Annotated in this window: 56 protein-coding genes and 1 riboswitch (1 of these 57 only partly in view); of the genes, 50 read left to right on the top strand and 6 right to left on the bottom strand. The window is 61.0% G+C overall.

What is annotated here, in order from left to right:
- The first annotated feature begins 141 nt into the window (after positions 1-141).
- Genes infC through rplT form a run of 3 tightly spaced genes read left to right on the top strand, consistent with a single transcriptional unit; the run spans position 142 to position 1,247 of the window.
- Positions 142-636, top strand: coding sequence for a translation initiation factor IF-3 (gene infC, locus PTZ19_RS12310; RefSeq protein WP_276354975.1), 495 nt, complete (start codon positions 142-144; stop codon positions 634-636).
- Between the two features lie 18 nt (positions 637-654).
- Positions 655-855 (top strand): 50S ribosomal protein L35, encoded by a 201-nt coding sequence (gene rpmI / locus PTZ19_RS12305; protein ID WP_276354795.1) that lies wholly within the window; start codon positions 655-657, stop codon positions 853-855.
- Between the two features lie 32 nt (positions 856-887).
- The gene (gene rplT / locus PTZ19_RS12300; RefSeq protein ID WP_276354792.1) at positions 888-1,247 is read left to right on the top strand and encodes a 50S ribosomal protein L20; all 360 of its coding nucleotides are present in this window, start codon (positions 888-890) and stop codon (positions 1,245-1,247) included.
- Between the two features lie 2,002 nt (positions 1,248-3,249).
- Here the strand turns inward: rplT and PTZ19_RS12295 are convergent.
- Together PTZ19_RS12295 and PTZ19_RS12290 are read right to left on the bottom strand one after the other, a co-directional pair.
- Positions 3,250-4,314, bottom strand: a complete 1,065-nt coding sequence (locus PTZ19_RS12295) for a sensor histidine kinase (protein WP_276354790.1) — start codon at positions 4,312-4,314, stop codon at positions 3,250-3,252.
- On the bottom strand, positions 4,311-5,000 hold the full coding sequence (locus PTZ19_RS12290) for a response regulator transcription factor (protein WP_276354789.1): 690 nt from the start codon (positions 4,998-5,000) through the stop codon (positions 4,311-4,313). The genes PTZ19_RS12295 and PTZ19_RS12290 overlap by 4 nt, the downstream gene beginning before the upstream one ends.
- Before the next feature lie 179 nt (positions 5,001-5,179).
- On the opposite strand from PTZ19_RS12290, the gene PTZ19_RS12285 reads away from it, so the two are divergent.
- The 3 genes from PTZ19_RS12285 to PTZ19_RS12275 all read left to right on the top strand — a co-directional run bounded on the left by PTZ19_RS12285 (position 5,180) and on the right by PTZ19_RS12275 (position 6,370).
- Complete coding sequence (locus PTZ19_RS12285; RefSeq protein WP_276354787.1) at positions 5,180-5,341, top strand: hypothetical protein; 162 nt, start codon at positions 5,180-5,182, stop codon at positions 5,339-5,341.
- A gap of 1 nt (position 5,342) precedes the next feature.
- Positions 5,343-5,993, top strand: coding sequence for a DUF2306 domain-containing protein (locus PTZ19_RS12280; protein ID WP_276354785.1), 651 nt, complete (start codon positions 5,343-5,345; stop codon positions 5,991-5,993).
- A gap of 125 nt (positions 5,994-6,118) precedes the next feature.
- Positions 6,119-6,370 carry a hypothetical protein gene (locus PTZ19_RS12275; RefSeq protein WP_276354784.1) on the top strand — a complete coding sequence of 84 codons (252 nt, stop codon included), beginning with the start codon at positions 6,119-6,121 and terminating at the stop codon, positions 6,368-6,370.
- 58 nt (positions 6,371-6,428) lie between these two features.
- Here the strand turns inward: PTZ19_RS12275 and PTZ19_RS12270 are convergent, their stop codons facing one another.
- Positions 6,429-6,905 (bottom strand): GNAT family N-acetyltransferase, encoded by a 477-nt coding sequence (locus PTZ19_RS12270; protein ID WP_276354782.1) that lies wholly within the window; start codon positions 6,903-6,905, stop codon positions 6,429-6,431.
- Positions 6,906-7,195: 290 nt separating this feature from the next.
- On the opposite strand from PTZ19_RS12270, the gene PTZ19_RS12265 reads away from it, so the two are divergent.
- The 26 genes from PTZ19_RS12265 to PTZ19_RS12140 all read left to right on the top strand — a co-directional run bounded on the left by PTZ19_RS12265 (position 7,196) and on the right by PTZ19_RS12140 (position 32,676).
- On the top strand, positions 7,196-7,402 hold the full coding sequence (locus PTZ19_RS12265) for a hypothetical protein (protein ID WP_276354781.1): 207 nt from the start codon (positions 7,196-7,198) through the stop codon (positions 7,400-7,402).
- 3 nt (positions 7,403-7,405) lie between these two features.
- Positions 7,406-9,151 carry a biosynthetic-type acetolactate synthase large subunit gene (ilvB, locus tag PTZ19_RS12260; protein ID WP_276354779.1) on the top strand — a complete coding sequence of 582 codons (1,746 nt, stop codon included), beginning with the start codon at positions 7,406-7,408 and terminating at the stop codon, positions 9,149-9,151.
- The gene (gene ilvN, locus PTZ19_RS12255; RefSeq protein ID WP_276354778.1) at positions 9,148-9,630 is read left to right on the top strand and encodes an acetolactate synthase small subunit; all 483 of its coding nucleotides are present in this window, start codon (positions 9,148-9,150) and stop codon (positions 9,628-9,630) included. The genes ilvB and ilvN overlap by 4 nt, the downstream gene beginning before the upstream one ends.
- Positions 9,631-9,809: 179 nt before the next feature.
- Positions 9,810-10,802, top strand: a complete 993-nt coding sequence (gene ilvC, locus PTZ19_RS12250) for a ketol-acid reductoisomerase (RefSeq protein ID WP_276354777.1) — start codon at positions 9,810-9,812, stop codon at positions 10,800-10,802.
- 138 nt (positions 10,803-10,940) lie between these two features.
- Complete coding sequence (locus tag PTZ19_RS12245; protein ID WP_276354776.1) at positions 10,941-12,137, top strand: aminotransferase-like domain-containing protein; 1,197 nt, start codon at positions 10,941-10,943, stop codon at positions 12,135-12,137.
- A 242-nt stretch (positions 12,138-12,379) separates the two neighbouring features.
- Entirely contained in the window at positions 12,380-12,676 is a 297-nt protein-coding gene (locus PTZ19_RS12240; protein WP_276354775.1) for an MFS transporter, read from the top strand.
- Between the two features lie 74 nt (positions 12,677-12,750).
- Positions 12,751-13,587 (top strand): phosphatidylinositol-specific phospholipase C/glycerophosphodiester phosphodiesterase family protein, encoded by an 837-nt coding sequence (locus PTZ19_RS12235; protein ID WP_276354774.1) that lies wholly within the window; start codon positions 12,751-12,753, stop codon positions 13,585-13,587.
- Positions 13,588-13,735: 148 nt separating this feature from the next.
- Positions 13,736-14,815, top strand: a complete 1,080-nt coding sequence (gene leuB, locus PTZ19_RS12230; protein WP_276354773.1) for a 3-isopropylmalate dehydrogenase — start codon at positions 13,736-13,738, stop codon at positions 14,813-14,815.
- A 143-nt stretch (positions 14,816-14,958) separates the two neighbouring features.
- Complete coding sequence (locus PTZ19_RS12225) at positions 14,959-15,507, top strand: peroxiredoxin (RefSeq protein ID WP_276354772.1); 549 nt, start codon at positions 14,959-14,961, stop codon at positions 15,505-15,507.
- A gap of 206 nt (positions 15,508-15,713) precedes the next feature.
- Positions 15,714-16,139, top strand: a complete 426-nt coding sequence (locus PTZ19_RS12220) for a hypothetical protein (RefSeq protein WP_276354771.1) — start codon at positions 15,714-15,716, stop codon at positions 16,137-16,139.
- A gap of 165 nt (positions 16,140-16,304) precedes the next feature.
- The gene (gene sigI / locus PTZ19_RS12215) at positions 16,305-17,108 is read left to right on the top strand and encodes an RNA polymerase sigma-I factor (protein ID WP_276354770.1); all 804 of its coding nucleotides are present in this window, start codon (positions 16,305-16,307) and stop codon (positions 17,106-17,108) included.
- Complete coding sequence (locus PTZ19_RS12210; protein ID WP_276354769.1) at positions 17,105-18,421, top strand: anti-sigma factor domain-containing protein; 1,317 nt, start codon at positions 17,105-17,107, stop codon at positions 18,419-18,421. The genes sigI and PTZ19_RS12210 overlap by 4 nt, the downstream gene beginning before the upstream one ends.
- 163 nt (positions 18,422-18,584) lie before the next feature.
- Positions 18,585-19,967, top strand: a complete 1,383-nt coding sequence (locus tag PTZ19_RS12205) for a two-component system sensor histidine kinase NtrB (RefSeq protein WP_276354768.1) — start codon at positions 18,585-18,587, stop codon at positions 19,965-19,967.
- 49 nt (positions 19,968-20,016) lie between these two features.
- Positions 20,017-21,561: a leucyl aminopeptidase gene (locus tag PTZ19_RS12200; RefSeq protein ID WP_276354971.1), complete on the top strand. Its 1,545-nt coding sequence runs from the start codon at positions 20,017-20,019 to the stop codon at positions 21,559-21,561.
- A gap of 39 nt (positions 21,562-21,600) precedes the next feature.
- Positions 21,601-22,893, top strand: a complete 1,293-nt coding sequence (locus PTZ19_RS12195) for an MFS transporter (protein ID WP_276354767.1) — start codon at positions 21,601-21,603, stop codon at positions 22,891-22,893.
- A 68-nt stretch (positions 22,894-22,961) separates the two neighbouring features.
- Positions 22,962-23,546, top strand: a complete 585-nt coding sequence (locus PTZ19_RS12190) for a sulfite oxidase-like oxidoreductase (RefSeq protein WP_276354766.1) — start codon at positions 22,962-22,964, stop codon at positions 23,544-23,546.
- 26 nt (positions 23,547-23,572) lie between these two features.
- Positions 23,573-23,917, top strand: coding sequence for a YojF family protein (locus tag PTZ19_RS12185; RefSeq protein ID WP_276354765.1), 345 nt, complete (start codon positions 23,573-23,575; stop codon positions 23,915-23,917).
- A 16-nt stretch (positions 23,918-23,933) separates the two neighbouring features.
- Positions 23,934-24,572 carry a bacillithiol biosynthesis deacetylase BshB2 gene (gene bshB2 / locus PTZ19_RS12180; RefSeq protein ID WP_276354764.1) on the top strand — a complete coding sequence of 213 codons (639 nt, stop codon included), beginning with the start codon at positions 23,934-23,936 and terminating at the stop codon, positions 24,570-24,572.
- Between the two features lie 466 nt (positions 24,573-25,038).
- The gene (locus PTZ19_RS12175) at positions 25,039-26,661 is read left to right on the top strand and encodes a glycoside hydrolase family 9 protein (protein WP_276354762.1); all 1,623 of its coding nucleotides are present in this window, start codon (positions 25,039-25,041) and stop codon (positions 26,659-26,661) included.
- 113 nt (positions 26,662-26,774) lie between these two features.
- Positions 26,775-27,053 (top strand): HesB/YadR/YfhF family protein, encoded by a 279-nt coding sequence (locus PTZ19_RS12170; protein WP_276354761.1) that lies wholly within the window; start codon positions 26,775-26,777, stop codon positions 27,051-27,053.
- A 107-nt stretch (positions 27,054-27,160) separates the two neighbouring features.
- Positions 27,161-28,126, top strand: a complete 966-nt coding sequence (locus tag PTZ19_RS12165; protein ID WP_276354760.1) for an aldolase catalytic domain-containing protein — start codon at positions 27,161-27,163, stop codon at positions 28,124-28,126.
- Positions 28,127-28,557: 431 nt separating this feature from the next.
- Positions 28,558-29,160, top strand: a complete 603-nt coding sequence (locus PTZ19_RS12160) for a hypothetical protein (RefSeq protein WP_276354758.1) — start codon at positions 28,558-28,560, stop codon at positions 29,158-29,160.
- A 43-nt stretch (positions 29,161-29,203) separates the two neighbouring features.
- Positions 29,204-29,884: a response regulator transcription factor gene (locus tag PTZ19_RS12155; protein WP_276354757.1), complete on the top strand. Its 681-nt coding sequence runs from the start codon at positions 29,204-29,206 to the stop codon at positions 29,882-29,884.
- On the top strand, positions 29,881-30,888 hold the full coding sequence (locus PTZ19_RS12150; RefSeq protein WP_276354756.1) for a HAMP domain-containing sensor histidine kinase: 1,008 nt from the start codon (positions 29,881-29,883) through the stop codon (positions 30,886-30,888). Before PTZ19_RS12155 ends, PTZ19_RS12150 begins: the two co-directional genes overlap by 4 nt.
- 86 nt (positions 30,889-30,974) lie before the next feature.
- The gene (locus PTZ19_RS12145) at positions 30,975-31,913 is read left to right on the top strand and encodes an ATP-binding cassette domain-containing protein (RefSeq protein ID WP_276354754.1); all 939 of its coding nucleotides are present in this window, start codon (positions 30,975-30,977) and stop codon (positions 31,911-31,913) included.
- A complete protein-coding gene (locus PTZ19_RS12140) occupies positions 31,891-32,676 on the top strand; it encodes an ABC transporter permease (protein WP_276354752.1) in 786 nt (261 codons plus the stop codon). Before PTZ19_RS12145 ends, PTZ19_RS12140 begins: the two co-directional genes overlap by 23 nt.
- Before the next feature lie 194 nt (positions 32,677-32,870).
- Here PTZ19_RS12140 and PTZ19_RS12135 read toward each other — a convergent pair whose 3' ends face one another.
- On the bottom strand, positions 32,871-35,789 hold the full coding sequence (locus PTZ19_RS12135) for an MMPL family transporter (RefSeq protein ID WP_276354750.1): 2,919 nt from the start codon (positions 35,787-35,789) through the stop codon (positions 32,871-32,873).
- 284 nt (positions 35,790-36,073) lie between these two features.
- On the opposite strand from PTZ19_RS12135, the gene PTZ19_RS12130 reads away from it, so the two are divergent.
- Complete coding sequence (locus PTZ19_RS12130) at positions 36,074-36,652, top strand: TetR/AcrR family transcriptional regulator (protein WP_276354748.1); 579 nt, start codon at positions 36,074-36,076, stop codon at positions 36,650-36,652.
- A gap of 130 nt (positions 36,653-36,782) precedes the next feature.
- Here PTZ19_RS12130 and PTZ19_RS12125 read toward each other — a convergent pair whose 3' ends face one another.
- Complete coding sequence (locus PTZ19_RS12125) at positions 36,783-37,097, bottom strand: hypothetical protein (protein ID WP_276354747.1); 315 nt, start codon at positions 37,095-37,097, stop codon at positions 36,783-36,785.
- A gap of 103 nt (positions 37,098-37,200) precedes the next feature.
- Between PTZ19_RS12125 and pxpB the strand changes: the two genes are divergently transcribed.
- From pxpB to PTZ19_RS12045, 16 genes are all read left to right on the top strand, one after another.
- Complete coding sequence (gene pxpB / locus PTZ19_RS12120) at positions 37,201-39,003, top strand: 5-oxoprolinase subunit PxpB (protein WP_276354746.1); 1,803 nt, start codon at positions 37,201-37,203, stop codon at positions 39,001-39,003.
- On the top strand, positions 39,000-39,779 hold the full coding sequence (locus PTZ19_RS12115) for a LamB/YcsF family protein (protein WP_276354744.1): 780 nt from the start codon (positions 39,000-39,002) through the stop codon (positions 39,777-39,779). The genes pxpB and PTZ19_RS12115 overlap by 4 nt, the downstream gene beginning before the upstream one ends.
- 121 nt (positions 39,780-39,900) lie before the next feature.
- Positions 39,901-41,991, top strand: a complete 2,091-nt coding sequence (locus PTZ19_RS12110) for a putative bifunctional diguanylate cyclase/phosphodiesterase (RefSeq protein ID WP_276354742.1) — start codon at positions 39,901-39,903, stop codon at positions 41,989-41,991.
- Positions 41,992-42,012: 21 nt separating this feature from the next.
- Complete coding sequence (locus tag PTZ19_RS12105; RefSeq protein WP_276354740.1) at positions 42,013-42,384, top strand: gamma-glutamylcyclotransferase family protein; 372 nt, start codon at positions 42,013-42,015, stop codon at positions 42,382-42,384.
- Between the two features lie 737 nt (positions 42,385-43,121).
- Positions 43,122-44,786, top strand: coding sequence for a copper resistance CopC/CopD family protein (locus PTZ19_RS12100; RefSeq protein ID WP_276354738.1), 1,665 nt, complete (start codon positions 43,122-43,124; stop codon positions 44,784-44,786).
- Positions 44,787-44,811: 25 nt separating this feature from the next.
- Positions 44,812-45,669: a sensor histidine kinase gene (locus tag PTZ19_RS12095; protein ID WP_276354737.1), complete on the top strand. Its 858-nt coding sequence runs from the start codon at positions 44,812-44,814 to the stop codon at positions 45,667-45,669.
- The gene (locus PTZ19_RS12090; protein WP_276354736.1) at positions 45,666-46,337 is read left to right on the top strand and encodes a response regulator; all 672 of its coding nucleotides are present in this window, start codon (positions 45,666-45,668) and stop codon (positions 46,335-46,337) included. Before PTZ19_RS12095 ends, PTZ19_RS12090 begins: the two co-directional genes overlap by 4 nt.
- A gap of 95 nt (positions 46,338-46,432) precedes the next feature.
- Entirely contained in the window at positions 46,433-47,062 is a 630-nt protein-coding gene (locus PTZ19_RS12085; RefSeq protein ID WP_276354735.1) for a hypothetical protein, read from the top strand.
- A gap of 179 nt (positions 47,063-47,241) precedes the next feature.
- Positions 47,242-47,847, top strand: a complete 606-nt coding sequence (locus PTZ19_RS12080; protein WP_276354734.1) for a YcnI family copper-binding membrane protein — start codon at positions 47,242-47,244, stop codon at positions 47,845-47,847.
- Positions 47,848-48,205: 358 nt separating this feature from the next.
- Positions 48,206-49,165: an ArsR/SmtB family transcription factor gene (locus PTZ19_RS12075; RefSeq protein WP_276354733.1), complete on the top strand. Its 960-nt coding sequence runs from the start codon at positions 48,206-48,208 to the stop codon at positions 49,163-49,165.
- A gap of 30 nt (positions 49,166-49,195) precedes the next feature.
- Entirely contained in the window at positions 49,196-50,548 is a 1,353-nt protein-coding gene (locus PTZ19_RS12070) for an ABC transporter substrate-binding protein (protein ID WP_276354732.1), read from the top strand.
- A gap of 71 nt (positions 50,549-50,619) precedes the next feature.
- A complete protein-coding gene (locus tag PTZ19_RS12065) occupies positions 50,620-51,519 on the top strand; it encodes a carbohydrate ABC transporter permease (RefSeq protein WP_276354731.1) in 900 nt (299 codons plus the stop codon).
- Entirely contained in the window at positions 51,519-52,355 is an 837-nt protein-coding gene (locus PTZ19_RS12060) for a carbohydrate ABC transporter permease (protein WP_276354728.1), read from the top strand. The genes PTZ19_RS12065 and PTZ19_RS12060 overlap by 1 nt, the downstream gene beginning before the upstream one ends.
- 8 nt (positions 52,356-52,363) lie before the next feature.
- Entirely contained in the window at positions 52,364-53,401 is a 1,038-nt protein-coding gene (locus PTZ19_RS12055) for a family 43 glycosylhydrolase (protein ID WP_276354727.1), read from the top strand.
- 20 nt (positions 53,402-53,421) lie between these two features.
- Entirely contained in the window at positions 53,422-55,221 is a 1,800-nt protein-coding gene (locus PTZ19_RS12050) for a glycoside hydrolase family 2 protein (protein WP_276354726.1), read from the top strand.
- A 23-nt stretch (positions 55,222-55,244) separates the two neighbouring features.
- Positions 55,245-56,192, top strand: a complete 948-nt coding sequence (locus PTZ19_RS12045) for a glycoside hydrolase family 43 protein (RefSeq protein ID WP_276354725.1) — start codon at positions 55,245-55,247, stop codon at positions 56,190-56,192.
- Positions 56,193-56,243: 51 nt separating this feature from the next.
- Positions 56,244-56,348, top strand: a riboswitch (TPP riboswitch).
- On the opposite strand, the gene PTZ19_RS12040 is transcribed toward PTZ19_RS12045, so the two are convergent.
- Complete coding sequence (locus PTZ19_RS12040; RefSeq protein ID WP_276354723.1) at positions 56,348-56,605, bottom strand: hypothetical protein; 258 nt, start codon at positions 56,603-56,605, stop codon at positions 56,348-56,350. Its footprint overlaps the riboswitch before it by 1 nt.
- A 53-nt stretch (positions 56,606-56,658) precedes the next feature.
- Between PTZ19_RS12040 and thiC the strand changes: the two genes are divergently transcribed.
- Positions 56,659-57,326: the start of a phosphomethylpyrimidine synthase ThiC gene (gene thiC / locus PTZ19_RS12035; protein ID WP_276354721.1), read on the top strand. It continues 1,096 nt past the right edge of the window; only the first 668 of its 1,764 coding nucleotides appear in the window; its start codon is at positions 56,659-56,661; its stop codon lies beyond the right edge, outside the window.

The raw sequence follows: 57,326 nt of genomic DNA, 5'->3' as shown, positions 1-57,326 counted from the left end.
TTCCCGGAAGAGCCGGAACATGACGTTTGCGCACGGAGGCGGGTCGATGCGGCCCGTCTTTTTTGTTTGTCCCCGGCGAACGCGGGGGCGAAGATCGACATTTCCATTCGGAGGTGGAACACTATCAGCAAGGATCATCAAATCAATGAGGAAATCCGGGCGAAGGAAGTCAGACTCGTAGGACCCGAAGGAGAGCAGCTGGGAATCAAGCCTTTCCGGGAAGCCATGCAGCTCGCGATCGACGCGAACATGGACCTGGTCAACGTGGCTCCCCAGGCGAAACCGCCGGTGTGCCGGATCATGGACTACGGCAAATTCCGTTACGAGCAGCAGAAGAAAGAGAAGGAAGCCCGGAAGAATCAGAAGATCGTCGACCTGAAGGAAGTCTGGTTCCGTTCGAACATCGAGGAACACGACTACCAGACGAAATTTCGCAACGTGGTGAAGTTTCTGAAGGATGGCGACAAAGTGAAATGCTCCGTGCGGTTCCGCGGTCGTGAAATCGCCCACGCCAACATCGGCCAGAAAATCCTGGAGCGCGTCGCCCAGGAAGTCGCCGATATCAGCGTCATCGAGCGCGTTCCGAAGCTGGAAGGCCGCAGCATGATCATGATTCTGGCTCCGAAGAGCCACTGACAGGAGGAAGCGATTCTCATGCCTAAAATGAAAACCCACAGCAGCTTGAAAGGCCGCTTCAAAATCACCGGAACCGGCAAAGTGAAGCGCCATAAGGCTTACAAGAACCATCTGCTGTCCCACAAATCCGGCCGTCAAAAGCGCGTGCTTTCGAGCCAGCCGCTCATGGCCAAAGGCGACGTACGCCGTCTGCAGCAGCAGCTTGCGAACCTGAAATAAAACTGCGAACATTTTCCGGGAGGTAATGCGTCATGGCAAGAGTCAAAGGCGGATTCGTCACGCGCCGCCGTCGCAATAGAATGTTGAAGCTGGCTAAAGGATACTGGGGTGCGAAGCACCGCCTGTTCAAGAAAGCCAAAGAACAAGTCATGAAATCGCTCTGGTACGCGTACCGCGACCGCCGTCAGACCAAGCGGAACTTCCGCAAGCTCTGGATCGTGCGGATCAACGCGGCCGCCCGCCAGAACGGCCTGACCTACAGCAAAATGATGCACGGCCTCAAACTGGCCGGCATCAACGTGAACCGTAAAATGCTCGCCGACCTGGCCGTGAACGACATTGGCGCGTTCAACACGCTGGCCGGCGCCGCCAAAGAGAAAATCAACGCGTAACGCGTCCAAAGCCCCGGGATCCCGGGGCTTTTTTGAACCTATCAGCATCTATAACTTTTCGGGATGTTGCATCCCTCTTAGAGTGGCCAGACGCCGCCCGCCCCATTCGCGGAGGCGGTAAGGTTAACGGACACAGCAGACGTTATGGGGGGCACTCTTCGGCAAATCGCATTTTAACGGACACAGTTGCGCTTATTGAGCGAAAAGCCCCACGTATAACCGTAACGGGTTACGGATAAGGGCCGTGGTGTCCGTTACGTTTAGAAAATGAGGGGTTTTGATCCAATAACGGCTTCAGTGTCCGTTAGAATCAGAACCCGTGGCGGGGAGGAGGGGCTAAGCTTGCCGCGCAAGCTTAACCCCCGCCAATGCGTGGGGCAACAGCTGGATAAGCCAGCCGCGCAAGCATAACCCCCGCCAACCGCGGGGCTACAGCTGGTTAAGCCCGCCGCGCAAGCTTAACCCCCGCCAATGCGTGGGGCAACAGCTGGATAAGCCAGCCGCGCAAGCATAACCCCCGCCAACCGCGGGGCTACAGCTGGTTAAGCCCGCCGCGCAAGCTTAACCCCCGCCAATGCGTGGGGCAACAGCTGGTTAAGCCAGCCGCGCAAGCTTAACCCCCGCCAACCGCGGGGCTACAGCTGGTTAAGCCAGCCGCGCAAGCTTAACCCCCGCCAATGCGTGGGGCAACAGCTGGTTAAGCCAGCCGCGCAAGCTTAACCCCCGCCACCCGCGGGGCTACAGCTGGTTAAGCCAGCCGCGCAAGCTTAACCCCCGCCACCCGCGGGGCTACAGCTGGTTAAGCCAGCCGCGCAAGCTTAACCCCCGCCACCCGCGGGGCTACAGCTGGTTAAGCCAGCCGCGCAAGCTTAACCCCCGCCACCCGCGGGGCTACAGCTGGTTAAGCCAGCCGCGCAAGCTTAACCCACGCCAACCGCGGGGCCACAGCGGGTTAAGCCAGCCGCGCAAGCTTAAACCCCGCCAACGCGTGGGGCATGAGCTGAATAAGCCTGCGGCGCAAGCATAACCCCCGCTGGCGCGTGGGGCATGAGCTGAATAAGCCAGCCGCGCAAGCTTAATCCTCGCCAACCGCGGGGCCACAGCTGGTTAAGCCAGCCGCGCAAGCTTAACCCCCGCCAAGGCGTGGGGCATGAGATGATTAAGCCTGCGGCGCACGCATAACCCCCGCTGGCGCGTGGGGCAACAGCTGAATAAGCCAGCCGCGCAAGCTTAATCCTCGCCAACCGCGGGGCCACAGCTGGTTAAGCTTGCCGCGCAAGCTTAACCCCGCCAACGTAGGGGGCTACAGCTGGATAAGCCTGCGGCGCTAGCATAACCCCCGCTGGCGCGTGGGGCATGAGCTGAATAAGCCTGCCGCGCAAGCTTAAACCCCGCCAACCGCGGGGCCACAGCTGGTTAAGCCAGCCGCGCAAGCTTAAACCCCGCCAACGCGTGGGGCAACAGCTGATTAAGCCAGCCGCGCAAGCTTAAACCCCGCCCCTCTGGACAAACGGATCTCAATGGTCATGTTCATTTGAGTACAGGATTGAGTGATGTTCGTGGAAAAGTTGCTGAAGAGGGACTTCAGAGGCATGAAACACTAGGACCGTCAGGGACGAATTTCTCCCTGACGGTTTTTCTTAATAGGCATGTACGCTTGCGATCCCAACTGCCGGTTGTCCCATTCATTGATTTCCCTTGGCCATGAGGTGCCAAAGTGCACTTAAGGCGAGCCTATAAATTCAAAAATGACGATCCGGGTGCCAAAATACACTTGATTCATGCGGAAAGCACGCAGGAGCGGGGAAAATCCGCAAATGAAGTGCATTTAGGCACTTGAGACTCGAAAATATCCCGATTTTCCGGACTTTAAGTGTACTTTGGCACTTGATCAAATCATCCTTAGCCTATCGGCAGCGGGACCTGGCGGCAGGCGGCAGCGGGACCTGCCGTCAGGCGGCAGCGGGGCTGTCGGCAGCGGGGGCTGTTGGCAGGCGGCTGCCTATTCCGCGGCGGGAAGCCGCCCCGTCAGCACCGCGCCGCCTTCGGGATCGTTGCCCGCCGTCAGGTCGCCGTCGTGCGCGCGGAAGATGCGGCGGGCGATGGCGAGCCCCAGGCCGGCGCCCCCAGTGGACCGGTTTCGGGACGCCTCCCCGCGGTACAGCGGCTCGAACGCGCGCGGCAGATCCGACGGGGCAAAACCGGCTCCCGTATCCCGGACCGAGACCGTCGTTCCGCCGCGATCCCGTCGGCAGCGCACGTAGATCCGTCCCTGCGCCGGCGTGTGCCGAATCGCGTTATCCAGCAAGTTGTTCATGGCGCGCTCGAGCAGATGGGCGTCGCCTCTGATCCCGTGCGTTTCCCCGCCGTCGTCCAGCAGGATCGCGACGCTTTTCTCATCGGCCTGACGCCGCACGCTCTCGACCGATTGTTGCAGCACCGTTGCGAGATCCAACGGGTCGCGAAGCGGAGCCGCCTCCCAATATTCTGTCCTGGAGAAAGCGAACAGATCCTCCACGAGCCGGTCGATTTGGCCGGCTTTTTCTTTGCATACCGCCGCGTACTTCTTCATTTGCTCCGGGGTGGCGGCGATCCCTTGCTCCAATCCGTCCAAATACCCTTTCAGCGCGAACAACGGCGTCCGCAGATCGTGCGCGATCGCGCCGATGAAAAATTTCCGCTCTTCTTCAAGCTCGGCTTGCCGGGAGAAAGAGCCGCGGAGGCTTTCCACCATCGATTCGAAGCCGTCGCGTACTTGGGCGATTTCGGCGATGCGCGATTCGGGCAGCGTGATGTCCCAATCGCCCTCGGCGATTTGCCGGGACGACCGGCTCAGCGCCTCCAGCGGCTTGACGATCAACCGGCGCAGCCCATACCCGGCCGCGAGCAGCACCAGAAGCAATCCGGCCGGCAGAACGATCCGGAGTCCCGGGTGTCCATCGGACGACGCGACGCTCCATGTCCCTGTCGCCGCGTAATGAACCGCAACGTAAGCCAGCCATAGAACCGTCAGCGTTAGCAGCAGGAAGGCCAACATGAATTTGCGAACGCGAACCGTCTTGTTCATGGCTTGGCCTCGAACCGGTAGCCGACTCCCCATACGTTCGCCAAATACCGCGGGCGCTCGGGGTCGATTTCGATTTTCTCGCGCAGGCGGGCGATATGGACGCGGACCGTATGCTTGTCGCCGACGCCGTCCCAAAACCGGTCCAACAGCTGCTCGTAGGTGAACACCTGGCGGGGATTTTCGCAAAACAGCCGCAGCAGGTCGTACTCCTTAGGCGTCAGCGGCAGTTCCCGTCCGTCGGCATACACCGCGCGGGCGGCGAAGTCCAAGCTCAGCCGCCCGGCTTGGAGCATCGGAGGAACGTGAGGCCGGGAAGGACGGTACCGCCGCAGCACGGCTTTCACGCGGGCTACGACCTCGCCGGGGGATGCCGTCTTGACGATGTAATCGTCCGCGCCGAGCCCCAGCCCCCGGATCTTGTCCACGTCGCCGCCGCGCGCGCTCAGGAACAAGATCGGCACGTCGCTGGTCTCGCGAAGGGTCCGGCAAAGCTCGAAACCGCTCTGCCCGGGCATCATGATGTCCAGCAGCACGCATTGCGGCTCGTCTTGCCGGAACTTCTCGAGCGCTTCCTCCGCGTCGCAGGCCGTCACCGCCAGAAATCCGTCGTTCTCCAGAAAGTCCCTCAACAATTCCACGATGCTCGGGTCGTCGTCGACGACCATCACCGTTTGCCGTTCCGTCACCGTTTTTCCACCGCCTTTGATCTCCTCCCATTCTACCACTTCTTTTCCCGGCGAAAACGCCGTTCACGTTTCTGGGACGGTTCGTTGACCGTTTCGTGACGGTTTGGGCGCGCGTTTCGGTACAATCGGAGGCTACACTGTACCCATCGTTCATTTTGGGAAGAGGAGGAGACGGGGTTATGGGAATCGGATCGATCGCCCTTCTGTACGGGGCGTCACTGTTATGCTTCGCCGCTTTTCGGTTTGCTCGCCTGCGAGGCGGGAAAGGCTTCGGCAGCCGGGCGGACCGCGAGCCGAAGACGCATGTCGGCGAAACCGAATTCGGCGGGAGGGGGCGGTAACTTGAACGGCAAATTGGCGTATCGAATCGTCGTCGCATTGGCGGCGGTCTCCGTATTGTGGGCGTTGCTCGTCCACTGGTTCATTGATCCCGGGGCCGCCGAATTCCTGAGCCATAAGACCGGGCTTCGCCGCGAAATCCGGCTTCCGGTCTGGCTTCGCGTCCTGGATCTTCATGTCGCCGCCGCATGCTTGGCCATCGCGGCCGGGGCCATGAATTTTTCCGGCCGGCTCCGACGGGCGAACCGGAAGCTTCACCGCGCGGCCGGCTATACATATATCTTCTGCGTGCTTGCCGTATGCATCACCTCCGGATATATGGCGCCTTATGCCACGGGCGGTCGAGCCGCCGGCATCGCCTTCAATTTGCTCAACTTGCTGTGGATCGGCATTACGCTGACCGCATTCGCGCATATCCGGAGGCTACAGGTTGACCTTCACCGCAGATGGATGGTCCGCAGTTACGTCTTCTGCTTTACGAACGTGTGTATCCACGCGTTGTCGGCCATGTTCCGAGGCTTATTCGGGCTGAGTTACGGAACCGGCTATGCCTGCGGCGTCATCGGCACGATCGTCGGGCTTATGCTGCTGGCTGAAGCAGTCATCCGTTTGCCGCCTTATCCGCCGAAAGCGAGGGCCGACATCCCGTCGTAACGATACCGCTTAAGTCACGGCGTGATTTTTGTGCCGGAAGGACAGTGGTACAATCAAGCGGCTGCCGATTTCCATAGGATGGAGGACAACGGCCTCCGGGGCCTGGTGGAAAGGAGGTTGCATGTATGTCCTCTGTTTCTCGTTCCCAAGCCGAATCGTTGGTCGGCAAACACATTTACGCCGTGAAACGGGACGGATCCCTCGTGATTGGCCGACTGGTGCGAATCAACGGCAACGACCTGATCGTGGAGCCGCCGGGTGACAAAGCGCAGACGAAAGCGATCCTTCCTTTGGCGTTGTTCGATGTGCTGGCCATCGGAACGGCGCCGTTTGCTTTCGGCGGCTTCGGTTTCGGCTTTCCCGGATTCTGGTGGTAAGCCGTTCCATAGGAAGGCATGATGAAAAGCCGGTCCGCAGGCCGGCTTTTCATCCTGTTCAGAAGGCCCATGTCATGGCCGTCGGCGCCGCGAGCGGCTTTGCCAACTCGTAGCATTTGGCGCTGGGAATATGCCGGACGCCCGCATAACCCAACTTCGTGTAGAAGCGAAGGCCGCGTACGTTCGTGTCGTCCACGAACAGCCGGGCTTCGCGGCAGCCGCGGGAGAGGCCGAACCTCTCGGCCTCGGCCATCAGCCGGGTACCCCACCGGTGATTCTGTTCGGCGGAATCGACGGCCAGCAAATCGATGAACAGAATGTTTCGATGGAGCTCCATGTGCACGAAGGCGAAGGGTTCGCTTCCTGCGCTCCTGGACGCCACGAACGTCATTCCGCGTCGCAGGCGCTCGGCGATTTCGCGGCGCAGCCGGCCGTCCCGCATGCCTGGGCGCGATGAGAGCGGCACGAGCTCGGTTTTGACCAACCGGAAGATGGCCTCTTCGTCCCCCCGCTGCCTCCAACGGATCAAAGGCACCGCTGCCCAACCTCCTCCATGGACGTGTTTCGATATCGTATGAGGCAACGTCCGGGTCCGGTCCCCCAATTTTTCATCACGCCCGCATATTGACGGATGACCTGGCGAAGCATATAATGAAACCTAGTCATCGAACAAGTTGAACAGCCATGATGAGGATAAAGCGTGAGGGCTCTTTTGCTCAGAGAGCGTCGGGATTGCTGCGACCGATGCCAAAATCCCTGTACCGCGAAGTCTCCTCGGAGCTGTTTCCCTGAAACCGCCGATCGGCGCCAGTAGGGGAAATCGGAGTGGCGCTCGTTATCCGCGCCGAAGGTGCGAAGTGGCCGGCCAATGCCGTCACCGTTCCTTCTGAGGCCGCCATCGCAAGGTGCGCGGCAAATCCGGGTGGTACCGCGGAAGCAACAGCCTTTCGTCCCAGAACGTCGTTCATCGGCGTTCGGGTCGGGAGGCTTTTTTATTTCATCACCAGCATCGCAACCTTGAAAGGAGGATGACGGATGAGCGCGCAAAGTGCCACGCTGAAATCCAAGGAAGAATTGATCGAGAAATGGAGCAAGCCGGAAGTCATCACGGGGTCCGAAATGTTGCTCCGGAGCTTGCTGTTGGAGGGCGTCGACTGCGTCTTCGGTTATCCGGGGGGCGCGGTGCTCTACATCTACGATGCCATGTACGGTTTTTCCGACTTCAACCATTTGCTGACCCGTCACGAACAAGGAGCCATCCACGCCGCCGACGGTTACGCCCGCTCGACCGGCAAGGTCGGCGTCTGCATCGCCACTTCCGGTCCGGGCGCGACGAACCTGGTCACGGGAATCGCCACGGCTTACATGGATTCGGTGCCGCTGGTCGTGATTACCGGCAACGTCGCGACCAGCCTGATCGGCACGGACGCGTTCCAGGAAGCCGACATCGTCGGCATCACGATGCCGATCACGAAGCACAGCTACCTCGTCAAGGACGCGGCCGACTTACCGCGCGTTATCCACGAGGCATTTCACATCGCGAACACCGGCCGCAAAGGTCCGGTCTTGATCGACATTCCGAAGGACGTCTCCGCGCAGAAAGCGCTGTTCCAGCCCGTGACGGAAGTGAGCCTCCGAGGCTACAATCCGACCGTTCTGCCGAACCGGGGCCAGGTGGACAAAATGCTGCGGGCGATCGAAACGGCGGAGAAGCCCCTGCTGCTCGTAGGCGGCGGCGCGGTCTACTCGGGAGCGCATGAAGAGCTGTTCGAGTTCGTTACGAAGACGGGCATCCCGATCACGACGACGCTGCTGGGCCTCGGGGCGTTCCCAAGCGGCCACGAGCTTCATCTCGGCTTTCCCGGCATGCACGGCACTTGGACCGCGAACACGGCGATCCAGAACTCGGACCTGCTGATCAACATCGGCGCCCGGTTCGACGACCGGGTGACGGGCAAGCTCTCCGGCTTCGCCCCGAACGCGAAAATCGTGCACGTGGACATCGATCCCGCCGAAATCGGCAAAAACGTGCCGACCGACATTCCGATCGTCGGAGACGTCAAGGCCGTGCTCGAAATCGCCAACCAATCCGCCAAGTTCGCGGCCAAAGCCGATGCCTGGCGCGCGCAGCTCCAGCAATGGAAGGCGGAGAAGCCGTTCCGCTTCACGGACTCCGAAGCGGAGCTTAGGCCGCAATGGGTCGTCTCGATGATCCACGAGACGACGGGGGGCGACGCCATCGTCACGACGGACGTCGGCCAGCACCAGATGTGGGCGGCGCAATACTATCCGTTCAAGAAGCCGCGCTCTTGGGTCACCTCCGGCGGCCTCGGCACGATGGGCTACGGTTTCCCGTCCGCGATCGGCGCCCAGATGGGCAATCCGGGACGTACGGTCGTCTCCATCAACGGCGACGGCGGCATGCAGATGTGCTCGCAGGAGCTGGCCGTCTGCGCGATCAACAACATTCCGGTCAAAGTGGCCATCTTGAACAACCAGGTACTCGGCATGGTCCGCCAGTGGCAGGAACTGATTTACGACAATCGTTACAGCCACATCGACCTGGCCGGCAGCCCGGACTTCGTCAAGCTTGCCGAAGCATACGGGGTCAAAGGCTTCCGCGCGACGAACAAAGAGGAAGCCCGCGAGGCCTGGGAAGCGGCGCTGAAGCATCCGGGCCCGGCCGTCGTCGAATTCGTCGTCCGCAAGGAAGAAAACGTGTATCCGATGGTCCCGCAAGGAAGCACGATCGACCAAATGATCATGGGGGATGCCGAATGAGCAAACATACGATCTCCATCCTGGTCAACGACCAGCCCGGGGTGATGCAGCGCGTGTCCGGCTTGTTCGGACGCCGCGGCTTCAACATCGAGAGCATCACCGTGGGCTCGTCCGAGGAGCCGGGGCTTTCCCGGATGGTCATCGTCACGCAAGGCGACGACCGGACGGTGGAGCAGATCCAGAAGCAATTGTACAAGTTGATCGACGTCATCAAAGTCATCGACGTCAGCGCCAACCCCATGGTCGCGCGGGAGCTCGGCCTGATCAAGGTTTCCGCGGAGCCTTCCGCCCGCCCGGAAATCCTGGGCATCGTGGAGACGTTCCGCGCCGCCGTCGTCGACATCGGTCCCTCCACCTTGATCGTCCAGGTGGTCGGGGATACCGAGAAAATCGACGCGATGGTGGAGCTGCTGAAGCCTTACGGAATCCGCGAGCTGTCCCGCACCGGCGTGACGGCGATGGCCCGCGGCAATCGGTAACCGGTTTATATCTGCGCCGATGCGGTAACGCATTGCTATTGTCCCGCTTCAAGCAATCGTCGGAGCGGGGGTTCCAGCCGCGGAAGCGAAACCGCGCCGCAGGACGCATGCCGCCGTTGGAACGCCCGCTTCGAGGGTCGCCATATCTGGCAACACAATATTAAGGAGGCTATTTTCCCATGGCAGTAAACTTGTACTACGACAAAGACGCCGACATCGGCGCGCTGAAAGGCAAAACGATCGCCGTCATCGGCTACGGCAGCCAAGGCCACGCCCAAGCGCAAAACCTGCGCGACAGCGGCCTGTCCGTCATCATCGGCCTGCGTCCCGGCAAATCCGCGGACAAAGCGAAGAACGACGGCTTCGAAGTGCTCTCCGTCGCAGACGCTACGCGCAAAGCGGACGTCGTGCAAATCCTGATGCCGGACGAAACCCAAGCGGCCGTCTATAAGGACGAAATCGAGCCGAACCTGAAAAAAGGCGCGGCCCTCATGTTCTCCCACGGCTTCAACGTGCATTTCGGCCAAATCGTCGCTCCGGCTGACGCCGACGTGCTGCTGGTCGCTCCGAAATCGCCGGGCCACATGGTCCGCCGCACGTACGTCGAAGGCTTCGGCGTTCCGGGATTGATCGCGATCCATCAGAACGGCACGGGCAAAGCGTTCGAAATCGGCATGGCTTACGCCAAAGGCATCGGCTGCACCCGCGCCGGGGTCATCGAGACGACCTTCAAGGAAGAAACCGAGACCGACCTGTTCGGCGAACAAGCCGTTCTCTGCGGCGGCACGAGCGCACTCGTCAAAGCGGGCTTCGAAACGCTGGTCGAAGCGGGTTACGCTCCGGAAATGGCCTACTTCGAGTGCTTGCACGAGCTGAAATTGATCGTCGACCTGATGTACGAAGGCGGCCTGGCGGCCATGCGCGACTCCATCTCCAACACCGCGGAATTCGGCGATTACGTCACCGGTCCCCGCATCGTGACGGACGAAACGAAGAAAGCGATGAAAGCCGTCCTGGCCGACATCCAATCGGGTCGCTTCGCCCGCGACTTCATCCTGGAAAACAAAACCGGCCGCGCGTTCCTGACGGCAACCCGCCGCAACGAAGCCGAGCATCCGATCGAAGTCGTAGGCTCTCAGCTTCGCGGCCTGATGAGCTGGCTGAAGAAATAATCGATTCGCAAAGTTCCGATTGGAGGCTGTCCCTCATGGTCAATATGACACGGGTGGACAGCCTCCATCTTTCGGACGTTGATTTCGTCATCTAAGCTTGGCATCATCCGCGCTGGGGCGCGATAGGGGGGAATCCCGATGAATTACCGATATTCCGAACGGCTGAACCGATTCTCTTCGTCGGCCGTTCGCGAAATTTTAAAGCTTACGCAAGGCAACTCCATCATCTCGTTCGCGGGAGGACTGCCGGCCGAGGAGCATTTTCCGGTCCAAGCGGTGGGAGAAGCGTTTGAAAGGGTGCTGGCGCAGGGCAACCGGGCGCTGCAATACGGGTTGACGGAAGGTTATTTGCCGCTGAGGGAAAGCATTTGCCGCCGCATGGCGCGCAAGGGAATGAACGTCACCCCGGCCGACATGCTGCTGACGACCGGCTCCCAGCAGGCGATCGATCTGCTCACGCGGATTTACATCGACGAGGGCGACGTCATTCTGGTGGAGCGCCCGACCTACTTGTCCGCCATCCAGGTGTTCCAATCCTACGGCGCGAAGGTCGTGTCGGTGGACACGGACGCGGACGGCATGGATCCGGACGATCTTGCCGCCAAAATCCGGCAGTACCGCCCGAAAATGATGTACGCCATCCCGACGTTCCACAATCCGACGGGCCAAGCCTGGAGCCTGGAACGCCGCAAGGCAGCGCTCCAGCTCTGCCGGGACTCCGGCACCTTGATTTTGGAAGACGATCCCTACGGCGAGCTCAAGTTCGGCGACGAATCCGTCACCTATCCGACGCTGTTCTCGCTCGATCAACACCCGTCCGGCTCCTGCGTCGTGTACACGAGCACGTTCTCCAAGACGGTCGCTCCCGCGCTTCGCACCGGCTGGGTGATCGGCGATCCGGATCTCATCCGGAACATCGCCCGGGCGAAACAAGCGAACGACCTCCACTCCAGCTCGCTGGACCAGCAGACGCTGTATCAGCTGCTCGAGCATTTCGACCTGGACGCCCATATCCGGTTCGTTCGGACGGAATACGAGGCGCGCATGCGTCAAATGGCCGGGCTGCTGGAAGAGAAGCATTGGCCTGGCGTCACCTGGAAGGAGCCGAAGGGCGGCATGTTTTTCTGGCTGGAGCTTCCGGAGTCGATCGACTCGGCCCAGCTGCTGAAAACCGCCGTGGAGCTCGGCGTCGCGTTCGTCCCCGGAGCGACGTTCTACGCGGAAAGCCCGAGGGTCAATACGCTGCGGATGAACTTCACCCACAACGATTCGGACAACACGATCCTGGGCATGAACCGGCTGTCCCAGGCGATGGAGAGCGTTTTGGTCCGGTAAGCAGCGCATATCGAAGGCCGTCCTCTGCGTGAGGGCGGCTTTTCTTTCGGATCCGCAACCCCTCGGTGCTGCCGGTTAAGCCGGTAGTGATGGCTTAGGGGATCAGAAGGGCGTATCGCCCAGGAACACGCGGGTCGGGCCGAGCAGGTGCAGCTTCGTCAGCTGCGCGGCTACGTACAACGGCGTGTACGGCAGCCCTTGCGCCAGCCACTGCATCAAGATGCCGACATGCGGTCGCCTGGATGGTGCTGTCGGGGCTTGGCGCGGGAGCCGTTTACCCGGCGATGGGCACGGCGGCGCAGCAGGCGGCGGGAAGCGTTCATCGCGGAACGGCGACCGCTTCGAACCAGTTTTTCCGTTCGATCGGCGGCACCGTCGGCGTCACCGTGCTGGGATCGTTCCGCGAATCCATCTGGCAGACGTTCGCCGTCGGCGCGGGATTCGTCGCGGCCGGGTTGCTGGCCAGCGCGTTGATGGGCGGCGCGCGAATGGCCGATCCGGCGGCGCGTCAATCAGGATCGTCGTCACGACCGGCTTAGCCGGCAGGCGAAGACTTCGGAGAGAACCGCTGGATTTTCTTCTGTTGGCACAATATAAAGGGGACGAAAAGATTTTGGCAAACGTTGGAGGTGCCGTCATGTTCCTCTGCCTGGTTTTGCTCTCCTTGATGGCTCCGGGAATGGATTCCCCTACGGGATTTTTGGACGGAGAGCGGCTCGTCGCGCACGCGATGGGCGGAATCGACGGCCGGACGCTGACGAACTCCGAAGATGCGTTCACGGCCAATTACGCGAAAGGCTTCCGCTGGTTCGAAGTCGATTTGCGGCTGACCTCGGACGGCGGGGTGGCGGCCGTTCATGATTGGGAGCGGTATTTCCGCGATACGCTGGGCCGCGGTATCGCGGAGGCGCACCGGGCCATGCCGGTTTCCCGGGAGGCGTTCCGCTCGTCGCCGGTCGGCGGCAAGTACCGTCCGCTTGACGCCGGCGGCATCGTCGGGCTGTTGGAACGACACCCCGATGTCCGGCTCGTGCTCGATATGAAGGACCCGGGTCCGGAAGCGCGGGCACGCGCCCTTCGGCAACTCGCCGCCGAAGCGGATGCGTCGCCGTTTCCGGGCGTTCCGGAGCGCATCGTCCCGCAAATTCCCGATCCGGAAACGTACCGCATGTTCGAATCGATCCGGCCTTTTCCTTCCTATATTTTGACTTTATATGCCTCGAAGGCTGCGAATGAGGAAGTTCTCCGTTTCGTCCGTCAAGCTCCGAAGATCCGAGCCGTCGCCATGCCGGCTTTCCGCGTTTCCCCGCAATTCGTCTCCGAGCTCAAGCGTTCGGGCACACGGGTCTATGTCCATACGGTCAACGATCCGAAGAAAGCGGCCGAACTCCGGGAAACGGGCGTAGATGGCATCTACACGGATTTTTTGGCCCCAGGCGCAGGCGGGTGAACCATGCCCCGAATCCCGTCCCGGGTTCGCCGGATAGCCGCAGCCTATGGAATTCATAGTTTTTATCTATTTTGCCTCTGAGCCGATAATATGCTAAAACTGACATAGTGGTCCAATCGGACAATGCGAAGAGGAGTGTACGAAACTTATGGCAGAAACGAAGAAAATCGCCGTGATCGCGGGCGACGGGATCGGTCCGGAAGTCGTCGCGGAAGCGGAAAAGGTACTTAAGCGTTCGGAGGAATTGTTCGGATACTCGTTCGAATTGTCGCACGGCCTGTTCGGCGGCATCGCCATCGACCAGAAGGGAACGCCGCTGCCGCAAGAGACGCTGGACCTGTGCAAAGGCGCGGACGCCGTCCTGCTCGGCGCCGTCGGCGGACCCAAATGGGACGACAACCCGAAGGAGCTGCGCCCGGAGACCGGCCTGCTCGGCATCCGCAAAGCGCTTGGCCTGTTCTCCAACATCCGTCCCGCCGTCGTGTTCGATTGCCTGAAGGACGCGTCGACGCTGAAGCCGGAAGTGCTGGAAGGCACGGACCTCATCGTCGTGCGCGAGTTGACCGGCGGCATTTACTTCGGCGACAAGTTCCGCCGGGACGGCGCGAACGGCCAAGAAGCGGTGGACACGTGCGTTTATAACGTAAGCGAGGTCGAGCGGATCGTCCGTCAAGCGTTCGAGATCGCCCGCACGCGGCGCAAAAAGCTGGCGTCGGTCGATAAGGCCAACGTGCTGGAGACGTCCCGCCTGTGGCGCGAGACGGTAAACCGCATCGCTCCCGAATATCCGGACGTCGAGCTCGAGCACGTGCTCGTCGACAACTGCGCGATGCAGCTGCTCCGCCGTCCCTCCAGCTTCGACGTGATCGTGACCGAGAACATGTTCGGCGACATCCTGAGCGACGAAGCCGCCATGCTGACCGGCTCCATCGGCATGCTGTCCTCCGCCTCCCTCGGCGAGGGAAGCTTCGGCCTTTACGAACCGGTACACGGCTCGGCCCCGGACATCGCCGGCCAAGGCATCGCGAACCCGATCGCCACGATCCTCTCCGTCGCCTTGATGTTCCGGTTGACGTTCGGCTATGCGGATGCCGCCGACTCCATCGAGCGCGCGGTCAAAAACGTGCTCGACGCGGGTCACCGCACCGGCGACATCGCCGTCGACCGCAGCAAAGCGATCGGCACGAAAGCGATGGGCGATCTGATCGTGGCTGCCATGACGCGCTGATTCACCGGATCGACATCATTAAGAATGATTCTTAAAAAAGAATCGCTCCTATCTTGACGCTGCCCAACGAGAATGATAACATTTTTTCGTGACAAGATAATACCGGCAATGACCGGTTAGAATTTGGATGGAGGTATGGAGAGATGGCAGAACGTTTGGTAGGTCGCAAGGCACCGGATTTCAACATGGAAACGGCTCTCGGAGACGGCACGAACTTCGGAACGGCTAAGCTGTCCGATTATAAAGGCAAGTGGCTGGTATTCTTCTTCTATCCGCTGGACTTCACGTTCGTATGTCCGACGGAAATCACCGCGTTGTCCGACGCGTACGAAGAATTCAAGAAGCTGAACACCGAGATTCTGGGCGTCAGCGTCGACAGCAAGCACAGCCACCGCGCGTGGATCAACACGCCGAAGAACGACAACGGCCTGGGCAAGCTGAACTTCCCGCTGGCTTCCGACATCACGAAGGAAGTCGCCCGCGAATACGGCGTCCTGATCGAAGAAGAAGGCGTTGCGCTTCGCGGCCTGTTCATCATCGACCCGGAAGGCGAGCTCAAATACCAAGTCGTCAACCATAACGACGTCGGCCGCAGCGTGGAAGAAACGCTCCGCGTCCTGCAGGCGCTGCAATCCGGCGGCCTGTGCCCGATGAACTGGAAGCCTGGACAAGCCCACCTGGTCGCGAAGTAAGACCTGAAATCGATCCAAAAACATGCTCCCCGGAACGCTCCGGGGAGTTGTTTTCTCTATCCGGACTTATTCGGCCATTGGCTGAAATTTTTACCTCCATCCGTTCCCGGCAGGAATCCCCGGATCGAAGGCCGAATATAGTGAATACCATTCATCCTCGCATGGGAAGGATCATTCCGGATGCCTGAGGCAAGGAGGGAAACCCGATGAGCTTTTGTTGCGGAGCCAGCATGATCGGAACGAAGGGAACGCTCAAGCATTACCGGACACGGATCCATAACGTGCCCATTCTGTTCTGCCCTGTATGCCACCGGGTGGAAGTGCATTATTTGGTAGAGAACGAATACGATATCCTGGCCGAATACGCGCATGGGGACGGAGCCTCGGAGGTGGACTTCCACGACTACGTCGACGAGTCCGACAAAGCGCTGCACGAGAACTGCGTGAACCATGAGAACGAGGACCCGATGCAAGTCGTGCAGAACCAGATCGACATGGCGCTGGACCTGCTCTCGTTCGCCAAACAGCTGGGAGACGAAGAATGGGAGCGGCAGCTGAAACGGAGGCTCGGCGTGCTGAGCCAACGCAGGCATAAACTGCGGCAGAAACGGACTTCCGGCGGGCCGATCTGACTTCGCCGGATTGGAAACCCCTGCCTTTCATATACGGTCGGAACGAAATCCATCCGCCCTCGAAGCGCAACGATTCCGCTTCGGGGGCGTTTATTTATTTTGTCGGACGAATGACCCCCTTAAAGCGGCGAGGGATGACGAATGGTATGAATGCGGGGTGAGCGGGTGCTTCTCGTACTTTGGAAAAAATGGTTCGCCCGGCAGGCTCCGGCGGATGACCCGAACGGCGGGGAAACGGCGGAAGAGATGGTCAAGGCGATCCAGGCGGGGGACGAATCGCTTCGGGAATCGTTGATCGCGTCGTATCGCCCTTTCGTCGCCAAGACGGCGAGCCGATTTTGCGGGAGGTACGTCGATCCCGCATACGACGACGAGTTCAGCGTGGCGCTCGCGGCCTTCGACGAAGCGATCAACCGTTATTCCCCGGAAGCGGGGAGCGGGTTCATCGGTTTCGCGAGAACGGTCATGACGCGACGGTTGATCGATTACGCGCGGCAGGAGAAACGTCACGCTTCGGCCATTCCATACAGCGCCTTTACCGGCGAAGACGAGAACGGAGGCTCCGAGCTCAGCCGGATCGAGAACGCGGCTGCCTTGGAGGCATACGAGCTGGACCGGGATGCCGACCGGCGCAGGGAGGAAATCACCGCCTTGGCCGAACAGTTGGCCCGGTTCGAGATCCGGTTTCAGGATTTGGCGGACGGTTCGCCGCGGCATCGGGATTCCCGGCAGACGCTGCTGAGGATCGGCCGGAAAATCGCCGAAACGCCGGAATGGTACCGCATGCTCCGGGAAAAACGCCAGTTGCCGGTCAAGGAGCTGTGCGCCGCGGAAACCGTATCACGCAAGACGGTGGAACGCCACCGGAAATATTTGATTGCCGTATCGCTGATCGCAGGCGGACCGTACCCCTGCTTGAAAGCATACATAGCAGGGGAACGCGCGAGCGGGGAGGATGAACGGCCATGAGGCGGGGAACGGTGATGGAAAAAGGCGGCGGATCCGCCGTCGTCCTTACGCCGGACGGAGAATTCGTCCGCGTGAAAGCGGACGGGGACGTTGCCGTGGGACAGGAGATCGCCTGGTCGGAAGCGGACAGGCTGCCGGCAGCGGGAAGGGCGGGCATTCGCCGCCGGGGGCGTTGGGCTGCCGCCGGAACATCCGCTGCGGTACTGCTCCTGTTGGCGTTTTCGCTCTGGTCGTTCCGAACGCCGGCTGTCGTCGCCTACGTGTCGATGGACATCAACCCCAGCATCGAAATGGGGCTGGACGCGAAGGAACGCGTGCTGGAACTTAAGGCGCTCAATTCAGACGCGGAAGCTCTCGTATCGCGTGTCGCCTATCGCAAGAAGTCCGTGGAAGAGGTGACCCGGACGCTCGCGGGCAAGCTCACGGCATCCAAGATCCTGGATGCCGATGAAGGGGAAATCGTCATCGCCAGCGTACGGCTGCGCAAAGTCGACGAACAATGGGAAGCGAAGGTTACCGGGAAAATCGAGCAGATCCTGAAGGAAGCGGGGACGGAGGAGAGCGGCTCCGACGTTTCCGCCTCCGGCTCCCTAACGGTCGAGACGGTATTCCTCCCCGCGGAAGTCCGGGAGGAGGCGAAGCAAAACGGCGTCTCTTCCGGAAAAATGGCCGTCTGGCTCGCGGCCGAAAGCGCGGGACACGACGTGCCTCTGGCCGAGCTGAAGGAAAAATCCGTGAAAACGATCGCTTCGTCCTTGGGCGGACTCGAGCAGGTGCTGGAGGACGGGAAGATCGATACGACGGACCAATCGGCTTGGAAAAAGCTGCTCGACGAGCAGAAAGGCAAAAAGAAAAAGAATCGAACGCCGGATGCTTCTCCGACGTCCAACGGGCAGCCGGACAAGAACGGCAAACCGGGCAAGAACGGCAACGGCCGGAACCCGGACCTCGCCCCTTCTTCCGAACGGGGCCATGCCGGCTCATCGAACGCGGGGAAAGAGCCGGGCATTGCGCCAGGCAAATTCCCGAGCGGGCGCCAAAGCTCGGACAAGGACAACGAAAAGGACGACGTAGACAAGGACCGCATCGACAAGAAGAAGGACGATGGGAACAAGGATACGGCGAAAGACAGGGATAAGGACAAAGGCGAGGACAAGTCCAAGGATACGGGCAAAGAGAAAAGCAAGGATCAAGATCGCGGAAAGAACGATGAAAAGTGGGACAATCCCCGGCGGGATCAGAAACCGCCGCCGAAATGGGGCAAGGGTCAGCCCGATACGGACGGGAACACGCAAGGCGGCCGCCGAGATTGACGCGGCCGCCGTTTTTTTGCCCCAAGCCGGGTTTGCCGGAGGCCGCAGGATTCGACAACCGTTCGACAGGATCTCGGATTGACAGCCCATCGAATCCTGACTATGATGGATGTAATTTCCGCAGGCTGGATGCTGCTTCTTGACGACGGGAGGAACAGGCTTCATGGAAGCTTGGAAAACGCATTATTTTCCGTCCCTCGCGGAATTCGTCCGCACGGGAGGAACGGATTTTCTCCGCAGCACGGAAGAGCTGCGAAGGGAATTGTACGGCGCGAACCAGGACGAAATACTGAAGCACCATGAAGAAAGCGTGCGCTTTTTGTTTTCTTTCGCCGACCCAGAAGACCGGATGACGCTCGCTCATCGGTCTCTTTTGTTTTTGACGGAAATGCTGATCGCCTACCGGGTGCCGGAAGAGGCTGCCGCCCGGGAGCCGGAAGCCAAACCGGATTTGACCGCCGCCATCCAAGCCGTGCCGATCGCCGAGGAAAGCCCGCCTAACAAATTCGAGACCGTCCTTCAGCATATGGACAGCGGAGTGGCGCTGTTCGACGAGGCGGGCAACCTACGTTTCCTGAACGTGCAGATGTCGAGATTCCTGCAGGCTCCTCGCCGTTCGCTGATCGGCTGCACGATGCGGCAGTTGCTGCTGCACCCGCATCTGGCGCCGAAGACGCGGAAATTCATCCTGCACATGTTGAGGGAGATGAACCGGTACCACCGGTTCCACGGAGAATTCCAGGACGCGGACGGCCGGATATTTCTCGTGGGCGTCTCGCAATCCGAAGAACTTGACGGGGACTATCTCGTCAGCGTGAAGGACGTTTCGGAGTACAAGCAGATCGAACAGGCGGCGTTCCAGAACGACAAGCTCGCGATGCTCGGCAAAATCGCCGCGGCCATCGCGCATGAAATCCGCAACCCGCTCACCTCCATCCGGGGGTTCATCCAACTTCTGCTGCCTTATTTGAAGGAAATCGGCAAACAGGATTACGCCAAGATCATCCTGTCCGAGATCGACCGGGCGAACGACATCATCTACGAGTTCCTCAATTCCTCCAAGCCGACCGCCCCCATGAAACAGACCGTATTGGTCGGATTGCTGCTCAAGGAAATGATCCTGCTTTCCGAGAGCGAGGCGCACATGAAGGATTGCGAGCTCAACTGCGAGATTTTCGACCCGTACCTGACCGTCGCGATCGACGTCAAGCAGATCAAGCAGGTGCTGCTGAACATCATCAAGAACGCGATGGACGCGATCCACGAGGTCGGGGACGGCCGCAAAGGGCGGATCGACGTGTCGGCCCGGCGGGAAGGCAAGTTCGCGCTGATCTCGATCCGCGACAACGGCAAGGGAATGGACCGGATGACGCTGAGCCGGCTGTTCGATCCTTTCTTCACGACCAAGGAAGCGGGAACGGGCCTCGGACTGTCGGTCAGCTACCGGATCATCAATAACCACGGCGGCACCATCCATGTCGAAAGCCAACTGGGCGAGGGCACCGAATTCATGATCTATTTGCCTTGCACCGACGGAAAAGAGTAAAATCGGGGTAAATCAGTCGGTACCAGGTGGGATGGGTTTCGTGGAACGAATGGACATAGAGTCGATGCTTTGGCCGGGCTGGCAGCTGCAGTGGACGGTGGACCCGATGGACGTCGAGGACCGGATCGGGAAAACGGCTGAAGCCGTCGTCGCGATGGTGGATTCGGAATCGCTCGAGGGCGGCGGGTTGCTGCTTCACCCGGCTTTGGACGAGACGCTCCGCGACTTATTCCGTCGCGGGGCTTTCGAAGCTTCGCCGGGCGTTACGGAAGTTGTGCCGACGCTCGGTTTGCTGCCGGAGAAATACGCGATTTACGCCTTCTGCCCGCTGGGCGAGCCGACGCCGAAGGGGATCCGGATCGCCGCCGGGGGAATCGGGAAAGCGGCGGCCGGGCTCAAGGTTTCCTCCATGAAATGGAACGTTCCGTCCTCGGCGGTCCGGGCGATCGGCGCGGGGGCGGCGGCAGCCCTTTGCGCGGAAGGATTGCTGCTCGGCGCTTATCGGAAACGGACCTATGCGGGAGAGAAGCGCGAGCTCCCGACGTGGGACTTGCGGTTCGTGCTGGAACGGAAGGAGGACGGTCCGGACTGGGATCGCGGGTTCCTGACCGGCGTCCATACGGCGGATGCCGTCTGCTACGCGCGCGAGCTGACCAACGTGCCCAGCAATCGGCTGACGCCGGCGAAATTCGCCGAGGAGGCCTCGTTGCTGGCGAGCAGGTACGGAAGCTTGGAATGCCGGATTTACGACGAGAAGGAAGCGGCCGACGAAGGCATGGGCGGACTGCTCGCCGTCGGACAGGGGAGCGCCAACCCGCCCCGGATGATCGTGCTCCGGTATCGGGGCAATCCGGGGTCCGGCCGCACGACCGGTCTGATCGGCAAAGGCGTGACGTTCGATGCCGGAGGCATCAGCCTCAAACCCGGCGCCGGCATGGAGGAGTTCATCTCCGACATGGGCGGAGCGGCGGCCGTCTTCGGCGTCATGCGGGGACTGGCGCTTCGCCGGATTCCGGCGAACGTCGTGGCGGTCGTGCCGGCGGTCGAGAACATGCCGTCCGGAAGCGCCTATAAGCCCGGGGACGTCATCGCCATGTACGGCGGAAAAACCGTGGAAGTGCTGAATACCGACGCGGAAGGCCGGATCGTGCTGGGCGACGGGCTCACGACCGCGATTCGGGAGGGCGCGGACGAACTGATCGACGTGGCCACCTTGACGGGGGCCGTCATGCATGCGCTGGGAGACGTGACGACGGGGGCCATTACGAACGACGAAGCATTGCTGCAAGCCGTAATCCGGGCTTCGGAGCGAGCGGGCGAATACGTCTGGCCGCTGCCCGCCCACCCGGAATACCGCCGAATGCTGCGCAGCTCCGTCGCCGACTTGAAAAATCACGGCGGCGCCTGGGGCGGAGCGATCGCGGGCGGCCTGTTCATCGGCTCCTTCGCCGAAGAGCGCCCATGGGTCCATCTCGACATCGGGGGAACCGCCTGGATGTGGGAGGACCGCGACCTCGAGCCCAAAGGGGGAACGGGCGTCATGGTGCGTACGCTGCTGGAATATTTGCAAGGGGTATCCGAGGCCGAAAGTTAACGCAAGATCGGAGCCGAAGGCTTCATGGGGGAAAACGTCATGGGAGACCGGAAACCGGGCTTCGGCCGTGCGCTTCTTTCGCGGCGCAGCGTTTCCGAGCAGCGCAGAGGCTTGCGGGTCATGCTGATGGAAGGCATTCCCGCCGTCATCATCGGCAATTTGCTGGGCGGACCGCTGCAAACGGCGTTTTTGCTGTTTTTGGGCTTCTCTTCCACGCAAATCGGGCTTACGCTCGCGATTCCGTCCTTCACGCTGCTCGTTCAAGTTTTCATCGCTTTCGCGATGCAAAGATGGCGGAACCGCCGGCGGCTCGTCTTGGTTTTCGCCGTCTGCCATCGCATCTTGTGGGTTGCCACGGGTCTCATTCCTTTGTTGTTCCCCAAGGCGGCCTGGGCGCCGCTGTATATATCGCTTTTTCTGGTTTCTTACGCCTCGGCGCAAATTTGCAACATCGTCTGGACGTCCCTGATTTCGGATGCCGTCCCTCCGTCCGTGAGGGGCAAGTACTTCGGCATCCGCAATATGGTCCATTTCGCGGTCGTGTGCGTCACCCTTCTGGCCGGAGGCCAAATCATGGAATGGCTGCCGGGAAGCGCCGGCTTCGCTGTGCTGTTCGCCATCAGCGGGCTGTGCATTCTGTGGAACGGCTGGGAGCTCGCCCGTTATCCGAACCCGCCGTTCGAACCGTCGTCTAAAGGCGCCTCCTTCGGTACGCTGCTGCGGCCGTTCGCGGACCAAGCATTCATCTCGGCGTCGGGGTTCATTTCTTTGTTCCTGCTGCTTCAAAACGTCATCGTCCCGCTGTTTTCCTACTCGATGCTGAACGTCCTCCAGCTGAACTACAGCGAAGTGACCTTGATCACGATGCTGCAAAACGTGGTCATGATGATCAGCTACTATTATTGGGGCGTCGCCAACGGCCGTTATCCCGCCCGCAAGTTGCTGCTGTGGACGTTTCCGCTGATCGGGGCTTCCTGCTTCGCTTGGATCGGCATGGCCGCGCTGCCGGTCCTGCCGGTGTTGATTCTGGTTCATGTGTTGCTTGGGATCGGGCTCGGGGGTTACAACCTGTTGGCATTCAATTTCCTGATCGGCGATTCCCCGAAATCGGAACGTCCGATGTACGTGGCGGTATTCAACGGGCTGACGGGTCTTGCGGGATTTCTCGGTCCGCTGATCGGGGGCTGGCTGTTTAAAGCGTCCGCGGACGGCCCGGTTTGGCTGCTGCGATACGGACTTGCCGCGGGGACGGGGACGCTCCTGCTCGCGCTCGCCGTCGGCGCGGCGCCGTTGTTTTTCCGGATCAAACGCCCCGCCGTCCGGGAAGGATGATGATGGATCGAGTTGGCTTCGCGAAGGAAGCCTCATGCGAAGATCGGACAAGGAGCGTGAAAGATGCCATGAACGCATCGGATTTGCAATTGAACCGGGTGCCGCCCGGACAACGGGTGACGACAAGCTTCCCCGTGCTGCACGAGGGGGAAGTGCCGGATTACCGGGACCTCGGGCAATGGAATTTGCGCGTTTTCGGGCTCGTGGAACAGGAGGGGGAATGGTCGTACGAGGAATTCATGGCGCTGCCTCGCCGGACGTTCCGCAACGACATCCATTGCGTCACGGCTTGGTCCCGGCTGGACAACGAGTGGGAAGGCGTCGCCGTGTCCGCGCTGCTCGAGCGGGTGCGGCCGAAGCCGGAGGCGAAGTTCGTGATGCTGCACGCCGAGCACGGCTTTACGACGAATTTGCCGCTGGAGGATTTCATGCGGGACACCTCGTTCTTAGCCGTCAAGTTCGGTGGGGAGCCGCTCACGCCGGAGCATGGGTTTCCCGTCCGTATGGTCGTGCCGCACCTCTACTTCTGGAAAAGCGCCAAATGGCTGCGCGGCATCGAGTTCACGGCGGCCGATAAGCCGGGCTTCTGGGAGCGGAACGGTTACCACATGTACGGAGACCCATGGCGCGAACAAAGATACGATTTCGATTAAAAGCTGACGCTACTGGAGGTAACGACATGCAATTGATCCATCCCGTCCAGGTCCAGATCAGGCTCAACGCCTTGCGGGATCAAGACGTTTTCATCCATCTCGAAATGACGTCCGGGGCGTACGCCGCCCACAACGACAGCTCGAAGCATCCTTCCGCGACGTTCATTACCAACGCGCGGATTCGTTATGCCCACGGTTCCATCGAGGGAGCGGGACCTTACCGGGTGGGCTTGAAAACGGAAAACGGCTGGGTGTACTCGGAAGGCCTTACGCATTGGGACGAGAACGATACGGAACGGCTGATTTTGGCGGGACATGACGCGCAGGGCAAGCTCGTGGTCGCGCTGCAGTTAAGCCGCCAACCGTTCTGAGGAGGGGGAATCCGCCATGGCGAACAACATTTTAGTCATCCTGCCGCATCCGGACGACGAAGCATTCGGCCTGTCGGGCACGCTGGCCAAATCGATCCGCGAAGGCGCCCGGGTAACCTATGCCTGCCTGACGCTGGGGGAAATGGGGCGCAACATGGGCGTGCCGCCCTTCGCGAACCGCGTCACGCTTCCGCGATTCCGCAAGCTGGAGCTGGAAGAGTCCTGCCGGACGATCGGCATCCAGGATTTGCGGCTGATGGGCTATCACGACAAAACGATCGAATTCGAAGACAAGGACAAGCTGGACGCCCGCATCCTGGAACTGCTGGAGGAAGTTCGGCCCGGGACGGTGTACACGTTCTATCCCGGATATGCGGTTCACCCCGACCATGACGCCACCGGGGCCGCCGTCATCCGCACGATCGCCCGTCTTGCGCAGGAAAGAAGGCCGATCGTCCGCTGCATCGCGTTCTCCAAAAACCGCGAGGAAGCGATCGGCCTGCCGGACGTGAAGGTGGACGTCCGGCCTTTCCTGAAACAGAAGCTGGGCTCCATTCAGGCGCACCGCTCCCAATTCCAAATCCCGAAGCTGTCCCCGACAGAGCTGGAGGACCGGTTCGGCACGGAGTCTTTCTATACGTACAAGTTTTCTTGAACGTTACAGAAAGTTTAAGTTCGCTAAAGCGATAAAGAGCGAAAAAACTTTTTGTACCCGGAAAAACTTCCTCTCAACGCGGTCGCTCATCTTTGAAAGACATCGATAGAAGTTTTTCTTAATTCGAAACGGGTTTACATTGATAGCCAAACTTGAATACCGCACACCAGCATGATGGCCGAGCGATTTCCCGCGAAGGGGAATCGCCTTCTTTCATGGCCTGACGGCTCCGAATTCCGATTGCCGTTCGACGAGGAGGAGCAGAGAATTTCTACGCTTCCGCGCTGCGCGCGTTCTGGAACGAGCCGTGGTTGGCCGGTTGCTTCTGGTGGGATTGAAGCGTGAACCTGTATCCGATCGGAGAAGCGGCCCGAAATACGGGATTTGACATTTTCGGAAAAAAGGCGGAACGTGTATTGCGGGAGTGGCATGTGAAGCCGATCGGGGAAGAAGGAGGAGACGCCGCATGGAGAGGGAGGATCCGCGGATCCGTGTGAATCAAGCCGGCTATCGGCTAACGGATTCGAAACGGTTCGTTGCCGCTTGCGCGGGCGGACGCTTCGAGATCCGCCGCGAGGCGGGCGGCCAAGCGGTTTACGCCGGCGAATTGGCCGGTCCGGCTGCGGACGAGGCCAGCGGAGAGGGCGTGTATGAAGGGGATTTCAGTTCGCTTCGCGAGGAGGGAACGTACCGGGTATTCGTCCCGGGGGCGGGGGAATCGCTGCCTTTCCGGGTGGACGCCCAAGCTTATCGGAGCGTGACGGACGCGTTGCTGAAATGCTTCTATTTCCAACGCTGCGGCATGGAGCTCGAGGCTCCGTACGCGGGCGTCTGGACGCACAAGGCGTGTCATTTGGGATTGGCGCGCGTTCACGGCGAAGAGGAGGTCATGCTTCCCCAAACCGGCGGCTGGCACGACGCGGGGGACTACGGCAAATACACGGTGGCCGCGGCCAAAGCCGCAGCCGACTTGCTGCTGGCGTTCGAGACGTTCCCGGCCGCGTTCGGGCGGACGATCGGGATTCCGGAATCGGGAAACGGCGTGCCGGATCTGCTGAACGAGGTCCGCTACGAGCTGGAATTCCTGCTGCGGATGCAGCGTCCCGACGGATCCGTGTTCCATAAAGTCACGACCGAACGGTTCCCGGCGCTTGACGCCATGCCGGAGGACGATGCGGCCGAGCTCGTGTTCTCGCCCGTATCCGCGGCGGCGGCGGGCGCGTTCGCCGCTTCCATGGCCATGGCGGCCCGGGCTTTCCGGGCATATGACGCCGGATTCTCGGATACTTGCCTGGAAGCGGCGGTCCGGGCGTGGGAGTGGCTGGAAGCGGCGCCGGATCGGACGGGATTCCGCAATCCGGCGGACATCCATACCGGCGAATACGGCGACGAAACGACGGATGACGAAGCGTATTGGGCCGCCGCCGAGCTGTTTCGGACAACCGGTCGGGACGTGTACCGCGATGCTTTTCGTTCGGCTTTCGAGTCGGCGAGGTTTCCGCTTTACGAGCTTGGATGGGCGGACGTGGGCGGGTACGGCACGCTGGCGGTTTTGCTGACGGAATCCGGCCGGATCGGCGCCGATATCCGAGACCGGCTGCTGCGCGGCTGGATGGATCGGGCGGATGAGCTCAAAGCCCGCTGCGACCGCGGGGGCTACCGGATCTCCTTGACGCCGGACCAGTACATATGGGGCAGCAACATGGTGCTGATGAATCAGGCCATGCATCTGATCTTCGCTTCGAAATTCTCGGGCGATTCCGCATACGAAGACGCCGCGCGGAACCACTGGGATTACCTGCTCGGCGTAAATCCGCTGGGCCTCAGCTACGTGACCGGGATCGGCGCCCGCGCGGTGAGGCATCCGCATCACCGGCCGTCCGTCGGCGACGGAATCGAGGATCCGGTGCCGGGCATGGTGGCCGGCGGTCCGAACCGGAACCTGCAGGACGAAGCCGCGAAACGGGAGCTGCAGGGCCGGCCTCCCGCGCTCTGCTTCGTGGACGACCGGGACAGCTATTCGACCAACGAAATGACGATTTATTGGAATTCGCCCGCCGTTTTCGTGTCGGCCTGCTTCGAAGGCTGATTCGCCGCGCCGCCCGGCACGGTAACGTCGATTCTTCCAAATTGCGCCGGATAAGCGTATGATGAGGGTGCAAGCGCATTCGCATTCCATGATCAGGATCGGGGGAAGGGGACATGGAGCTCTCCGTGACGGCGGCCGCTCTGGATTGCTTCCGCAGCGAATGGGGTTTCGACGACGGGGAAACGATTCGCGTATTCGTCCGGTATGTCAGCGGAGGGGAGGAGCCTTTCGCGCTGGGCATTTCGCGGGACACGCCACAGGAAGCCGCGCTGGTCGCGCAGGCGGGCGCCCTGACCTTCTTCATGGAACGGAAGGACGTCTGGTACCTGGAAGGACGGCGGCTTCGGATCGACTGCGCGGGGGAAGACATCGTTTTTTCGTTGACGGAATAGGCGGTCGTCCGCCGGACAATCGGTAGCAATCCCGCATGGAATGTTGTACACTAATACAATATCATTCCAGTACCCCGTTGGGATCGGAACCGAAGGAGCTCGATAGGATGACCCCTTACAAACACGGCATGCACTGCCAAATCGTCGACTGCACCGTCCGCGACGGCGGACTCGTCAACAACTGGGACTTCAGCATCGAATTCGTTCAGGACCTCTATGCTTCGCTGAACGAGTCGGGCGTCGAGTATATGGAGATCGGATACAAAAACTCGCCCCGGCTGCTTAAAAGCGACGGTAGCGAAGGACCGTGGCGTTTTCTGAACGACGATTTCCTGCGCAAGGTCATTCCGGAGAAGAAGCGCACGAAATTGTCCGCGCTGGTGGACATCGGCCGCGTCGACGAAGCCGACGTGCTTCCCAAGGGCGAGTCTCCGCTCGACCTCATCCGCGTCGCCTGCTACGCCCGCGATACGGAGAAGGCCGTCGAGCTGGTGAAGCTGTTCCACGGACGCGGCTACGAGACGACGATCAACATCATGGCCCTGTCCAACGTCATGGACAACGAGCTGAACGAATCGCTGGCCATGATCGCCGACAGCCCGGTGGACTACGTGTACGTCGTGGACTCTTACGGCAGCCTCGATCCGGACGACATCCGTTTCCTGGTCGAGAAGTTCCGCCGCGCCTTGAAGGACAAGAAGCTTGGCGTACACACGCACAACAACCTGCAGCTGGCGTTCGCCAACACGCTTGCGGCCATGCAGATGGGCGTGGATCTGCTCGACGCTTCCGTCTTCGGGATGGGCCGCGCCGCCGGCAACACGCCGACCGAGCTGCTGCTGGCCAAGCTGAACAAGCCGGAGTACAACGTCCGGCCCGTGCTCGGCATGATCGAGAAACATATGCTCAAGCTGCGCGAGAAGGAAGAGTGGGGCTATCTGATTCCCGACATGATCACGGGCATGCTCGACGAGCATCCGCGGTCGGCCATGGGATGGCGAGCTTCCGACAAGCGGGATCAATACACGGATTTCTACGATAAAATGACCACGCCGGAAACTTACCCGAAATAAGATCCGCAGGTAAAGCCGGGGCTTCGCGGGCATGCGCTTCCGAGGGATAGACAATGTCTGACTTCGGGAGGCGGTATCCTCGGAGCCCCGGTTTTTAACATTCCGATTCCTTTTTGAGGCCCCCGGAAATATCGGAAGCTGCTGTAGCGCTTCACTTCACATTCGGGGTCCCGGTTCATCTGCAACATTCCGAGTTGTACCGTTGTCCGATATTTCCGTGCATCTCGTCAGAAATTCCCCAACTGGACCGACGTTATCCGATATTTCCGTATAACTGACCACTTTTTCAGCAAAATTTACGCCGATGTACGACTTTTCCGTATATCGGTCCGGAACAAATTTTTACAGCTGCGTCCATTCGCGCCACCTCGACAGATTCCGGTTTTTGGGTTATGTTGGGAACAAATCGGACCCGATGGAGGAGGAGCCGAATGCGTTCGGACGCTCCGTATGGCAAAATCGTAGAAACCTTGAAAAACCGCAAAAGCCTGCCCCCGCTCGCTCCGGAACATGCCTGGCATCCGGGGCTGGACGCGGAAATCGCCGGTTTGCCGGAAGAGCGCATGGCCGGCGATCATCCGGACGGACGGCTGTCCGCGCTGGCCTGGAAAGCCGCGCTCCATCTATGGAACGACAGCCTGGAACCCGCCCATGCCATCGTCCAGGAACTCGAGACGCCGACGGGAGCCGCGTTGCACGGCATTCTGCACCGGCGCGAAGGCGACTTCTGGAACGCGAAATACTGGTTTCGGACGGCGGGCGACCATCCCGCCTATCATGGCTTGCAAGCCCGGGCGTCGGAGTGGCTGGCCGAATGGACCCAAGCCGGAGGTGGTTTGCCGGGAGGTCCCGCGGGTGAAGCGATCCGGACGATCGCCCGGCAGGGGATTTGGAATCCGTATTTGTTCACGGATGCCGTGGAAATCGCCGTGGGCAGAATCGGCGAAACGGCGGCCGTAGAGGCGCTGGAAGCCATTCAGCACTTGGAGCTGGCGGCCTTCCTTCGTTACCTGGAAGCGCGCCTGGCGCCGTAAGCCGGCAACCGGCGGGATACTGCGGCACCGGGAGGCCATCGCGATGAAAACGAGAAAGGTGCTCTATATCGAGGACGACCGAGAAATCGGCAGTTGGGTCCAGGAAGAGCTGGAGCAGCGGGGATACGCGGTCACCTGGCTTCTTACCGGCGACGGCGCGGAACGGGAAGTGCCGGGGCATGACGTCGTGATTCTCGATATCATGCTGCCGGGATTGGACGGATTTACCGTCGGGCAGCGGCTGAAGAAAGCCGCGCCGTCCGTGCCCATTATGCTGCTGTCCGCCCGGACGGCGGTCGAGGACAAGCTGCAAGGGCTTCAATTCGCCGACGATTACGTCACCAAGCCGTTTCATCCCGACGAACTGGCCGCGAGAGTGGAAGTGCTGCTTCGGCGCAGCGGGGCGGCCATGCCGGAACGACTGAAGCTTGGGCAGCATATCCTCGTGGATTTGGCCGACCAAACGGTGCTGGATGAACGCTCGGGGGAAGAAGTGGTGCTAACGGGGAAACAATTTCAGATCCTGATGTATTTCCTGCGCCATCCGAATCGGATTTTGACGAAAGAGCAAATCTATGAAGCGGTTTGGGGAGAGCCTTATCTGGATGGAGACAAGGCGCTGATGGTCCATATCCGCCATCTTCGCGAGAAGCTGGAACAGGACCCCGGCGCGCCGGAGATCATCGAGACGATCCGGGGCATCGGGTACAGGATCAGACGATGAAACGGGTCGGGTCGCCATTCCGCCGGTATTTGCAGGTCCATTTTCTGCTTGCCGCACTGCTCCCGATCCTCCTGCTCTTCACGGCAGTCGGTGTGGCCCCGTCCAGGGGGCACGCAGACGCGGAAACGCTAAAACATTTACGGAATACGTTCGTCATCGTCGGATTCGTCGTCGCGGCGTTCATTGCCGTTTCCTGGATTTTCTTCTACCGCCTTCGCAAACGGCTTGTTCGCCTTCAGGAAGCGATGGCCGTATCCTCCGAAGGGTCCGGTCTCCCGAAGCCCGTATCCGTCCGGACCGACCGGCTCGACGAAATCGGTCGGCTGGAAGCTTCGTTCAACCGCATGATCCGCCAATTGGAGGACAGCCGCCGTCGGGAGCAGGAGGAGGAGTCGCTCCGTCGCCGGCTGATCGCGAATTTATCGCACGATTTGCGAACTCCGCTGACCGCCATTCGGGGGCACGCCGCGAGGTTGCGGAAAGAGCCGCTCAGCCCAGAGGGACGCGGTTCGCTTGAGGCGATGGACCTCACGATCACCCACGCCGGGGATCTGATCGACGATTTGCTGTCTTACACGCTGCTCACCTCCGGCAAATATCCGTACCGCCCGGAGCCGACGGACCTGGTCCGGCTCGTCAGATCCGCCGCGGCCGCTTGGTACCCGGCGTTTGAAAGCGCGGGGTTCCGCATCGAGGCCGAATTGCCCGAGGAATCGGGCTTGGTCTGGGAAGTGGACCCGCAATGGATGAGACGCGTGCTGGATAATCTGTTCCAGAATATCCATCGTCACGCGCGGGACGGCCGATATATCGGCATCGCCGTGAACGTGGAGCGTGAAGAGCTCGCGATCGAAGACAATGGTCCGGGTTTGGGCGGGCCTTCGGAAGATCGGGGCGCCGGGATCGGACTCTCGATCGCCTTGTACATGTTGAAAGAGATGAAGCTGCAGGCGTTATTCGAGTCGGGCGAGAACGGCACGACCGTTCGGATAATCAAAATTTAAACCGATTTTAAACGATGGGCTCCCGGTTTTTAACCTGGTCGGGCTATGATGGTAGCCGAGACAGGAAAGGAGGAGCCCTTTTTGACATGGAAACATTCGTAATGCGGACCCGAGGTTTAACCAAGCGATACGGCAGTCAAGCGGCGCTGGATCAGGTGGACTTGTCGGTGCGCCGCGGCAGCATTTACGGCTTCATCGGGCAGAACGGCGCGGGCAAAACGACGCTGATGCGAATCGTGGGAGGGCTGACGTTTCCTACGTCCGGAACGGTAGAACTGTTCGGTGAGACGGACGCCGGCCAGGTGAACGAGGCCAGGGCCCGGATCGGGATCACAATCGAACGCCCGGCTTTGTTTCCGGCCATGACCGCGGCGGAGAACCTGGAGGTTCACCGGCTACAGAAGGGCATCGCGGATCGGTCAACCGTACGGGATGCCCTCGACATCGTCGGACTGCAGGATACGGGCCGGAAGCCTGCGGGCCAATTTTCGCTGGGCATGAAGCAGCGCCTGGACCTCGCGATCGCGCTGTTGGGCCGGCCGGAGCTGCTGATTCTCGACGAACCGGCCAACGGCTTGGATCCGGTCAGCGTGGTCGAGCTGCGGGAACTGCTCCGCCGTCTGAACCGCGAGACCGGCTTGACGATCGTCATCTCCAGCCACATTTTGAGCGAGCTTCACCTGCTCGCGACGCATTACGGAATCATCCATCAAGGCCGGCTGCTGGAGGAGTCGACCGCGGAACAATTGAATGCCCGATGCAGGCGGTATTTGCACATCAAGGTGGACGATCCCGCCCGGGCGGTGGAGTTGATCGGGCGAGAGCTGCGGACGGCCGATTTCGAGCTGCTGCCGGATGGTTCGATCCGGCTGTACGAGGCGGCAGAACGCCCGGGCAAATGGTCGGCGATGCTGGCGGCCGCGGGACTTGAGATCGAGCAGTTCATGCCGATGGGCGAGTCATTGGAAAGCTATTACGTCCGGCGGATCGGAGGCGAAACGCATGCGCCCATTGCTCGCGGCTGAACGATTCAAATTGCGAAAGAATCATACGTTTCAGACGCTGATCCTGTTCCTGGCCGTCACGATCCTTCTTTACGCAGCCGTGGCCTGCTTCAGCCAGCTTCGGGATGGAGGGTTCGCCGTCACTCTAACCGTCATGGAGCTGTATGCCAACGCCATCACGATCAACCAATTGCTGCTGAAAATCTTACTCGGCGTACTGGCAGGATTCTTCATTGCATCGGAGTATGCGGCAGGCGTACTCAAGCGTTCCGTGTCCGCGGGACGCGGCAGAGAGTGGATTTACGCGTCCAAGTTGGCCGTCTATACGCTTGGCGTTGTGTCGGCGGCGCTCGTCATACCCGTACTGGCGATCCTCCTCGGATGCCTGCTGAACGGGCTGGGATTGCTGGCCGGATTCGGCAGGCAAGAAGGCGTCACGCTGCTGGCCTATTCTCTGCGCACTCTCGGATTTACGGCGTTGTTCGGAGCGGGATATGCTTCCATTGCAGCCTGGATCGCCGTTTGGCTGGCGGATGCCGGCCGAACAATCGGTGTTTCGATCGTGTTTTTTCTCTTCGTCGATCAAATTCTGAACTCGTTAAGCGGGTACTTTCCGCTGCTGAAATCGTTGTACGATTATTCGCTGTTTAAGCTGTTTGCGGATACGGCGGCGTTTCAAATGAGCGGCGAAGGCGTACTGCTGTGCCTGATCGTGCCGATTGCGACCATCGCGGTATTCGCGCTGCTCGGCGTTTGCCGGTTCCGTCGCAAAGAAATTCATTGAAAGGCGGTTGCTCGCCCGATGAAGAGATGGATTTTTTGGATTCTTGGCGCCCTGGTAGTCGCAATCGTATTTTTGCTTATGACCGCCCATTATTGAGCGTTGGTCTGGAGCGCACACGGGAAACCGAAAGCGTAAAAAAGCCGCAGTCCTCTAAGGATTGCGGCTTTCGATTTGCCTGAATTGGACTCGCCGTTCTAGAACGAATCCGCCGACGGTGCTCCGGCGGAGGCGCCGCCCGTCTGCCCGGGTACCGGATCCTTGCTGCGGAACGGCCACCAGTTGGCTTCGCCCAGCAGATTGGCGAAGGAGGGGATCACCAGCGCCATGAAAATCACGGCGTAGAGCAGCAGGCCGATCAGCGTGGCGACGCCGATCTGCACCAGCGTGACGACGCCGGAGAAGCCCAGCGCGCCGAAGGTGCCGCCCATGATGACGGCCGCGGAGACGATGACGCCGCCGGTCGTCTGCATCGCCCGGGTCATGGCGGCTTTCACGCCCGCGCCCGCGCGGTGTTCCTCCTTGAAACGGGCCATCAGGAAGATGCTGTAGTCCACGCCGAGGGCGACGATGATCAGGAAGACGAAGAAGGATACGTTCCACGAAAGGCCGGGATAGCCGAGCAACTTCACGAACAGGTACTCCTCGATGCCCATCGTGATCAAATAGTTGAAGCCGAGCGACAACAGCACGTACAGCGGCGCCAGCACGGAGCGCAGGAGCAGCATCAGCACGACCGCGATGCCCGCCAGCACGAGCAGCCCCGTGCGGATGAAGTCCTGGAAGGAAATATCGCTCAGCTCGTTGTACCGGGCCGTCGTCCCGCTCGCGTAGGCTTTCGCGTCCGGGATCGCGGAGACGGCGAGGCTTTGGCGCAGCGCCGCGGCGGCTTTCTCCACCGTGTCCATGGCTTCTCCGGAATAAGGGTTGCTGCTTAAGATGATGTCGAATTTGGCGACTTTGCCGTCTTCGGAAATGTAGTAATCCAGCGCCTGTTTGAACGTATCGTCGTTCAAGGCTTCGGCCGGAACCGCCCATCCGCCGATTTGCTGCTTGCCTTCCGCCGCGATGTTTTCCTGGGCGGTCTTGACTTGCTCGAGGCCGCCGCTGACTTGGCGCAAACCGTCCATGCCTTGCTTCAAGCCGTCCGACAGCCGGTTTAAGCCGTCCTGCAGGGCGGTCACGCCGTCGGCAGCCTGCAGTTGGCCTTGGGCCAGCTGGCCGATACCGTCGCCCAATTGGCGGAGGGCCGGCACCATGCCGGTCAGGCCCTGGCTGAGCGGGACGGCCCCGGCGGCGAGCGATGACAGCCCTTTGGCCAAAGCTTGCTGCTTGCCGGCGATCGCCAGCAGGTTCGGATCTTGGGCCAATTCCGGATGCGCCTCGATCAGCTTGTCGATATCGGTTTTCATGGAAGCCGCAGCCCCGCTGGATTGCTGCAGGCCCGATGCCAGCTTCGAGGCTCCGTCTGCGCTTTGCTGTAAGCCGGCTTCAAGCCGATTCGCCCCTTGGCGGGCTTCTTCGGTTTTGGCTGCCATGCCTTTCAACCCGTCGGTCAACTTTCCGACGTCGGAGCGTCCGCCGTCGATTTGCTTTCCGGCTTCCTCCAGCCCGTTCCCGACTTTGTCGACGCCTTCCTGGAGCTGGCCGATCGCGTCCGAAGCTTTGCCGAGCTGGTCGGGCACGGTCAATTCCGTCAACTGCTTCCCAAGCGGACGGACCGCGTTGCGGACTTCCTTGATCCCCGGCACCTTGAGCACGTCCACGCTTGCCTGTTCCAGAGCGGCCAAGGAGGACGGGTTGCGCATGGACGCGGAAGACGTGATCGCGATGGAAACGGGGAATACCTCCCCGGAACCGAATGCTTTCTCGACTTGGCGGAACCCGACGACGGAACCGAGGCCGGGATCGATTTCCGCCACGTCGTCGAAGGACCGCTGCCCCTTGAACAGCAAGGTAATCGGGGCGAGCAGGACGGCCGCGACCAAGATCACGAGCCCAGCGCGTTTGGCGCTCAGCGCGCCGGCGGCTCCCCAGAGCCGCGATTCCCCGTGCCCGCGGCCGGCTCCGACCTTCATCGGCCAATACGTCGCGCGGCCGAGCAGCAGGAGCAGCGCCGGAGCCAGCGTCATGCCGGCGATCAGCGTCACGACCACGCCGATCGCGACGCCGGCGGCGGATTGGTACAAGCCGAAGCGGGCGAAGCCGATCAGGAAGAAAGCGGCGAACACCGTGCTGGCGGAGAATGCGATCGTTTTGCCGACGCCTTTCATGGTGCGGGTCATCGCCTCGAGCTTATCCCCGTCTTTCGAAAGCTCTTCGCGGAACCGCTGGATCAGCAGGATGCAATAGTCCGTGCCGGCCCCGAACAGGACGGCGATCAGGAACGATTCCGTGAAATTGGAGACGGGCAGCCCTAAGTCCGTCGCCAGGGCGATCAGCCCGCGGGAGATGACGAGGCTGATGCCGATCGTCGCCAGCGGGATCAGGGGGGCGACCGGCGAACGGAACACGATGAGCAAAATAACGAGCACCAAGCCTACGGTCAGCGCTTCGGTCTTTTTCAGCCCGTCCTGCGACGATTGCTGGAATTCCTGCGTGATCGGGGCGGACCCGGTCAACTCCGCATGCGTCCCGGCAGGGGCTTGGTTCAGCATCTCCTTCAATTGTTTAAGCGTCTCGTAGGTCGCGTCGTCCAAATCCGACTTCGGCAAATTGACCATGGCGAGGGCGGTCGTTCCGTCCTTGCTCAGGAAGCTGTCCTTCATGTCGGGCTGCGTCCGCGACGATAGTACGCTCGTGATGCCGAGCCGCGATTTGTCCCGTTCGATCCGGTCCAGCAATTCGTTCAGCCAGGCGGTGTCCCCGTCCTGCAGGCCGCCGTCGCGGCTGAGCACGATCACCGCGCCGGAAGCGGCTTTCGCGTCCGGGTTGATCTGATCCAGAAGCTTGACGGCTTGCGTCGACTCCGAATCGGACGGCAGAAACTTCTGTTCGGTCTTCTTCACGATCTCCTGCAAATCGGGCAGCGCCAGCGCCGAAGCGGCGGCCAGCGCGATCCAAACGGCCAGCAGCGCCCAGCGCAGCTTCGACGTTACGCGAATCCATTTGTCCATGCGGGAATGAGTCCTCCTATCCATCCGGCTCTCTCGCATTTACGCGCCGCCGGTTCTCCGTAGCTCCGTTATACCCGAAAAAAATAGGAAAATCAAATCTTTTTTGAACCGCTGGTCATAAATTTTAATTTGCCGCGAAAAAGATTGATATGACAGCGTTTTATTGGACAATAACGGGAGCGATTTTAGGGAATTCGAGTGCGGAATTGGCCGCGTTTGGACTTGCGGTCATTTTTTGTTGCGGCCGGCGGAAGGTGTGCTACAATAAGGGGAAGGAGGGTGCCATGAAACGGGAAGAGAAGAAAGCTTTGACCAGGCAACGAATCGCCGAAGCGGCCAAAGAACTGTTCGAGCAGAGCGGGTACGAGGCCGCGACCGTTCAGCAGATCGCCGACCGGGCATCCATCGCGAAGGGGACCTTCTTCAACTATTTCACGTCCAAAGAAGACTTGATGCTGGAGCTTCAAGGGATGACCATCATCCGGGAAATCGAGAACCTGGCGGGCAAGCCGGGCCCGGTGATCCCTCGGATCCAAGCGCTTTTGTTCGAATACGCCCGGCATTTTCCGATGAACCGGACCGTCACGCGGGCCGTCATGCAAGGCATGTTCGGGAGCGAGAAGCTGCGGGAAGCGCAAATCGACCGCTGCGTGGAGCTTGGGAACGGACTCGCGCCCGTGCTGGAGCTTGCGCAGGCCCGGGGGGAAATCCGATCGGACATTCCGGCTTCGGTCGTCGCGCAGCTGGCCATCCAGACGTATTACGGCGTGTTGATGAGCTGGGCGCTGGAGCAAGGCGAGGCGGAACTGGCCGACCAGATGATGCTTACGTTCGAGGTGTTCGTTCGCGGGATTTCGCCCTGAGGGCGATATTCGGCGGTTACAATTCGGATAACCGCATGCGCGGGGAGCGGCCGACCGCTTCTCCGCGCGTTTTTTGCGTTATCGAAGATTACTCCTTGACCTTATTCGTCCGTTCTCAGACGTCCGATAGTCAGCCGTTCTGCCCGTATCCTTCGAGCTCGCCGTCGCCTCGGATGGCGGCCGACCGGCCCAGCGGATTCGGATGCAGAAATCCCCGGCCCGACATCGCTTTGCCGCCGATCGTCACCGCGGATAGGGAGATGCCGATGTCCTCCGCCTCCGCAAAACGCCGGAGCAGCGCCAAATCGGCGATGCCGTCCAAGTCGACGTACCACAGCCGGGTGCCGTACTCGGATACGACGGTCAATTTCGCCCTCGCGAAGGAGAGCGGATGCGGCGTCCCCGCTTCGGTGATCGTTAGCGCGGCCAATTCATAATGCTCCATGCAACAGCCCCTCTTCCGTTTACGTTCCTTGGACGATAGTATCATTGTATAGGTTAGCCTGATAGGCGCGCAATGCCATGAAACGCAGGAAAGGGGCGGGAAGATGGAACGGATCGGCGTGTTGCCGTTGGGAGACGCCGCTCTCCTGTTCGTTTGGCCGGAGGGAGGACAGACGGGGCCGGCGGATATCGCCGCGCGGGTCGAGCATGCGCGGAGGCTCCCGCTGCCCGGCGTGAAAGAATGGGTCCCGGCGTATCGGTCGGCTGCGGTCCACCTGGATTTGGCGGCACTGGCGCCGGATGGCGGGAGCATCGCGGACGCGCTGACGCGGCTGGCCGAGCGTCTCGTTCCGGAATTGGAGAAAGCCGGAGCGGCTTCCGAAAGCGCGGTTGCGCGCCGAATTCGGCTGCCCGCGACATTCGGCGGCGCGTCCGGCCCGGATTTGGAGGCATGCGCGGCCCGTTCCGGGTTGTCGGCGGATCGGTTTGTCGAGGAGTTCGCGCGGACGGAGTTCAAGGTCGCGATGATGGGCTTCGCGCCGGGCTTTCCCTACTTGTCGGGACTCCCGGACGTTCTGTCCCAGCCCAGGCACGGGACGCCGCGTATGAGGGTTCCGGCGGGCTCCGTCGGGATCGCGGGAAGCCAGGCCGGCGTTTACCCGGCCGAGTCGCCGGGCGGGTGGCAGCTCATTGCCCGGACGACGGAACGGCTGTTCCGCCCCGAGTCGGAGGAACCGTTCCTGCTGGCTCCGGGAGACCGCGTCTTCTTCGTTCCGACGGTGCCCGCGGAGTCCGGGTCGGGCCAAACCGGGCCGATGCCGGACGAACCGGACTCCGAATCGGAGAAAGCCGCGCTGTACGTATCCGCTCCCGGGATGTTGACGACGGTGCAGGATTCGGGGAGATTCGGCTGGAGGGCGCGCGGGGTTTCGGCCGGCGGCGGAATGGATTCCGTCTCGCTGCGGCTGGCGAACGCGTTGGCGGGCAACGCGGAAGGGGCGGCCGTGCTGGAAATGACGCTGCTCGGTCCTTCCTTCCGCCTGGAGCGGGATCTGCTGATCGCCGTATGCGGCGCAGAATTCGACGCCCGCATTGACGGCGAGCCGTTCCCTTCGCATCGGCCCGTATGGGCGCGGAAGGGCTCCGTTCTGACCTTCGGCAGGGCGATCCGGGGCTGCAGGGGCTATTTGGCCGTTGCCGGGGGGATCGACGTGCCCGCCGTGCTGGGCAGCCGGGGCACGGATCTTCGCTCCGGCTTCGGCGGTTACCGGGGACGGGCGCTGGCGGCGGGAGACGGTTTGCAAAACGGGCGGCCGTCGCCATGGAGCGAACGATTGGCCGGACGGCTGCGGGAGCAAGCGGACCAAGAAGGCAAAGCCTGGGCGGCGGTTCCGTGGCGGATCCGCCCGGGGGCCTTGGCCGGTGTAACCGAAGCGGATGGCGTGCGGGAGTCCGGATCCGGCGGCCGACGGGTCACGCTTCGCGTCGTCCCGGGGGCGGAGGGGGAAACGTTCGGCGACGAAGCCTGGAGGAGCTTCCTGACGGAGGATTACCGGGTGGAGGCGGCATCCGACCGCATGGGCGTCCGGCTGGCCGGTCCCGCGCTGATCCGGGAACGGTCGGAGGAGCTCGCGTCGCACGGCGTCGCGCCGGGCACGGTCCAGGTGCCGCCGGACGGGAAGCCGATCGTGCTCGCCGCGGACTGCCAGCCGACCGGCGGGTATCCCAAGATCGCCCACGTGATCGGCGCGGATTTGCCCTTGCTGGCGCAGTGCGTTCCGGGCGATCTCGTCGGATTCGACTTGGTCGGCCACGACGAAGCATGGCATGCCTGGCGGCGCAGCGAGCGCGAACTCGGCACGCGGATGACGGGCATCCGGTTGAAGGGAGAGCACGGGCAAACATGACGGAAACGATACGGGAAATCGACCTGAACGCGGATTTGGGCGAAGGCTTTGGCATCTACGCATGCGGGGAAGACGAGGCGCTTCTTCGGGTCGTCTCCTCCGCCAACATCGCCTGCGGGTTCCACGCGGGCGATCCGCACTTGATGCGCCGCACGGTGGAAAGCTGCCTGGAGAACGGGGTGGCGATCGGGGCGCATCCCGGCCTGCCGGACCGGATGGGTTTCGGCAGAAGGGAAATGCGCGTCGCGCCGCGGGAAGCCGCCGATTGGATCCTCTACCAGGTCGGGGCGCTCCAAGCGTTCGCCTCGGCCGCGGGCGGCGCCGTGCGGCATGTCAAGCTGCATGGCGCCCTCTACCACATGGCGTCCGCGGATCCGGAGCTCGCCGCGGCGGCGGCGCTCGCGGTCCGTTCCGCGGGACGCGAATTGCTGCTGTACGGGCCGCCGGACAGCAAGCTGTCCGAAGCGGCGGAGGAGGCCGGCCTGGCTTACGTGCCGGAAGGCTTCGCGGACCGTGCCTACACGGCGGGAGGGACCTTGGCTCCCCGCAGCGTCCCCGGCTCCGTGCTGGAAGACGAGGCTTCCATGCTCGAACAGGCCCTGATGCTGGCGGAGGGAAACGAATTCGCCGGGCTGGACGGGAAGCCGGCGCGGATCGCCGTCCGCACGATCTGCATTCACGGGGACACTCCGCGAGCGGCGGCGAAGGGCAGCCGGTTGGCGGAAGGGCTGAGAAGGGAAGGGTGGACGATCCGGGCGCCCAGGGGTTCGCGGTAGCCGTCGAATCCCTTATTGTTTTGTCGGCATAGCAGGAAAACGGGCGACGAATGTGGAAATGGTAAAGCAGGAATGTTCAGGAAGTCGCCATTTTGTCGCAGACGTCGGTTGGAGGACCAGCATGTCGATTAATCGCGCGGAAATGAGAACGGTATGGACGGTATTGGCGGCAGCGGCGGCGTTCGCCGTTCTGCAACTGTGGCGCGGACAGCCGGATCGGTTCATCGCCTGGATCGGATTCGTCAATACGGAGCTGCTGCTGGATTCGTTTTCCTTCGCTTTGTGTTTCGCGCTTCTCGCGATCGGCTGGATGATCTTCGTGCCGACGCTGTGCAGGCTCAGGATGCTGACGGCGGCTTTGTTTTTGGCCATCGGAATCCTCGATCTGATTCATTTGATGAGTCTGCCGGGAATGCCTCTGTACGGGGTGGGGTTCGGAAACGGGGACACCCTTTTGGAATGGATGTCTCAAGGACTGTCGGGCGTCGGCCTGCCGTTCCTGTTCGCGATGCGCAACGCCGGAGCGCATCCGCGTTCGCGGTTGTACGCGACGGCCGCGGTCGCCTTGCTGGCCGGCGGTTTGGTCAGCACGGCTTTTCTCTCGCGGCATGCGGACGCCGCGCGACTCGCATCCGCCCATCCTTACGTTCAAGGCGCGCTTCTGCTTCTCTACGCGTTTACGGCGGGCATGATCCTGTACCGCAACCGGCAGGAGAGGCCGCAGGCGATGCTGACGATCGTGCAGGGATTGGCTTGGCTGGCGTTTTCGCGGTTGGAAGAACTGGCGGCCCTCGGCCGGTTAAGCGTGCAGTACGCCGACCTCTTCAAGTTGGCAGGTTACTACTGCCTGCTCAAAGGCATTTATTACGTCTCGATCGAGGAGCCGCTCAAAAAGCAGAAAAAAATCGAATCCCGGATCAACTACTTGGCCTTTCACGACGAGCTGACGGGGCTGCCCAACCGGCGGATGTTCGGCGAACGCGTCCAGGCCGAAATGAACCGGGCGGTCCGCGGCAACGGTCGGTTCGCTTTGCTGTGGTTGGATCTGGACCGTTTCAAGACGATCAACGATTCGATGGGCCATGCGTTCGGGGACCAGCTGCTCGTCGCCGTTGCCGATCGGCTGACGAACATCGCGGAAAAGCCGGAGCGGCTTTTCCGGATGGGCGGCGACGAATTCACGCTGCTGCTTCCCGACGTCGCCAAAGCCGTGAAAGCGGAGGAGGCGGCCGAGCGCCTGATGGAAGCTTTCCGGCAGCCGTTCCGCATCGGGCCTTCCGCTTTCCACGTGAGCGTGAGCGTCGGCATCGCCTTGTTCCCGGACGACGGCTCCAGCCTGGATCTACTCCAGCAGAACGCCGACACCGCGATGTACAGCGCCAAAGAATCCGGCAACGGCTGGAAACGGTATTTGCCCGAGATGAACCGGAAGGCGAAAGAACGGCTGCTGCTGGAGAACGATTTGCGGATCGCGCTGGAGCTCGGACAGTTCCGGCTCGTGTATCAACCATTGGTCGATCTGGAATCCGGCAAGCTGGTCGGAACGGAAGCGCTGCTTCGCTGGAACCATCCGCAAAGAGGGGAGGTTCCCCCGTCCGAATTCATCCCGCTGTGCGAGGAGAACGGCTTCATCCTCCCGCTGGGCGAGTGGGTGCTTCGGACCGCTTGCTTCCAAATGAAAGAATGGCAGCAGAAAGGCTATCCGCCCATCGTCATGGCGGTGAATTTATCCATCCGGCAATTCCGTCAGCACGATCTGTGCGAGCGGATCCGCGGCGTGCTGGAGGAAACCGGCGTTGACGCGGGTTTGTTGGAGCTTGAAATCACGGAAAGCATCATGGCGGACGTGGGCTATGCGGCCAAAACGCTGGAGCGGCTGAAGGAGATCGGGGTACGCATCAGCATCGACGATTTCGGCACCGGGTACAGTTCGCTCCATTATTTAAAACGTTTCCCGATCGACAAGCTCAAAATCGACCGCTCGTTCGTGAGCGACGTGCTCGTCGACCGCAACGACGCCGCCATCGTCTCCGGCATATCGGCCATGGCCCGCAACCTGAATCTCAAAGTCACGGCCGAAGGCGTCGAGAGCGAGGGGCAAGTCTCGTTCCTGAAGGAACAGAAGTGCCAAGAGGCCCAAGGCTATTATTTCTCCAAGCCGGTAGCGCCGCAAACGTTGGAAGAACTGTTCCAGTCGGAAATGGCAGGTTGAAAAAGAAGGAGTGCCGCGGCGATGAGGGTTTTCGTGTACGGCTCCCTCCTTCCGGGCATGCACCATCATGCCGTAGCGGAACAATACGCGACCGCGATGGAGCCCGGACGGGTCCGCGGGCGTTTAATCGACGCGGGGGAATATCCTGCTTTGCTGCTGGGCGGTCCCGGCAGCGTGCGGGGCGTCTGGCTGACGGTCGGACGGGAGGGGCTTGCGGCGATGGACGCGTTGGAGGAATATTTCGGCGTTGAAGAAAGCAACGACTACGAGCGGGTATGGCTTCGGGATGCGGATCGACCGGAGATCGCCGGTTGGGCGTACGTATGGGCCGACGCGCGGGGGTTCCTTGAAGCGGACGGCGATTGGTGGCCGGACGTCGTTCGGCGAAGGTGAATCGTGCGTTCTCTGCATGCGGGAACGGAATGGATCGTGGTACGATGGAGCGAAGGGTGCCTGAAGGCCGATATGGCCGCAGGCACCTTTCGTTTGCGTGGTCTTCTTTTTTGATGCGAATCGCTGTGAGAACTTTGCCGTATTTCCCGGAAAATATCGGAGTGTCCACTTTTTAGTCTAGTTCAAACTCCCTTTGCAGGGCCGCAGCCGCAAGCAAATCTTGCAGCAGAGGGAGTAACTCCCTCTATTGCTTTAGGTTCGAGATTTTCCAATGAAGTCACGAGGTTATCGCTCATCCGGCTGAAAGAAGCGGAGACGCGAGGCAAACGAGAAGTCGGCTGAAAGAGACTACACTGAGCGACGGGGAAATTTTAGCCGGCGAGATCGAAATCAATCCCTTGACTCGTGCCCCATGACGCGAAACGCATCCTATAGTCGCAAGGCGAACCCGTAAAGTTGAATAGGCATGGCCGTTCGGGTACGATGAAATGGCCAAGCTTCTCCAAACGTTTCCTCCCGAGGATGTCCCCGAAGGAGGGGGCAGCGGCGAAGACTGCCCGTCCGAACGGATGGCGGAGAAGCGGATCGGAGCGGAGAACGGCCGGGCGGGTCAATCGCACGCTCGATAGGACCGCGGCCGCCGGCACGACGGAATCAGGCAAGCGATCGGAGCCGCGACGGTTCCGGTCGTCGGGCCTGATCGAAGAGCCGGCCGGAAAGCGAAGGAGGAAGTTCACTTGTCCAAAAACGGGGTTACTCGCGCGTTATCCTGGCCTTCTTGGAGGAGCGCCGCCAAGTCGCTGATCGCGATACTGGCCGCCGCGTTCCTGATGCTTGGGGCACAGCTGCCGCCGGCGGATGCCCATGCCGAATTGGTGCAGACGACCCCTTCGGCCGGGGAACGGCTGAGCAGCGGTCCGGCCGCCGTCGAGCTCGCTTTCAACGAAAGGCTGGACCCCGGCGGGGCCAAGCTGACCGTCTTGAACGACGCGTCCCGGACGGTCGCGGGCGGGACCCCGGAAAGGTTTAACGAGGGTAAAAGCTTGCGGCTGAAGCTGCCGCAGCTGGAAGAAGGGAATTATACCGTCTCCTACAGCGTCATCTCCGAGGACGGCCATCCCGTCTCCGGCGCGTTCGTGTTCACGGTGGGGAATCCCCCGAATCCGCCGGATAACGCCCGGCTGGATCCCCATGCCCAAGTCGGCCATCACCATGGCGGCGCCGCGTCGTCTTCGGATCGGAACTTCTTGATGTATGCCGGAAGAATCGCGTATTACGCCGGACTTCTCCTGAGCGTCGGCCTCGTGTTCTGGAGTCTGTTCAGGAATCATGCGCCCGCGGTGAGAGAGGCCGGGGAGCGGGCGATATCCGTCGCGGGCAAAAGCCTGCTTTTGGCGGTTCTCGTCTATGTCGCGTTCAGCTTGATGGATTTGGCCCAAGGGGAGCCTTTGTCGGAATGGCTGCGGATCTTGAAGGAGACGACGATCGGCCGGTTGTACGTCGCGGAGCTGCTGCTCGGCTTGGCCGCCCCTTTGCTCCCTAGCTTGGGGCGGGTTGCCCGCGCGTTCTGGGCCGTCGTCTTTTTGGCCATCGAGTCCTGGTCGGGACATGCCGTATCGTTCTCGCCGAAAGCCTACGCGATCGCGCTGGACTTCGTCCATCTGGCCGCGGCGGCCTTGTGGGCAGGGGGGCTGCTGCTGCTCTTCTTGGTGTGGCTGAAGGAGAGGCCGGAAGCCGGCCGTTTCGCGCTTCGGTTCTCCCAATGGGCGCTGGCCGCGTTTCTTGCGCTGTGGGTGACCGGGGTGCTCAGCGTGCTCCTGTTCCTGCCTTCGCCGGCTTATTTGACCTACACCCCTTGGGGCACGTGGCTGCTCGTCAAGGCGGGACTCACGGTGCTCGTCGTGGCCGCGGCGATCTTGATCCGCCTGCGCTTGCGCCGCGGGGAATTGCCCCGGGGGGCGATGATCAAAGCGGATTTCGGCCTGATGGCCGCCATCGTGTTCGTGGTCGGGATCTTAACCTACCAGACGCCGCTGCCTCCCAACAAACCGATTTACTATCACCAGATGGGCACCGATATGCATATGACCCTCCGGGTGACGCCGAACGTGCCGGGGATCAACGACATCGTCCTGAAGGTGTGGCTGCCCGAGAAGGACGGAGAACCGAAGCAGGTCCGGCTGCTTTTGATCCCGCAAGGGCGAGAGGACGTCGGATCGATCGCCGTTCCGCTCCAGCCTTATCAGGATGAAGAAATCGACGATTTCCCCGATTTCGCGAAATACACGTACGAAGCGAAAGGGCCTTATCTTCCGTTCGCCGGGAAATGGACGGCACGGATTCTCGTAACGGACGCAAACGGGAACGAGCTGGAGCGGGAAACGTCGTTCCGCAATTATTGACACGTCGAATCGGGGGGGAACCGGCATGAAAGGGTTGACCGGCAGGAGCGTGAAATGGCTGATCCTGCTCATCCCGCCCCTGACCATCGGGCTGTGGGAGTATATCCGCCATGCGTTTCTGCTTCCGTATCTCTCCATGCGAACGGGCAACCTCCTGGCCCCCTTCATCGTGCTCGCGGTGACGCTGACGATCGTGAGAGGACTTTACGCCCGGATGGAACGGATGCAAGCCGAGCTGCAACGGGAACGTTCGGTGAGCGCGGCGCACGAAGAGCGGGAACGGCTGGCCCAAGTGCTGCACGACGGCATCGCGCAGTCGCTGTTTCTGCTGGCGGTGAAGCTGGACAAGCTGGATCGGGCCGCGGAAGAAGGCAAAGAGAAAGTGCTGGGGCTGTCGGACGAACTGAAGGAAACGGTACGCGTCGTTCACGAGGACGTGCGGCAGGCGATCTCCAATCTGCGGCTGCCTCCTTCTCCCGCGGAAGCCGCCTGGGTGATCCCGCTGCGAGAGCTCCTGGAGGACACGGCCCGCGTGACGATCGCGACCGCGGAATTCCGCTGGACGATTCCGGACGAAGCGCTGACCGCCAAGGAGAAGGTCGAGCTCCATGCTTGCCTGAGGGAAGCGCTGGTCAACGTCCGCAAGCATGCCAAAGCCTCCCGCGTCCTGGTGACCGGGGAACCGCTCGGCAGCGGGGGATTCCGCTGCGAGGTCGCGGATGACGGGGCCGGATTCCATGGCGATCCGCTGGACGCGCCCGGACGGTTCGGCCTGCGGATGGTACGGGATCGGGCCCGGCAAATGCGGTGGACGTTCGCCGCGGAACGAAGAGGGGATTGGACCGTCGTCGAGCTGTCCAAACCGGGAGGGAAAACGGGATGAACCAGCGGGTCAAGGTGCTGCTGGCGGACGATCACCGCCATGCGCGAGAGGGGATGCGGGAGATCGTCTCCGCGGATCCCGATTTCGAGATCGTCGGGGAAGCCGTCAGCGGCGAAGAAGCGCTGGAGCTGACGGGCCGTCTGCGGCCCGATCTCGTGCTGATGGATATCCGGATGCCCGGCATGGGCGGATTCGAAGCGGTCAAAGCGATCAAATCCGCGTATCCGCAGGTGAAAATCGTGATGGTCACGGTGTCGGACGATCCGGCCCACTTGTTCGAAGCGATCAAGAAAGGCGCGCAAGGTTATTTGCTCAAAAACCTGAACCCGTCCGCCTGGCGGGATTACCTGCGCGCGGTCTCCCATGACGAAGCTCCGCTCCATCCCGACCTCGCGATGTCCATTTTGCGGGAGTTCGGATCCCGAAGAGCGAAACCGCCGGAAACCGCGCTTCACGAAGACTTGACGCCACGGGAGCGGGAGATCCTGCTGGAGGTGGCGCGCGGCCTGAAAAACCGGGAGGTGGCGGAACTTCTCGGCTTGTCGGAGCATACGGTCAAAAACCATCTCAAAAACATTTTGCAGAAGCTCCATCTCGAAAATCGGGTGCAGTTGACCCGGTACGCTTACGAACGCGGACTGGTGGATTCGCAGGAGAAAACCGTTTAGGGTCATCCATCCAAATATTGTTCCGTTTTTTCGCGGTTATTCGAGTGGAGGGAGCCCCCGCATAAATGGTATGATGGAGAGCGGGTGAGGGATAAATGACAAACGAGACAAGCCATTCGACCGACAAAGGCAGCCGCAAGGCGGAGATGGATCCGCAGGCGCAGGAGCAATTGATCGCGGCCGTCCGCCACAACGGATCCGTCGCACTGCGAACGCGCTTCGAGGAAGTAGAGGGAGAGGTCGTCCGGCACAACGTTTACGGCCCGCTCTTCGTTTACCGGGTAAAAGACGAGGCGGGCGACGTCTACGCATGCGGCTTCTTCCTGCGGGAATTGATCGTCAAATTCCAGCGAAGCACCGAGGCGGCAGAGCAGTGGATGGCTTCTTTCTTCTTCGAGATGATGAAGACCAAGGGCGGGAAACAACTGCCGAATCCGCCGCAGTCGGAGGACGAAGCGAAGGAGATCGTCGACAAGGTGCTCGTTCCGCAGTGCATGGCGGCCGTGAACGAGGAGTTCGCGCCCGAGCAGATGCACGTCGGCCTTGCCATGGATGAGCAGTTGGGGCCCGTCTTGGAAGCCGGGTTTCCTGCGATTCGGGACGGCAACAACGTGTGCGCCTTACCGCTGCACGTGCTGCTGGCCCACTATCTGCTGAATCGCGATCCGTCCGAGTTGCTGGTACAAGGTTTGTACAAAATCCGGGAAGAGCACGGAGCGGACTAAGCAAACGGATCGATACGGAAGGTACGGATTCGCCCCCTTGCGCAAGCAAGGGGGTGTTTGCGTTAGGAAACGAGAATTGAAAAAAACGTCCTCGACTAACTCTTTCGGGTCATGTGCCGGATTCGGGACGAGTTTATACTGATGAAGGCGAGAAGAGAGAGTGAAAGGGTGAGTGGAGAATGAAAAAGCACGTCGCGGGTCTGTTCGCAATGGTCTTCATTTTGGCATTCGGAGGGGTCGCCAGCGCGCACGTTACGGTGCAGCCCCCGCAGGTGACCGCCGGTTCGTACCAAGTGTTCACGCTGCGCGTTCCGACGGAGAAGGACGCGGCGACCGTCCAAGTGAAGGTGGAGGTGCCGGACGGCGTGGAGGTGTCCCGTTTCGAGCCGAAGCCGGAATGGTCCTACGAGCTGGAAAAAAACACGGACGGTAAAATCATCTCGGTCACGTGGAAATCGACCGGCAAAGGCATCGGCTCCACGGAATTCGGACAATTCGACTTTCAGGGCAAGGTGGCGGCGGACGCGAAGGAACTGGTGTGGAAAGCGCACCAAACCTACGCCGACGGGAGCATCGTGGACTGGGCGGGAGCCGCGGATTCCGACCATCCGGCTTCGGTGACGAAGGTCGCGGAAGCCTCTGGGGCGAATGCCGGCGGCAACGGGGCGGACGCCGACGGGAAAACTTCGCGCGATCCGCTGACGTTGTCCCTGGCGATCGCGGGGCTGGTGCTCGGGTTGGCCGGCTTCGTCATCTCGCTGCTCCGCCGCGGAAAGAGGGCTTGACCCCCGACAGCAGGATCAACCTGTAATCCCGCAAGCAAACTCGGCGTTTTCCATGAAGCTCCAGCGAACGGCCGCACAGGGCCGGGCTGGGGCTTTCGTTTTTCCTCCGTTTTCGACAGTTTGCCTCAAAACATTCCCCTTAAAACGCCCAATTACAACAATAAATATTGTTGTAAAAGGACAATCTCCCCCATTTTAAAGTTTTTGTTGCATAAATTATTGTTGGTTAATATAATAAAAGCGATTACAAACAATAAAATATAGTTGTAAAAGCGGAATGACAGGGGAGAAACAAATATTCCTGTTGGAAATGGGGCGTGGTACGATAGAAAAAAACGCCGAAGGGACGTAAAGGCACATGAAACTGGAGCAGGACTTTTCGAATCGCGAAAAATTGAACCGGGCGCTGACCACCAATATCGACGAATTCATCCATATCGCGAAAGCGCTGTCGACGGAGCTGCGGGTGGAAATGTTCAAAGCGCTGCTCCACCGCTCGATGAACGTGGTGGAAATTTCCGAGAAGTTCGGCATTCCGGCTTCCACGGCGGCGATCAATATCAAGAAACTCGAAGACGCCGGACTGATCCTGACGGAGATGGTGCCCGGAACGCGAGGCACGCAGAAGCTTTGTTCCGCCGTATACAGCCGCATCGTGGTGGACTTCGCGCATTTCCGGGCCGAGCCGTCGGAGACGTGCGCCGTCGTCTCGCTGCCGATCGGGCAATTCGTCGATTCCCAATGCTCCGCCCCGTGCGGGATTTTAAGCGAGCATTCCATCATCGGGGAAATGGACGAACCGCGCTCTTTCTTCGAACCGGAACGGACCGAAGCCCAACTGATCTGGTTCCGGAGGGGCTATCTCGAATACCGGTTCCCGAACCGCGTCCCCCGGGGTTCGCAAATCCGCAACCTGGAGCTGTCGATGGAAATTTGCTCGGAAGCGCCGCTGCACAACCCGGATTGGCCATCGGACATTACGCTGTGGATCAACGGCCAAGAAGTCGGCACCTGGACCAGTCCCGGCGACTTCGGCGGGGAGAGGGGCCTGCTTACTCCGCAATGGTGGGGAAGCGAGAACACGCAATTCGGACTGCTCAAAACCTGGCGCGTCCATTCCGACGGCTCGTTCATCGACGGGAGGCGCATCTCGTCATTGACGGTGGAGCAATTGGAATTGGACGACAAGCCGTACGTGACGGTGCGGATCGGAATCAAGCCGGACGCCAAGAACGACGGAGGCTTGAATCTGTTCGGCCGGAAATTCGGCAACTACGAAACCGACTTGAAAATGAAATTGGATTACGCGGACAGGTAAGACCACAATTGAGCGAAAAGGATGGTTGGCATGAAAAAACACCAACATCGTTTTGGTTTCGCCGCAACGATCCTGCTTCTCGTTATGGGTTTGGCGCTGGCTGGCTGCGGCGGCGGCAAAAGCTCCGGCGATTCCTCGGCGTCGCCTTCTTCGGCTTCCCCTTCGGGGTCCTCGTCCTCCCCGGCATCCAGCCCGGATAACGGCGGAGGCAAATCGGGGGCCAAAACGGAGATCCTGTTCTGGACGCCCTTCTCCGGCCCCGACGGTCCGTTCATGAAATCGATCGTCGACGGCTATAACCAGCAGTCGGACCGATTCACGATCAAGTTCCAGATCCAGCCGAACGGCGATTACTACAAGCTGCTCGATAACGCGTTCGGCACGAAAAAGAACATGCCGGACTTCATGATCATGCACCTCGATTCCATACCCACGTACGTGAAGAAAGACCTGCTCCTGCCCATGGACGACCTGGCCGCCAAAGCGGGCATCCAGAAAGCCGACTTCGCCGACGCCGCGGTCAATTGCGGCACGATCGACGGCAAATGGATGGGCATCCCGCTCGATATCCACCCGCTGATCATGTACTACAACAAGGACCTGTTCCAAGCGGCGGGCATCGCGGCTCCCCCGACCAACATGCAGGAATTCCTGGACGCCGCCAAAAAGCTGACCGACGCTTCCAAAGGCCAATGGGGATACGTCATGCCGACCCAATGGCCGCAGCAATTCCTGTTCCCGTCGCTGGTGTATCAGCAAGGCGCCGACCTGGCGGACGCGAGCGGCAAACCGACGCTCAACACGCCGGAAGCCGTGAAAGCGCTTGAATTCGAAAGGAGCCTCATTTTCGAGCACAAGGTTTCCCCGCAGAAAGTCGCGCAGGACGGCGAAGTCAAGCTGTTCTTGCAAGGAAAGAACGCCATCCAGTTCAACGGTCCTTGGATGAAGGACCAATGGGACAAAGCGAAGCTGAACTACGGCGTGGCCCCGATCCCGGTGTTCTTCGACCAGCCCGGCGTGTTCGCGGGTTCCCACAACTTCGTCGTCCCGAAATCGCAGACGGACCAAGCCAAACTGGACGGCATCGGCGATTTCCTCAAATACGTCGCGGGACATTCCCTCGATTGGGCGAAGTCCGGTCAGGCCGTGGCCTCCAAGGCCGTGCTCGCCAGCGCGGAATTCCAGGCATTGACGCAGCAGCAGACCGAAGTCGCCAAAGAATTCGACTACGTGCACTTCGCTCCGCCGGTTCCGAACTGGGGCTCCTACACGGGCGAGTTGTACAACCAAATCAACCTCGTGCTGCTGAACAACGGCGACGCGAAGAAGGCGCTCGACGAAGCCCAGGCCAAGGCGGAGCAGGCGGCCGCGGCGAACAAATAATCAACCGGTCGGCGTGGGGCGGGTAATCATACCCGCCCCATCCGAGTAGAACGGATCGGGTGGTGAACGGGATGAAAGGGAGCTGGAAATCGAAGCTGACGTCCGGCCTGTTTGTGCTCCCCTATCTGCTTTGCTTCGGCGTGTTCCTGCTTTACCCGCTCGTTTCGGGTCTCGTGCTCAGCCTGCAGAACAACGATATGCTGGGGACGCACGAATTCGTCGGCTTCAAGAATTACAAAGACATATTCACGCCGGGCACTTACGTCCACGATTCCTTCGTCCGGGGCTTATGGGGCACCTTGAAGTTCGTCGTCTATTCCGTTCCCGTCCTGATCGCGGTCGGGCTTGCGCTCGCGCTGCTCGTAGGCGCGCTGACCGCGAAAGCGCGCGGCCTCTTCCGCACCGTGTTTTTCCTGCCGTACGCCATTTCGGCGACCGTCATGGCCACGATCTGGATGCGGGTGTTCGACACGGATTCCGGCTTCCTGAACCTGATGCTGGATCGGCTCCATATTCACCGGTCGCAGCACATCGGCTGGTTCACCGACACCCCTTGGGTATGGATCGCGCTGGTCGCCTCCACGGTCTGGTGGACGATCGGCTTCAACATGATGCTGTTCATCAACGGCTTGAACGAGGTGCCGGAGGAATTGTACGAGGCCGCCAAAATCGACGGGGCTTCCGCGTGGCAGCGGCTGATCCGGATTACGCTGCCTTCGATCAAGAACGTGACCGCGGTCGTGCTGATCATGACCGTGATCGCATCGTTCAACGTCTTCGCCCAACCGAACCTGATGACCCGCGGAGGACCGGGCTTCGAGACGAACGTCATGCTGATGAAAGTGTTCGACGTCGCTTACGGGCAGCACCAAGGCGGCGCCGCTTCGGCGATGGCCATCTTGCTCGGCCTTATCATGATGGCGGTATCGGCGATCCTTTACCGGTTGATGTTCCGGAAGGAGGCGTCGTGATGGGAGCGAAAACGAAGCAGGCTTTGCTGCTGCTCGTCGCGGTCTTGCTGGGCGTCATCTTCATCGTCCCGGTGATCTGGATGGTGACCATTTCCCTGAAATCGGACGTGGAGGCGTTCCTCCCCTCCTTAAGCTTCATCCCGAACGAGCCGACGCTCATCAACTATACCGATGCCTTAAAGGGCGGTGCCCTGGACGTTCCGATCCTCCGATGGATCAACAACTCGCTGCTCGTCTCCGTCGTCGGCACCGTGCTCGTTCTGGCCGTGGACGCGCTGGCCGCTTACGGGTTGGCGCGTCTGGACGTTCCTTTCAAAAAGCTGCTGGTGCCCTTGTTCCTCAGCACGCTCATGATCCCGGGCATCATCTGGTTCGTGCCCCAATACGTGCTGTTCCAGGATCTTGGGCTCATCGGCACGTACCACGCGTTTTACTTGCCGTTTACCGGCTCCGCGTTCGGGGTGTTCCTGCTGTACCAATTTTTCCGAGGGTTCCCGAAGGAGCTCGAGGAGGCGGCGTACATCGACGGGGCGAACAAGTGGCGCATTTTCCAATCCGTGCTGCTGCCGTCCTCGAAGTCGATCCTGTCGACGCTCGCCGTTCTGACGTTCATGGGCATTTTCAACGACTATATTTGGCCGTTCTACGCTTCCGGCGGCGACGACCGGATGCAGACGCTCACGTCCGGCATCGCGGTCATGACGCAGGGCAGTTACGTGAACGCCCCGAACAAACTGATGGCTTTGTCGACGATCGCGGCCATTCCGGTTCTGATCGTATTCCTGCTCGCGCAAAAATCGATCGTCCGGGGCATTACCCAGTCGGGGATCAAATGAGGAATCGCGTGTTCAGGATCGCGATCGTCGCATTGGCGCTGTTGTCCGCGTTGGCCGGATGCGCGAAAGAAGCTCCGCCGGCCGACTATGCCAATCCCGTGTTCCGTCCGGTATTCGCCGATCCGTCCGTCCTCAAGGCGGATGACGGTTACTATTACGCGTACGGCACGGAAGACGCCTGGGACGACGGGCTTGTGCACTTGATTCCGGTCATCCGCTCGGCGGATTTGAGCCATTGGGAATTCGTGCGGGACGCGTTCGACATCAAGCCGCTGTGGAAAGACGACGGGGGCTTGTGGGCGCCGGACATCTCCAGGCACAAGGACGGCAACTATTACCTGTACTACGCGTTCTCGCTGTGGGGAGATCCGAACCCGGGCATCGGCGTCGCGACTGCGGACCGTCTGGAAGGGCCTTTTACCGACCGCGGCAAACTGTTCGACAGCGACGGCATCGGCGTGGCGAACTCGATCGACCCGTTCTACTACGAGGACGACGACGGCAAGGCCTATTTGTTCTGGGGCAGCTTCCACGGGATATACGGCATCGAGCTGTCCGAGGACGGGCTGCATACGGTCGGGGAGAAATTCCCGGTCGCCGATATCCAGTACGAAGCCCCGTATATCGTGAAACGGGACGGAAACTATTATTTCTTCGGCTCCAGCGGTTCCTGCTGCGAAGGGGCGTTCAGCACCTACAACGTGAAAATCGGGCGGGCGAAGTCGATCCGGGGGCCGTACCTGGACCGGGACGGCGTCGACCTGGCGTCCGGAGGCGGCACGCCGCTGCTGCAAGCGAATCCGGACGGGGAAGGCAAACGGTTCGTCGGTCCCGGTCACAATGCCGTGATCGCGGACGACCGCGGGCGGGACTGGATCGTGTACCACGCGATCGATCCGGACGATCCCACGATAATGAACGGCGCCACCAAACGGCCCTTGATGATCGATCCGCTCGAGTGGAAGGACGGATGGCCGGCCGTGCCGGGCGGGGAGCCCGGGACGTCGCCAAGGCCGGGTCCCTACGTGAAGAAGAAGAACGGATAACCGGCATGAGGAGTGGTCGCATGGCGAAGAGAATCGAATATCCCAGACCGCAGTTCGTCCGGGAATCATGGCAAAATCTGAACGGAACGTGGCAGTTCGCCTTTGACGACGGCAATGTCGGGCTGGCGGACCGATGGTTCGATACGGGGCGCGAGCTTCAAGGCCGGATCGAAGTTCCGTTCGCCTACCAATCCTCGCTGAGCGGCATTCACGACCCGTCGTTCCACGACTGGGTCTGGTATAAGCGGAATTTTCGCGTGGACGAAGCTTGGAAAAACAAGCGCGTATGGCTGCGTTTCGGCGCCGTCGATTACCGGGCATGGGTGTACGTGAACGGGAAATACGTCGGCACGCATGAGGGCGGACATACGCCGTTCGGATTCGACATCACCGAAGAGTTGACCTGGCAGGAAGAGCAGATCGCCGTTCGGGTCGAAGACCCGTCGACGGACGAGACGATCCCGAGGGGAAAACAGTTCTGGGTGGAGCAGTCGGCGGGGATCTGGTACACGCGGACGACGGGGATTTGGCAGACGGTGTGGCTGGAGCCGGTCGATCCCGTCCATTTGGAGACGGTCCGGTTTCATCCGGACATCGACCGCGGCGACATCTCGATCGAACTCGAATTCGCGGGTCCGGCGGCCGGAGCCGAGCTCGGGATCGAAATCGCGTTTCAAGGCCGCACGGCGGCGCGGGATCGGATCGTCATCCTGGATCGATACGCCAGACGGTCCATCAACCTGTTCGGCCGCGAAATTTTCCGCACGGGTTATCACCAACCGGGGTGGACCTGGACGCCCGAACATCCGAACCTGTTCGAAGTGACGTTCACGCTGCGCAAGGACGGCCGAACGCTGGACGAGGTGCGCTCGTATTTCGGCATGCGGAAGGTTCGCCAAGAGAACGGCATGGTGTTCTTGAACAACAAGCCCTATTACCAAAGGCTGATTTTGGATCAGGGATATTGGCCGGAAGGGCTGCTGACCGCGCCGAGCGACGACGATCTGCGGCGGGACATCGAGCTGGCCAAAGCGATGGGTTTTAACGGCTGCCGCAAGCACCAGAAGGTGGAGGACCCCCGCTTCCTGTACTGGGCGGACAAGTTGGGCTTCATCGTCTGGGGGGAGTGCGCCTCGTCCCCGTCGTACTCGAACGGCGCGGCGGCCCGTTTGACGAAAGAATGGATCGAAATCGTCGAACGGGACTACAATCACCCGTCCATTCTCGTGTGGGTCCCGCTCAACGAAAGCTGGGGCGTGCCGAACATCCGCGGCGATTCCCGCCAGCAGCATCACAGCCTGGCTTTGTACAGCCTGATCCACTCGCTCGACCCGACGCGCCTGGTCATATCCAACGACGGTTGGGAAATGACCCGCACCGATATTTGCGCCGTCCATAATTACAACCACGGCTTGCCGGAAGAAACGGAGAAGTACGCGGAGTTCAAGCGTGCGCTCGCGACGAAAGACGGGATCCTGCAGTCGCAGCCGTCGCTGCGCGCGCTTTACGCGGACGGTTTCGGCCACCTCGGAGAACCGATCCTGCTGACCGAATTCGGCGGCATCGCCTATAAGGCCGGGGCGGAATCCGGATGGGGGTACACGTCGGTCTCCACGTCCGAGGAACTGGTCCGGGAGTATCGGAGGGTTCTCGAAGCGGTATACGAGTCCCGCGTCCTGAACGGATTCTGTTATACGCAATTGACGGACGTCGAGCAGGAGATCAACGGGCTCCTCACGTACGACCGGAAGCCCAAATGCGATCCGGAGGAGATCCGGAAGATCAACTTGATGCGGCATTCGCCCGTCATTCGGGAATAGAGCGGAAAGGGGGCGGACGCGGCGTGGAAACCGGCTTCCGCACGATTCGGAAATGGGCTTCGGACGAAATCCGCATGCGGGATCCTTTCGTATTCCCGTATGCCGCGGAAGGAAAATATTATTTGTTCGGAACGACGTTCGCGGACGGCTGCGGGGACAAGGACCCGATTTTCGAAGTGTTCGTCTCGGAAGACCTTCGGGAATGGGAGGGGCCGTACGTCGCGTTCCAGCCCCCCAAAGGCTTCTGGGGCGTGCGGCATTATTGGGCGCCCGAGGTGTTCGCGATTGACGGCAGGTTCTACATGTTCGCGTCGTTCAAAGGCGGTATCGGGGAAAACCGCGGCACCGGCATTCTCATCGCCGATCACCCCGCGGGGCCTTACCGGCCGCACAGCGGCGGTCCCGTCACGCCGGCGGGCCATGAATGCCTCGACGGCACGTATTACCAAGACGACGAAGGGCAGCGTTGGATCGTGTTCTGCCACGAATGGACGGAAATTTACGAAGGGAAGATCAAAGCGCTGCGGTTGACGGACAATCTGCGGTCATCATATGGTGAACCCGTCACGATCCTGAACGCGGCGGAAACGAAATGGATCCGCTTGTTCGGCGATCCGCGGATCGAGAAGACGGGGTATTTGACGGATGCCCCGTTCCTCTACAAGGCGCGTAACGGAGAGTTGCTGTTGCTGTGGTCGAGTTATTCGGTCCCGAACTATGGGGATCATGGCTTGGGCGGCTACACCGTCGCGATCGCGCGGTCGCCGTCCGGGCGCATCGAAGGGCCGTGGACGCACGACGACCGGCTGCTGATGGACCGGAACGCGGGACATTCGAGCCTGTTCCGCGATTTCGAAGGGCGGCTGTGGATCAGCACGCACGGTCCCGATACGCCGCACGGGCAGGAAAGGCCGCTGTTCCTGCCCGTGGGGGAACTGGAGAACGGGCTGGCGCTTGCGGACGGCGAATGAGAGAAGCCGCCGCTTGACAGCCGGAAAGCAAAAGGTGTAAAGTCTGAGTTGGAATTCCACTAGGGGCGCCCGCAAGGGCTGAGATAAGGCGAGAGCCTTGGTCCCTTCGAACCTGATCTGGGTCATGCCAGCGTAGGAAAGTGGATTTGTGCGCGTCAGCGATACGCGGAGAATGGACAGGTGCGCTCCGGCACGCCGTTCCTTTTTCCGTTCGGATCCGACACCTCAAAGCCGCTCCGTACGGGGCGGCTTTTTTTCGTGCCGTTCGCGTAAGGAGCGGTAGAAGGGGACGTTCCGCAAGCGCGGATGGAAACCGTGGGCGAATCGAACGCCGGCCGCGGCCGGCAGGTCCGTTGCTCCGTCCCCGTGTCTTTCACCCTTGCGGCAGTGCGCGCCGATCGCCATTTTTCCATTGCAGGCCTCCTAGCGGACATTCCGAATCGAATGTTCCCAGGAGGTTTTTTTCATGTCCATTCTCACGACGCCGCTGCCGGGCAGCCGCAAAACGCACGTCACGGGTACCAGGGAAGACGTTCGGGTTCCGATGCGGGAAATCGCGCTGACGGACAGCCGCGGCCGCGACGGTTCGGTGCAGCCGAACGAACCGATTCTCGTTTACGACACCAGCGGGCCCTATACGGAGGACGGCTATCGGGCGGACGTTCGCCGCGGCCTTCCCGCCCTGCGCGGCGGCTGGATTTCGGAGCGCGGCGATACCGAGGAATACGACGGGCGGGCCGTGAAACCGGAGGACAACGGGTTCGCTTCCGCCGAACGGGCCGGCGAAAAAGGTGCGGAGCTTTTCCCCGGGTTGACGCGCCGGCCGCGGCGGGCCAAGGCGGGCGGGAACGTGACGCAGCTCCATTACGCGCGCCGGGGCATCGTCACGCCGGAAATGGAGTTTATCGCGATCCGCGAAGGGATGGATCCCGAATTCGTCCGCTCCGAGGTGGCGCGCGGCCGGGCGATCATTCCGGCGAACGTCAACCATCCGGAGAGCGAGCCGATGATCATCGGCAGCAAGTTCCACGTGAAGATCAACGCCAACATCGGCAACTCCGCCGTCGCCTCTTCCATCGAGGAGGAGGTCGAAAAGATGGCGTGGGCGATCCGTTGGGGCGCGGACACGATCAT

The sequence above is a fragment of the Cohnella caldifontis genome, from assembly GCF_029360585.1.
GTDB lineage: Bacteria > Bacillota > Bacilli > Paenibacillales > Paenibacillaceae > Cohnella > Cohnella caldifontis.
Note: the sequence above shows the minus strand (reverse complement) of the source record. Positions and strands in the feature narration are given on the sequence as shown.

Coding starts and splice junctions, on each gene's coding strand:
- PTZ19_RS12245 (WP_276354776.1), top strand. CDS start 10,941: ATGAATTACCGATATTCCGAACGGCTGAACCGATTCTCTTCGTCGGCC.
- ilvN (WP_276354778.1), top strand. CDS start 9,148: ATGAGCAAACATACGATCTCCATCCTGGTCAACGACCAGCCCGGGGTG.
- leuB (WP_276354773.1), top strand. CDS start 13,736: ATGGCAGAAACGAAGAAAATCGCCGTGATCGCGGGCGACGGGATCGGT.
- PTZ19_RS12050 (WP_276354726.1), top strand. CDS start 53,422: ATGGCGAAGAGAATCGAATATCCCAGACCGCAGTTCGTCCGGGAATCA.
- PTZ19_RS12170 (WP_276354761.1), top strand. CDS start 26,775: ATGGAGCTCTCCGTGACGGCGGCCGCTCTGGATTGCTTCCGCAGCGAA.
- PTZ19_RS12070 (WP_276354732.1), top strand. CDS start 49,196: ATGAAAAAACACCAACATCGTTTTGGTTTCGCCGCAACGATCCTGCTT.
- PTZ19_RS12205 (WP_276354768.1), top strand. CDS start 18,585: ATGGAAGCTTGGAAAACGCATTATTTTCCGTCCCTCGCGGAATTCGTC.
- PTZ19_RS12200 (WP_276354971.1), top strand. CDS start 20,017: ATGGACATAGAGTCGATGCTTTGGCCGGGCTGGCAGCTGCAGTGGACG.
- rpmI (WP_276354795.1), top strand. CDS start 655: ATGCCTAAAATGAAAACCCACAGCAGCTTGAAAGGCCGCTTCAAAATC.
- bshB2 (WP_276354764.1), top strand. CDS start 23,934: ATGGCGAACAACATTTTAGTCATCCTGCCGCATCCGGACGACGAAGCA.
- PTZ19_RS12190 (WP_276354766.1), top strand. CDS start 22,962: ATGAACGCATCGGATTTGCAATTGAACCGGGTGCCGCCCGGACAACGG.
- PTZ19_RS12285 (WP_276354787.1), top strand. CDS start 5,180: ATGGGAATCGGATCGATCGCCCTTCTGTACGGGGCGTCACTGTTATGC.
- PTZ19_RS12060 (WP_276354728.1), top strand. CDS start 51,519: ATGGGAGCGAAAACGAAGCAGGCTTTGCTGCTGCTCGTCGCGGTCTTG.
- PTZ19_RS12195 (WP_276354767.1), top strand. CDS start 21,601: ATGGGAGACCGGAAACCGGGCTTCGGCCGTGCGCTTCTTTCGCGGCGC.
- PTZ19_RS12115 (WP_276354744.1), top strand. CDS start 39,000: ATGACGGAAACGATACGGGAAATCGACCTGAACGCGGATTTGGGCGAA.
- PTZ19_RS12075 (WP_276354733.1), top strand. CDS start 48,206: ATGAAACTGGAGCAGGACTTTTCGAATCGCGAAAAATTGAACCGGGCG.
- PTZ19_RS12110 (WP_276354742.1), top strand. CDS start 39,901: ATGTCGATTAATCGCGCGGAAATGAGAACGGTATGGACGGTATTGGCG.
- PTZ19_RS12155 (WP_276354757.1), top strand. CDS start 29,204: ATGAAAACGAGAAAGGTGCTCTATATCGAGGACGACCGAGAAATCGGC.
- PTZ19_RS12145 (WP_276354754.1), top strand. CDS start 30,975: ATGGAAACATTCGTAATGCGGACCCGAGGTTTAACCAAGCGATACGGC.
- PTZ19_RS12225 (WP_276354772.1), top strand. CDS start 14,959: ATGGCAGAACGTTTGGTAGGTCGCAAGGCACCGGATTTCAACATGGAA.
- PTZ19_RS12240 (WP_276354775.1), top strand. CDS start 12,380: ATGGTGCTGTCGGGGCTTGGCGCGGGAGCCGTTTACCCGGCGATGGGC.
- PTZ19_RS12140 (WP_276354752.1), top strand. CDS start 31,891: ATGCGCCCATTGCTCGCGGCTGAACGATTCAAATTGCGAAAGAATCAT.
- PTZ19_RS12090 (WP_276354736.1), top strand. CDS start 45,666: ATGAACCAGCGGGTCAAGGTGCTGCTGGCGGACGATCACCGCCATGCG.
- PTZ19_RS12040 (WP_276354723.1), bottom strand. CDS start 56,605: ATGGAAAAATGGCGATCGGCGCGCACTGCCGCAAGGGTGAAAGACACG.
- PTZ19_RS12275 (WP_276354784.1), top strand. CDS start 6,119: ATGTCCTCTGTTTCTCGTTCCCAAGCCGAATCGTTGGTCGGCAAACAC.
- PTZ19_RS12295 (WP_276354790.1), bottom strand. CDS start 4,314: ATGAACAAGACGGTTCGCGTTCGCAAATTCATGTTGGCCTTCCTGCTG.
- ilvB (WP_276354779.1), top strand. CDS start 7,406: ATGAGCGCGCAAAGTGCCACGCTGAAATCCAAGGAAGAATTGATCGAG.
- PTZ19_RS12130 (WP_276354748.1), top strand. CDS start 36,074: ATGAAACGGGAAGAGAAGAAAGCTTTGACCAGGCAACGAATCGCCGAA.
- PTZ19_RS12125 (WP_276354747.1), bottom strand. CDS start 37,097: ATGGAGCATTATGAATTGGCCGCGCTAACGATCACCGAAGCGGGGACG.
- PTZ19_RS12210 (WP_276354769.1), top strand. CDS start 17,105: ATGAGGCGGGGAACGGTGATGGAAAAAGGCGGCGGATCCGCCGTCGTC.
- PTZ19_RS12095 (WP_276354737.1), top strand. CDS start 44,812: ATGAAAGGGTTGACCGGCAGGAGCGTGAAATGGCTGATCCTGCTCATC.
- pxpB (WP_276354746.1), top strand. CDS start 37,201: ATGGAACGGATCGGCGTGTTGCCGTTGGGAGACGCCGCTCTCCTGTTC.
- PTZ19_RS12165 (WP_276354760.1), top strand. CDS start 27,161: ATGACCCCTTACAAACACGGCATGCACTGCCAAATCGTCGACTGCACC.
- PTZ19_RS12105 (WP_276354740.1), top strand. CDS start 42,013: ATGAGGGTTTTCGTGTACGGCTCCCTCCTTCCGGGCATGCACCATCAT.
- PTZ19_RS12085 (WP_276354735.1), top strand. CDS start 46,433: ATGACAAACGAGACAAGCCATTCGACCGACAAAGGCAGCCGCAAGGCG.
- PTZ19_RS12150 (WP_276354756.1), top strand. CDS start 29,881: ATGAAACGGGTCGGGTCGCCATTCCGCCGGTATTTGCAGGTCCATTTT.
- PTZ19_RS12080 (WP_276354734.1), top strand. CDS start 47,242: ATGAAAAAGCACGTCGCGGGTCTGTTCGCAATGGTCTTCATTTTGGCA.
- PTZ19_RS12220 (WP_276354771.1), top strand. CDS start 15,714: ATGAGCTTTTGTTGCGGAGCCAGCATGATCGGAACGAAGGGAACGCTC.
- PTZ19_RS12185 (WP_276354765.1), top strand. CDS start 23,573: ATGCAATTGATCCATCCCGTCCAGGTCCAGATCAGGCTCAACGCCTTG.
- PTZ19_RS12160 (WP_276354758.1), top strand. CDS start 28,558: ATGCGTTCGGACGCTCCGTATGGCAAAATCGTAGAAACCTTGAAAAAC.
- PTZ19_RS12175 (WP_276354762.1), top strand. CDS start 25,039: ATGGAGAGGGAGGATCCGCGGATCCGTGTGAATCAAGCCGGCTATCGG.
- PTZ19_RS12065 (WP_276354731.1), top strand. CDS start 50,620: ATGAAAGGGAGCTGGAAATCGAAGCTGACGTCCGGCCTGTTTGTGCTC.
- ilvC (WP_276354777.1), top strand. CDS start 9,810: ATGGCAGTAAACTTGTACTACGACAAAGACGCCGACATCGGCGCGCTG.
- rplT (WP_276354792.1), top strand. CDS start 888: ATGGCAAGAGTCAAAGGCGGATTCGTCACGCGCCGCCGTCGCAATAGA.
- PTZ19_RS12135 (WP_276354750.1), bottom strand. CDS start 35,789: ATGGACAAATGGATTCGCGTAACGTCGAAGCTGCGCTGGGCGCTGCTG.